The sequence below is a fragment of the Rhodococcus sp. PSi06 genome (assembly GCF_054960675.1).
Genome location: NZ_JBHNYO010000012.1, coordinates 56565 through 114235, shown reverse-complemented (window position 1 = coordinate 114235; position 57671 = coordinate 56565). Strand labels below are relative to the sequence as shown.

The window sequence follows — 57671 nt, the reverse complement described above, 5'->3', positions numbered from 1 at the left end:
CCGCGCCGTCTCCGTGCGTCCCCTGTCCCGCAGCGCGGTATTGGCTGACGGTGTAGTTGCGCACCACCGGCTTGGTGTCTTTGGAGAAGGTCAGGTACTGCGCGTACCAGAGCATCGAGGTGGCGCTGGGAATGCGCGGTTCGTCCTGGCCCGGTTGCGGTAAGAACAGGCGAAACCAGTGGTCGTAGCCCATGTATCGAAAGTTCGACAGAGAATCGCCGCCGAGGGTGACCCGGATGAAGTTGGGGCTGATTCTCTCGCATCCCAGCACGGTCAGGCGGTAGAACGCGGGGTTGTCCGGTTTGAGGTACTTGGCCATGCCGCAGAGGTTAGTCGACCCTAAGTAGCAATGGGGCTGCGTCGATTTCTCACTCGGGCCTGCCGTGCCGGTAGCGCTGGACCATCTTGGCTCCGACGGGTACGGCGAACAACATCATCAACACGCGGATCACCTGGACGGCCACGACGAAGGTGACGTTTGCGCCGGTCGACGCGGCGATGGCCAGCACGGCGTACACCCCGCCGGGAGTGGTCGCGAGGTATCCCTCGTAGCCGCTCGTCCCCGTCGCGGACGCCAGCCACAGGCCGAGCATCGCGCAGCAGACGGTGACGGCGATGATCAACATCAGCGATGCGGGCAGGACCCGCGAGATCGACTTCAAGCTGGCGACGGTGAATCGCAGTCCGGCCTGCCAGCCGATGACGATGTACGCCGCCCACAGCAACAGCGTCGGGACGGACGCGTCGAACGAGACGCCGAGCACGTCGGCGAGCGTGGCGATCATCAGCGGGCCGAGCAGGGCGGGGGCGGGCAGCCGGATCACCTTGGCCAGCATTACCCCGATGACGCCGCAGATCAGTACGAACGCAAGATCGATCCACAGCGCCTCGTGTACGTCGGCGGTGACCGACGATTGTCCGGGTTGGGCGTCGAACACCAGGGTTGCGACCAGCGGCAGCGTTGTGGTCACCAGCACGACGCGCAGGTATTGCACCACCGCGACCACGCGTTCGTCGCCGCCCAACTCCTGGGTGATCGCCACCAATCCCGAGGCTCCGCCTGCGACCAGCGCCAAGGAGCCGGTCAGTGAATCGATGTCTTTACGAAGCCCCAGGAGCGCGCCGGCCGCGATCGACAGCAACAGGGTGCCGATGCATGCCAGCAGTACCGGCAGCCAGGTATCGCCCAGCGAGCTCAGAGTGTCGCTCTGGACCAGCGTGCCGATCTCGACGCCGAGGATTGCCTGCGCCGCCATGCCGAGTCTGCGGGGGAGTGGCGCTCGCTCGGTGCCCGTTGTCGGGGCCCAGCCGGCGAGTGCGAACACCACGGCCACCAGAAGCGCGACGAACAACGCCGCCGAGGGCACACCGAGTGCATCGGCTCCGACGGTCAGTCCGACCGTGACGACGATCAGCAGCAGCCAGCGAATCAAGAAGGTCGCTCGATCTCGCGCACCTCCGGCGGCAGGCCCCACTCGGCGCGGCCGAGTCGACTGAGCGGGGCGATGCTCTCGAACTCGGGGAGGCCGTCCTCGGCGAGGAACTCGGGACGAACCGACAGTGCGACGACACTGCCCATGACGACGAAGCAGTTACCCACTTCGACGACGCGGTGCAGCTTCGCTTCGATGGCGATCGGTGCAGCCGCCACCCGGGGCGGCGTGACGAGCGCACTGGGTTCGCTCTCGATGCCGACAGCCTCGAACTCGCTGACACCGTGATCGAAGCTTGCCGAGCTGCCGTTGACCTGATCGACCAACGGTGCCGTCGCCAGATTGACGACGAACTCACCCGTGGCCTCGATGTTGCGCAGACTGTCCTTGCGGCTCACGGACGTGAATTGCACGACCGGCGGCTCCACGGACGACACCGTGAAGAAGCTGTAGGGGGCGAGGTTCGCCACACCGTCGGCGGAGACGGTGGAAATCCACGCAATGGGCCTGGGCACCACCGACGCGGTCAGTAGCTGGTAGAAGCGGCGGGGGGTGACCTCATCGGGTCGGAAGACGGTACGCACGCCTCAATACTGTCAAAGCCCGGTTGCGGCGGCCGACCGGAGCATCTGACACTCTGGAAACTGTGAATCCGTCCACCGCTCAGGCCACTGCTGTTGTCGACGAACTGGCACGCAGCGGCATCGAAGACGTCGTGCTGTGCCCCGGCTCGCGCAACGCCCCGTTGGCGTTCGCGTTGCAGGAAGCCGATGTGGCCGGACGCCTGCGGTTGCACATGCGTATCGACGAGCGAACCGCCGGATTTCTGGCGATCGGACTGAGCCTGGGCAGCGGCCAACCCGTCCCGGTGGTGATGACGTCGGGAACGGCGGTGGCGAACCTCGGGCCTGCCGTGCTGGAAGCGAATTACGCTCGCATCCCCTTGATCGTCATCTCTGCCAACCGGCCGTACGAGATGCTCGGCACCGGTGCCAATCAGACCATCGAGCAACTCGGTCTGTTCGGATCACAGGTGCGCGCAACCATCAGCCTCGGACTCGCCGAGGAAGGCCCCAAGCAGAACAGTCAATGGCGCAGCGCCGTCTCGCGAGTCATCGCCGCTGCGCGCGGCGCGCGCTCGGGCAACGCCGGGCCCGTGCACTTCGACATCCCATTGCGCGAGCCGCTGGTTCCCGCTCTCGGTGATCCGGGGGCCCGGCCCGAGGGACGCCCCGACGGGTTGCCGTGGACCTCGACCACCCAGGCGACGCTCGACGTGCCGGTCGAGCTCGATCTGTCGGTCGACACCGTGGTCGTGTCCGGGCACGGCGGCGCTGTCCGTCCGGAATTGGCCGGTCTACCGACCGTCGCGGAGCCGACTGCGCCGTTGCACGGAATTGCGCTGCACCCCTTGGCTCTTGCGCAGTTGAAGCCGCGGCAAGCCGTCATCACCGGGCGCCCGACCTTGCACCGGCAGGTCTCGGCGTTGCTCGCCGATCCGGCGGTGGACGTCATCGCACTGACCACCGGACCTCGTTGGCCGGACGTCTCGGGCAACGTCTTGGCGACCGGAACCCGTGCCGTCACCACCGGCGTGCCTGATCCCGCGTGGATTGCCCGGTGCGCCGCACTGTCCGAACGCGCCGAACTCGCTGTGCACGAACAACTTCGAGAGCATCCCAAGCCGACGGGTCTGCACGTGGCCGATGTGGTGATGTCTGCATTGCAGCCCGGCGATCAGCTGGTGCTCGGTGCCTCCAACCCCGTGCGCGACGCGGCCCTGGTCTCGACTCCCATCCCGGGCGTGAAAGTTCTCTCGAATCGCGGCGTCGCCGGTATCGACGGCACCGTCTCGACGGCCATCGGGGCCGCGATGGCCGGAAAGCGCCGCACCGTGGCACTTCTCGGCGACCTGACGTTTCTGCACGACGCGGCCGGCATGCTCATCGGAACAGGTGAACCGCGTCCCGAGGATCTGACGATCGTCGTCGCCAACGACGACGGAGGCGGTATCTTCGAGCTGCTCGAACAGGGCGACCCACAGTACGCGGGCGTGTTCGAGCGAGTATTCGGTACGCCACACGGAATGGATCTCGGCGCGCTGTGCGGGGCTTATCGCGTCGAGCATCGCTTGGTCGAATTATCCGAGCTGGCAACCGACCTCACCGCGCATGCCGTGGGAATCAGAGTGTTGGAAGTGACCACCGAGCGATCGGGATTGCGTGATCTGCACGCGGCAATCCGCGCTCGGTTGTAGTCGGGGGGCGACACCGGTGCCCGATCGGATCTACGAGCATCCCCGGCTGACTGCTGTCTACGACGTACTCGAAGGTGATCGTTCCGATCTGGACGTGTACGTGTCGGCGGCCCAGGAGTTCGACGCCCGTCGGGTACTCGATATCGGTTGCGGAACAGGGACTTTGGCGCTGATCCTGGCTTCTCGTGGGATGACGGTGACCGCACTCGATCCGGCGGCGGGATCACTGGACGTGGCCCGACGTAAGCCGGGTGCCGAGCAGGTTCGGTGGGTCCACGGGTATGCCGCGGACGTACCGGCACTCGAGGTCGACCTGGTGACGATGACGGGCAACGTGGCGCAGGCCATCGTCGACGACGACGAGTGGTCGCGCACGCTGACGAAAACTCACGAGGTACTGAGACCGGACGGCTGTCTGGTGTTCGAGACTCGCATTCCCGCCCGCGCGGCCTGGACCGAATGGAACAGGCGAGACTCCTTCGCAGTGCGCGATATTGCGGGTGTCGGACGGGTCGAAAGCTGGGTGGAGACCACCGCGGTGGATTGCCCCCTCGTCAGCTTTCGGTGGACGTACGTCTTCGCCGACATCCGCGACGCTCCCGACCGGCCGGGTCGCGAAATGATCTTCTACGCTCGACCGGCCATGTCCTGAGAAAGTTCCTGATTCTAGAATGCATGCGTAAGTTCCCGACCGAATCTTCGCTGTGAAGGGAGACCTGTGACCGGTGCATTCGAGGTACTGGTGGACGATGCTCGTACGCAGCTCGAGGCGTTCGTCGAGGACTACCGGATCGCGATCGAGGCAACCCTCGATGGTGTCACCGAGGAGCAAGCGCGCCGACGCTTGGTTCCTTCTGCCACAACGCTTCTCGGATTGCTGAAGCATGTGACGTGGATGCAGCGAGTGTGGTTCGAGGAGTGTATCGGGGGCGGCACGAGGGCCGCGCTGGGCCTCGTGAGAAATCCCGCGGAGTCTTACGTCGTCGAGAGCGGCGACACCATCGCCGGTGTCGTCTCCGCGCACAGACAGGCCTGCGCAACTGCCCGAACAGTCGTAGCTCCACTGTCACTCGATGCCGTCGTGACGGGCCATCGCACCGGGCCTCGCACGGTTCATTGGGTATATCTGCAGGTGCTCAGAGAATTGGCCCACCACTGTGGCCATGCCGACATCCTTCGTGAACAAATTCTCGCGGCCTGATCATAGAACTCGGTCGACCGAACGAAGGAGCTGACGAGTGAGTAGAACCCTTACGAGTTACGAATCGGCTGCTGATTTGTACGTTCAGCGAACTAGACGCGATTCGACGCGGGCGTGGCAGCTGTACATTGATGAGTTCGTTGCACAGGTCGATGAGGGCCTGGTGCTCGAACTCGGAAGTGGACCCGGTTGGCACGCAGCCGAGCTCGAGCGCAGTGGTCTTCGGGTCGAGCGGAGCGACGGGGCGGCGGCTTTCGTCGACATGATGGTCAGGGACGGTCACTCGGCTCGCAAGCTCGACATCGTCACGGACGTTTTCGGTGGGATGTACGACGGAATCTTCGCCAACGCTGTCCTACTGCATTTGAATTCGCTTCAATTCGATGCCGTTATCGCTAAGGCAGCCGCGGCATTGCGAGCCGGCGGGATGCTTGCTTTCACCCTCAAAGAAGGCGAAGGCGAGGAATGGAGTAACGAAAAGCTCGATCTTCCGCGCTACTTCAAGTACTGGCGGGAACCGGACGTCCGCGCACGCCTCGATCCGACTGTGTGGGAGTCGGTATCGATTACATCCGAGATGTCCGGCGGTGGGCAGCAGTGGTTGATGGTTCTCGCTGAGCGTTGTCCCTAGTTCGCCGAGTAAGTGACCGGCGTGACCGCATCGGATGCTCCACTTCGGATTGCGGCCCGGGGGTTCCTCGGTTTCGGGGCCTGAAGTGGAGCGTGAATTGCAGGCCGAGGCCCCCGGGCCCGTCTCTAGCCCTTCTGCGCTGCAACCCATTCGAGAGTTTCGCCGGTTTCCTGATCGATCATGTCCTTGATCATCTTGTTGATCAGGTCCTCGATCTTGCCGCCGACGAGTGGGATCTTGACCGTCGATTCACCCACGATGATCAATTTCGCGCCGGTGCCGTCGGGCTGCAGAGACAACGTGCCGGTGATCTTGGCCGGTAGGCCGGTGGTGCTACCGGTCAGCGTTCCTTCGGCATGGTCACCCTCGAGCGGACCCCAGTAGTCGGTGCGGGAGACGATCAGCTTGCCTTTGATGACCTTGGTGACGAATCCGGGGAGCTCGTTGGTGCCGACCTCTTCGGAGATGTCGACCGTCAGGCCGCCGTCGGCGTGCTTGGTCAGCTCGTACCCGTCCGTCTTCTTCGCTTTGGCGAAGCGCGCCATCCACTGGTCTTCACTGGTCAATGCTGCGTGCACTTCAGCGGGAGGATTGGACGCGCGGAGTGTGTGTTCGAAGCTGCGAGACATGAGAGCAGACGCTACCCGAGCCGAGCCCGATCGGCTGCGAAGTAATCTGTGGACGTGACCGATACAGCCCGAGGCAGCCGAACGCTGCGCAGAACCCGGCTGATCGTGCTCGTGATCGCCGTCGCGATCTCGGTACTGGCGGTGTTGTTGGTGGTCGGTGCCTGGCGAAACGACGTCACCATCGATTCCGACAAGGGCACCGCCACCGCCGAAGTGCTGTCGGCGGGCAAGCTGCGGTCGGCCGTCAGTTTCATCACCCCGGACGGTGTGACGCACAACCCGGCGCTCGGCGTTCTGTATCCCACCAACCTGGTCGCGGGCCAACGCATCGAGGTCGAGTACTACAAGGCCGAACCGGACGACGTCGAACTGTTGGTGCGGGTCGCCGGCCGAGACGCCACCGTCGCCATCGTTCCGGCCGGATCGGTCATCGTCGTCACGTGGCTCATCGCCGGGCCCGTTCTGTTCTGGCTGCGCCGCAAGGACACTCGACGCAAGGACACTCGAAGCACGGAGGCACAGTATGCGTAACGCCAGGCAATGGGGCATCGCCGCTCTCGCTGCGGTCGCCGGGTTCGCGTTGGTGAACTTCGGCAACATCGCGTCGTCGATCGTCGTGATGGTGCTGGTCGTGACGTTCTTTCTCGTGCTGACCACTCCGGTGCTGTATCCGCGTTCTCTGTCCGACGACGCCTCGCGAGTGCTCGCGTCGGACCGGTCGGTGCCGCTCGTCTACTGGCGACCGGGCTGCATCTTCTGCCTGAGGCTGCGGGTAGCGCTGCTGCTGCGCGGAAAGAAGGCAGTGTGGGCGAGCATCCGCCAGGATCCGGCCTCAGCAGCGCGGATTCGTTCGGTCAACGACGGGAACGAGACGGTTCCGACGGTGTTCGTAGGTGCCGAACACCGCACCAACCCCGATCCGTCGTGGGTGATCGCGCAATTCGTGTGACGTTGGCCCACACGTAACGCTGTCCACATCTGGTCGACGGGCAACCCGCCCACACTGAGGTTCGTGCGAGTAGCCATCGTTGCGGAATCGTTCTTACCCAACATGAACGGCGTCACCCACTCGGTGATCCGTGTCCTCGAACATCTGGACAAGTCCGGGCACGAGGCGATCGTCATCGCCCCGGACAATCCGTCCTGTCCGAAGGCCGCGACGTGGCACGACAACGTTCCGGTGCACCGGGTGCCGTCCGTGATGGTTCCGAAGGTGAGTTCGCTTCCCGTAGGCATCCCGGGGCTGGGGATGGTCTCGGCGCTGCGTGAGTTCGCTCCCGACGTCGTGCATCTGGCGTCGCCCTTCTTGCTCGGGGCCGGCGGTCTGGCGGCCGCCAATCGCCTCGACGTGCCCGCAGTGGCCGTTTATCAGACCGATGTCGCCGGCTTCGCTGCCAGCTACGGCCTGGGCCTGACCTCGAAGGCGGCGTGGCGCTGGACCAGAAGACTGCACCGCGGGGCGGCCCGCACCCTGGCGCCCTCCACCTCGGCCGTCGACGCATTGGAACTGCACGGCATTCCGCGCGTCCACCGGTGGGCCAGGGGAGTGGACGCTGTTCGCTTCGCACCGTCGGCGAAGTCGCAGACTCTCAGGAACCAGTGGGGCGCGGGCGAGAAGCTGATCGTGGGATTCGTCGGCAGACTCGCCCCCGAGAAGCACGTCGAGAGACTCGCAGTTCTCGCCGCAGACCCATCGATCCAGCTGGTGATCGTCGGCGGCGGCCCCGACACGGCAGCGCTGCAGGCCTCGATGCCGAACGCCGTGTTCACCGGCCAACTCGGCGGCGTCGAACTGGCACAGGCGTACGCCAGCTTCGACATCTTCGTGCACCCCGGCGAACACGAGACCTTCTGCCAGGCAGTTCAGGAAGCACTGGCCAGCGGAGTGCCCGTCATCGGACCCGACGCCGGTGGCCCGCGCGATCTGATCTCACACTGCCGCAACGGTTACCTGCTGCCGGTCGAGAAGTTCACCGAATTGCTACCGAGTGCAGTCCGGGCCCTGGCCGAACCCGTCACCCGCGCCCGTTTCGGCAACGCCGCCCGCACCTCGGTTCTGCACCGCACGTGGCCGGCCATCTGCGACGAGCTGATTACCCACTACTACGACGTGCAAGGCATCACAGCACCGCGAGCAGCGAACGTTGCTTGAGTAGTCTGGACCGTGTGGCCCAGACATCGCGCGCAACCCTGGCAAAAGAGCCCCACGAGGTGGCGTCGATGTTCGACGGCGTCGCCCGTCGATACGACATCACCAACACGGTCCTCTCGTTCGGTCAGGACCGCAGTTGGCGCAAGCTGACGCGTCGAGCCCTGGACCTGAAATCGGGTGAGCGGGTTCTGGACCTCGCCGCAGGCACCGGCGTGTCGACGGTCGAGCTCGGCCGCAGCGGAGCGTGGTGCGTGGCCACCGACTTCTCCAAGGGCATGTTGCAGGCGGGGCTGCAGCGCGGTGTCCCGATGGTCGCAGGCGACGCGATGGCGCTGCCCTACGCCGACGCCAGCTTCGATGCCGCCACCATTTCGTTCGGCCTCCGGAACGTCTCGGATTTCGACGCCGGGTTGCGTGAGATCGCCCGCGTCACCAAACCGGGTGGACGCCTTGTGGTGTCGGAATTCTCCACCCCGGTGTTCGGCCCGTTCCGCACGGTGTACATGGAGTACCTGATGAAGGCCCTGCCGAAAGTCGCTCGCGCCGTCAGCAGTAACCCCGACGCCTACGTCTATCTGGCCGAGTCCATTCGGGCGTGGCCCACCCAGGAACAGTTGGCCCAGCGCATCGCCGACGCCGGCTGGACCGACGTGCAGTGGCGCAACCTCACCGGCGGAATCGTGGCGCTGCACAAGGCAATTCGACCGTAGAGTACTACTTCTCTCGGTTCGACACGACCACCTGCAGTGCGGGTGGTATGGCTTTTCCTTCTCCGGCGGGAGAGCCGGGTAACACTTGGAGCGAGATCGACCACGGCCACTGCGGCATCGGTATCCACAGGGACATTGTTCAGCTGAACGGCGGCCGGGAATCGATTTTCAGCGAACCGGTTCCCGATACTCGCCAGGTGCGGGCCACGAGGTCGCTGTCGGCTTCGGTGATCAGGTTGCCCATGCAGCGGACGGCGACCTTCATCAAGGCTCGTGAGCGCATCCCCACCGGTCCCGCTGCGGGCAGGAATCTCGGCACGGTCAGCAGTCCGGCGAGGCGTCGAGCGATGGAGAACGCCTGTCCGTAGTGCTCGCGCAGCAGGGTGGGCCAGGCGTCGGTGAGATCTGGGTGATCGAGCAGGTCCACCACCATGCGGCCGCCCTCGAGCCCGTAGTCGATGCCCTCGCCGTTGAGGGGGTTCACGCATGCCGCGGCGTCGCCGATGATCGCCCAGTTGGTGCCCGCGACCCCGGAGACAGCGCCGCCCATCGGTAGTAGCGCCGACGCCACCGATCGGAGGTCGCCGGTCAACGCCCACTCGTGACGCCGCTGCTCGGTGTAGAGGTCGAGCAACGGACGCAGCGCGCCGGTTGCCGGTCTCGCGGCGGTGGCCAGCGTGCCGACACCGATGTTGATGTTCCCGTCGTTGAGTGGGAAGACCCAGCCGTAGCCCGGCTGCAGAGTGCCTGCGGCATCACGCAATTCGAGGTGCGAGCTGATCCACTCGTCGTCGCTGCGTCCCGAGGTGATGTATGCGCGAGCCGCGACGCCGAACGCGGTGTCCCGATGCCACTGCCGCCCGAGCTGCTTACCCAGGGTGGAGCGGACGCCGTCGGCGACGATCAGTGTGCGGCAGGAGATGTCGTGGGTTCCGGTCGCGGTCTGCAGGGTCACCGACCGGACGGAGTTGCCCTCGCGAGTGACGGCAACCGCTTTCGATCCACCGGCCATGACGGCCCCGGATTCGACGGCCACCGTGCGAATTCGATCGTCCAATTCGGTTCGGGGTACGGCACTTCCGACGGTCGGCAGAGATTTGCTGGGCCACTCCAATTGCAGTTCCTGACCGAATCCGCTCAGCCGCAGACCGCGGTTGCGGGCTTTGCCGCGCACCCATTCGCCCAGGCCGAGTTCATCGAGTTCGGCGACGGCCCGAGGCGTCAGGCCGTCTCCGCAGGTCTTGTCCCGGGGAAAGGTTGCCGCGTCGACGAGGACGACGTCGCGGCCCGATCGTGCCGCCCACGCGGCCGCAGACGATCCTGCAGGGCCTGCACCCACGACCAGGACGTCGGTCGAGGTGGGAGGGGACGGGTCGGGAGTGCTCACCTGCTCCAGTATCCGGATTTCGCGGGAGGGTGCGTCGAGGGCCTCCGGTTAACGCCGTGTGAACGCTTGTTTCATAGATCCAGAATCTATGGACGGATCGTTCATGGCGGGTCTAGCGTCTCTCACGTGCACCGACCGATCCTCCTCCTCGACTTCGACGGCACCGTCTGCCTCGGCGACGACCCCGTGCGGGCGTACGCCGATGCTGTCGCCGACGCCCTCGACCCGGCTACCGCCGAGGCATTGCGCTCCGGGTTGACGGCTTTCCTGGACACAGGTGCGGGCGAGTACCTCGACGGCTACTCCGCCGTTCAGCACCTGGCGGCGGGCGTCGATGCACGTGACCTCGCCGCCGCCTATGCGCACTCCCGCGAACGTTTGGCGACGGGGGAACTCGAGGTGTGGGCTCCCGCGGGCCTCGCGGAGTTCCTCGGTCGGGTCTCGGCCGAGGTCGTGCTCGCCACCAATGCGCCGCGCCGAGGTGTCATCGAGACCCTCGACCGTCTGGGACTGGCGTCGGGCATCGATTGCATCGTCACCGACGCGGGCAAGCCCGAGAAGATGCCGTGCGTGGTGGACGACGTGATCGGCGAACGGCCACCGCACCTGCTGGCCGCCGTCGGCGACATCTGGCGCAACGATCTCGACGCACCGCATCGACGCGGTGCCGTCACCGCGTACATCGACCGTCACGGTCACCCCCGGCCCGAGGCGACGTTCTTCGCCCCGACCTTCGAGGCGATGTACGACCAACTCCTCGAATGGTCCACCGAACCAGCAGCATTCGCACTCATCCACGAAGGACAGTCATGAGAATTCGTACGCCCTTGCTCGCCGTGGTCGCCACCGGACTGCTCACTGCCTCCCTGGCCGGATGCGGTGCCCGCGACGAGTCCACCACCGAATCCTCGGCTGCGTCGCCCTGTACCGGGACCAGTGCCGCAGACGCTGCCGACCCGTCCGAGCTGACGCTGGCTCTCGTTCCCTCGGGGGACGCGAACAAGCTCGTCGAAACGGTCAAGCCGCTGCAGGACGCGCTCACCGAGCGACTCGGCATCCCCGTCCGCGGCGTCATCACCCAGGACTACCAGGCCGCGGTGGAGGCCATCGGCGCAAACCAGGCGCAGATCGGCATGTTGCCGCCGTTGCAGATGGTGCAGGCCTGCAACAAGTACGGTGCCGAGCCCGCTCTGCAGACCGTACGCAAGGGCAAGACCACGTATGCGGCGCAGTTCTACACCAACAACCCCGACAAGTACTGCGAGGACGCACCCGTCACCGGAGCCAACGGCCTGCTGTACTGCAACGGCACCGACAGCGGCACGGGGCCGGCGGGACTCGACTCGCTGAGCAAGATGAAGGACGCCAAGACGGTCATGCTGCAGTCCGCATCCTCGGCCGGATTCGTCTTTCCCTCCGCCGCGCTGAAAGCGGTGGGCATAGATTCGACCACCGACCTGGACCTGACTCAGGTCACCTCGCACCCGGCCGCGGTGTTGTCGGTGAACAACGGCGACGACGAGGTGGGGGTGTCGTTCTGGGACGCCCGCGAGACCGTCGTGAAGGACACCCCCGATGTGGCGAAGAACCTGGTCGTCTTCGCGCTGACCAACGAGATTCCCAACGATGGCGTGTCCATCAGCAGCTCGCTGAATCCTGATCTGCAGCAGCGTATCTCGGATGCGATGGAGGATTACGCATCCACCCCGGAAGGCGTCGAGGCCTTGACGGCGATCTACCAGATCACCGGCCTCGACAAGGCCGATCCCGCCGCACTGCAGCAGGCGCAGACCGAGGCGGACTCCATCGGCCTGGGAAATTGACTTCGATGAGCGGGGACGGCATCGCGTTCGACGACGTCTCGGTCACCTATGCGGGCGGCCATACCGCGCTCGACGGCGTGACGCTGGATATTCCAGCGGGTCAGATGGTGGCCGTCGTCGGTTTGTCCGGTGCCGGAAAGTCGACACTGATCAGGACCATCAACGGCCTCGTTCCGGTCACGTCCGGCACCGTGACCGTCGGAGATCGCGCCGTGAACAACCTCGGCGGCAAGGGGTTACGGGATCTGCGCGGCGACATCGGAATGATCTTCCAGGGCTTCAACCTCGCCAAGCGCACCAGCGTGTTGAACAACGTGATGATGGGCCGGTTGCACAGTTCTCCGACGTGGCGAACGCTCCTCGGCGCATGGTCGGCCGAGGACACCGAACTGGGAATGCAGGCCCTCGAACGCGTCGAGATCGTCGGCAAGGCCTATCAGAAAGCGTCGTCGCTCTCCGGCGGTCAACAGCAACGCGTTGCCATCGCGCGGGCACTGGCACAGCAGCCGCGGGTGATCCTCGCGGACGAACCGGTGGCCTCGCTCGATCCGCCGACCTCGCACGTCGTCATGCGAGACCTCCAGCGCATCAACGCAGAACTCGGCATCACCGTCGTCGTCAATCTGCATTTTCTCGATCTCGCCAGGCGTTACGGCGACCGGCTGATCGGGCTGCGCGACGGCAAGGTCGTGTTCGACGGCCATGGCCGAGACGCCGACGAATCGGTGTTCGAGAGCATCTACGGACGCTCGTTGACCGCCGAGGACGTGTTGGAAGCGAGCCTCTCAAAAAACGGGGCCGAGCTGTGACGAGCTCGGTGACGCAGAGGCCGCACAAACCCCGGAGCGCGTGGAAAACCGTTGTCGTACTGGCCGTCATCGCCGGTATCACGATCTGGGCCGGGATCGGTGTCGGTGCCGACCTGGGTGCCATCATCGACAACTGGGGCAACGCGACGGGCAAACTCGTTCAGCTGATGCAGCCCGACTACTGGTTCTTCCCCGAGACCGTCGATGCGATCCTCGAGACGCTGCAGATGGCCGTCATCGCGACGGCGATCGGTGCCGCACTGTCCTTTCCGCTCAGTTTCGCGGCCTCGCGCGTCACCAACCCGAATCGGCCGCTCCTGACCGTCGTCCGCGGAATCATGAATGTCGTCCGCGCCGTGCCGGATCTGCTGTACGCCGCCGTGTTGGTTGCGGTGGTCGGCACCGGCGCACTGTCGGGAATCCTGGCGCTGATCGTGTTCAACGTCGGCATCATCGTCAAGCTGGTGTCCGAAGCGCTCGACGCCGTCGATCGGGGACCGCAGGAAGCCGCCCTCGCAGCCGGTGGTACGTGGATCGCGGCCGATCGCAGTGCTGTTGCCCCGCAGATCTTTCCGGCGTTCGTCTCGCAGAGTCTGTACACGTTGGAGTTGAACGTCCGGGCCTCGGCGGTCATCGGACTCGTCGGCGCAGGTGGCCTCGGCATGTTGATCGACAACGTGCGCACCTTCTACAAGTATCACCAACTCAGCCTCATCATCCTCGAGATTCTCGTCATCGTCCTGGTGCTCGAACTCGTCTCGTCCTGGGCCCGCCGAAAGTTGGTCGGATGACCGTCATCGACCGGACCGCCCGTGCCACTGCGGCACGTCCGCGCCCACCACGCAACCCCCTGCGTACCGCCGTCTGGGTGGGCATCGTCGCATTGTTCGCAGTGTCGTTGTACGGCATCGAGATTCGCTGGGACAGGTTGCTCGATCTCCCGCAGAACCTGCTGCGCTACGCCGGGCTGATGTTCGCGCCGCCGGACTTCTCCGCGCTGGGCAAGGCCGTCTCGGCCACCGTCGAATCGGTGCAGATGGCCTGGTTCGGAACGATTCTCGGCATCATCGTGTCGTTTCCGCTGAGCTTCCTGGCGGCCGCGAACATCGGACCGATCTGGCTGCGCTGGCCGCTGCGCGTCGTGTTCGCCATCATCCGGGCGGTACCCGAGGTCGTCATCGCGATTCTCATCCTCTCGGTCACCGGGCTCACCGCGTTCACCGGAGCGCTCGCCATCGCCATCGGCTCGGTCGGCACGCTCAGCAAGTGGGGCTACGAGGCAATCGAAGGTGCGGAGAAGGGGCCGATCGAAGCGGCCAGGGCCGCAGGTGGTTCGACCGCTCAGATCGTGCGGTGGGGACTGTGGACCGACGTCTCGCCGGAGGTGTTCGCATTCTGGCTCTATCGCTTCGAGATCAACGTGCGCGCCTCGGCCATCCTGGGGCTCATCGGTGCAGGCGGTATCGGCAGCATGCTGGTCGACAACGTGCAATACCGGCAGTGGGGCGCTGTCGGCATGCTGCTGATCGTCGTCGTGGTCATCACCGTGATCATCGATCAGATTTCCGGACAGGTCCGTCGACGCATCGTCGACGGGCACTGGGGCTGGAGCGGGGCCGGCACGGGCAGGAGCGCAGCCCGCGGAGCGACCGGGACGGGCCGATGGAGAAGAGGTACGCGCAAGATATGAGCATGGATCTCGCGCCGGGTGGAGTCGTACCGCACATTCGATCGGTCATTCCGTCGTTGCTGCCGGTCGAGCGGGCCGTCGCCGAAGTGTTTCTCCAACGCCCCGCCGACATCGTCGAGATGTCGTCGCAACAGGTCGCCGACGCGGCAGGCGCATCGCGGGCCTCGGTGGTGCGCACCTGCCAGAGCCTCGGCTTCGGCGGGTATCAGCAGTTGCGGGTGCTCCTCGCGCGCGACGCAGCGCGGGCCCTGCCCACGCAGGAGCGTTCGGCAGACGGTCCGTTCGCGATCGTGACCGAGACGTTCGCCCATGTCGGTGAGTCCATTGCGGCGATGACCGCCCTGCTCACTGCCGAGGACGTCACGCACGCGGTGTCCACCCTCGCCGGGGCGGAATCGATCGTCGTCATCGGGAACGGGCTCTCGGCTGCGCTGGCCGCCGATACCGATGCTCGGATGCGTTCGGTGGGTCTGCGCTCGCACGCACCGACCGATTCCATCGCGCAGCAGGTTGCCGTCCGGCTGCTCACCGACCGTGACGTCGCCCTGATCATCAGTGGGTCGGGCGCGACGAGTGCATCGACGAGGGCTGCGCAGGCTGCGCGGGACCGGGGAGCCACCGTGGTGTCGGTGACGTCGTTCGCTCGTTCGACTCTGGCGGCCGCGTCGGACATCGCCTTGGTGGTGGGTATGCGAGATCTCAGTTTTCAGCGAGAGCTCGCCGTCACGAGCCGAATTCCGCACGTCATCCTGCTCGAAGGACTGATGGCGGCGCTGACCGACGCGTTGGGGGACAGGGCGTCGGCGGCGATGGCTGCGACCCTCGAAGTCATTTCCGGCAACCTGGGTGAGTGAAGCGTCACCTGTGGTCGGTGACACCGTCGCACCGATACGCACGCTAGGTTCACTACGGTAGGGCGAGCAGCGGCGCTGAAGCTGCTTGCGCGGGCATGTCGACGACAGGACAGGGACCAACATCGTGAGTACAGACGACGCTGCCGAAGCAACGGTCGTTGCCGGAGTCGACCTGGGTGACCCGGAGCTCGCGCGATCCGTCGCCGACGGTCTCGCCCGCGTCGAGGAGCTGATGATCAGCGAACTGTCCGATGGTGAAGAGTTCCTGACCGAAGCCGCGTTGCACCTGGCCAAGGCGGGCGGTAAGCGATTCCGTCCCCTCTTCACCGTGCTCACCGGCCAGCTCGGACCGTCTCCGACCGACCCGGCCATCGTCACCGCCGCCACCGTCGTCGAGCTGGTTCATCTCGCCACGCTCTACCACGACGACGTGATGGACGAGGCGTCGATGCGGCGCGGCGCCGAGAGCGCGAACTCACGCTGGGGAAACAGTGTGGCGATCCTCGCGGGCGACTACCTCTTCGCGCACGCTTCGCGTCTGGTCTCCACGCTCGGCCCCGATGCCGTCCGCATCATCGCCGAGACTTTCGCCGAGCTGGTCACCGGGCAGATGCGCGAAACTATCGGAGCCCAGGGCAGCGACGACCCCGTGGCGCACTACCTCAAGGTCGTGTGGGAGAAGACCGGGTCACTGATCGCCTCGTGCGGGCGGTTCGGCGGAACGTTCAGTGGCGGCGACGCCGAGCACGTGGGTCGCCTCGAACGCCTCGGTGACGCGGTCGGCACGGCGTTTCAGATCTCCGACGACATCATCGACATCTCCTCGGCCACCGAGCAGTCCGGCAAGACCCCCGGCACCGACCTGAGGGAGGGTGTCCACACCCTCCCGGTGCTCTTCGCATTGCGCGAGGAGGGTGCCGACGGCGATCGGCTCCGTCAGATCCTGGCCGGCCCGGTGACCGAGGATGCCCTGGTCACCGAGGCACTCGAGCTGTTGCAGCGCTCGCCGGGGATGGCCTCGGCCAAGAAGACCCTCGGTGAATACGCAGCCCGGGCCCATGCCGAGCTCGCGCAGCTGCCTCAAGGACCGGCCAACGACGCATTGGGCCGGTTGGTGAACTACACCGTCGAACGCGTCGGCTGACGACCCTCCGGGCGGGAACTGCAGGTCGGGGTGTTTTCGTTGAATCGGGTAGTAACACCCGGTACGAGGAGGCATTCCAGAAATGAACAGCTACGCCAACGGTGCGAAGACATTCGGCCTGCTGGTCGGGATGTCTGCGCTGATCGTCTTCATCGGCTCGTTGTTCGGCAACTCGACGATACTGATCGGGTCGATAGTGCTGGCCGTCGGCGTCAACGGCTACGCGTACTTCAACAGCGCGAAGATGGCACTGAAGTCGATGCACGCGGTGCCGGTGACCGAGCTCGAACAGCCGGCGATGTACCGGATCGTGCGCGAGTTGGCTACCGCCGCTCATCAGCCGATGCCCGCGTTGTACGTGAGCCCGACCAACAATCCCAATGCGTTCGCCACCGGTCGCAATCCGCGGAACGCGGCCGTGTGCTGCACCGACGGCATTCTGCGCATCCTCGACGAGCGGGAGCTGCGAGCGGTGCTCGGTCACGAGCTCTCACACGTCTACAACCGGGACATCCTGATCTCGTCGGTTGCCGGTGCGATGGCGTCGGTCATCTCGGGTCTGGCCAACCTGGCCTTCTTCGCAAACGTCTTCGGCGGTCGCGGCAACGGCGGAGCGAATCCGCTGGCCCTGCTCCTGGTGTCGATGCTGGGGCCCATCGCCGCATCTCTGGTTCGCCTCGCGGTCTCCCGTTCGCGTGAATATCAAGCCGATCAGTCCGGTGCCGAACTGACCGGCGATCCGCTGGCCCTGGCGTCCGCGCTCCGCAAGCTCGAGCAGGGAGTGCAGTTGGCACCGCTGCCGCCCGAGCCGCGCCTTGCTGCGGAGTCACACCTGATGATCGCCAATCCGTTCCGCCTCGGCGACAAGGCGGGTGCGCTCTTCGCCACCCACCCACCGATGGCCGACCGCATCGAGAGACTCGAACGGATGGCCGGCCACCGGCCGTACTGAGCGGCTGCGCTCACATGCGCGGAGCGCTCTAGCGGTAGTTGACGAACTGCAGTGCGATGCCGAAGTCCTCGTTCTTGAGCAGCTGCTGGATGGCCTGGAGGTCGTCGCGCTTCTTGCTGCTCACCCGCAGCTCGTCGCCCTGAATCTGGGCTTTGACGCCCTTGGGGCCGTCGTCACGGATCTTCTTGGAGATCTTCTTGGCGTTCTCGGTGCTGATGCCCTGAACGAGCTTGCCGGTGACCTTGTAGACCTTGCCCGACGCAGCGGGATCGTTGGTCTCGAAGGCCTTGAGGGACACGTCGCGTCGAATCAGCTTTTCCTTGAACACGTCGAGGGCAGCTTTGACCTTCTCCTCGGATTCGGACGTGATGACGATGGTCTCGGCCTCGCCGCTTCCGGACCATTCGATGCTGGTGTCGGATCCGCGAAAGTCGAAGCGGGTTGCCAGCTCTTTCGCGGCTTGTCCCAGAGCGTTGTCCACTTCCTGGCGGTCGACTTTGCTCACTACGTCGAAGGACGAATCAGCCACTTCTCACACTCTCCAGTCGAATCGAAACGTTCGATGTGGCGATGGGGTCGGCCACATCCTGCAGGGACTTTATCGGCCCGCTACCGACCGTATCCACCCGGTTTGCGTTCCGGGGGGACGTTCGTTGTATTCTTCTCACCGCGCCGAAGAGCAGTACGGGCTTCGATCGCAGCACGGCAGATTGCCCGAGCGGCCAATGGGAGCGGACTGTAAATCCGTCGGCTTATGCCTACGTAGGTTCGAATCCTACATCTGCCACACCTGGAACCCCGGCGAGGATTTTCCTCGCTGGGGTTTCCATGTGAAGAGGCCATACGAAGGTCGCTGACCACGCAATTTGGCAGTCGGTGCTCGGAATGTGTAACCTCTTGAAGGCTTCAACGCACGGCAACGTGCGCGGGAGTACAGCCTGCGGAAAGATCGATCTCGCAGTCACCCGCCCCCTTAGCTCAGTCGGTAGAGCGTTTCCATGGTAAGGAAAAGGTCAACGGTTCGATTCCGTTAGGGGGCTCGCTGGATTGGATTGCTCGACGTTGCGTTCCCGACGTGGAATGGTGGACGACGAGCACCTGAGGCGGTGTAGCTCAGTTGGTAGAGCAAACGACTCATAATCGTTGCGTCGCCGGTTCAAGTCCGGTCACCGCTACACAGTAGGCAAGCACGACCAGTAGCACCCAGAACAGTCCTGATTGACCCAGATCAGATTTACCCGAAAGTAGGCGTCCAGTGGCCTCCTCCACCGATGTGCGGCCCAAGATCACCTTGGCCTGCGAGGTTTGCAAGCACCGCAACTACATCACCAAGAAGAACCGTCGTAACGATCCCGACCGCATCGAGCTGAAGAAGTTCTGCTCCAACTGCGGCACTCACCGGGCTCACCGCGAGTCTCGCTGATCCTCACGGCTCGCTGGTTCGCAGTTCCGATCTCTTATCGGCGCCCGGCGTTAGGTCACAATTTTCTCCCTAACGGCTCTTGCGTCCAGGGTAGAAAAGGTCTCCACCGTGTCACAAGCTCCACATGACGTCCCGGCCATGGATGCGTCCGCACATGCGGCGTCCATGGTCGGTTCTCATTTCCGCGTCGACGACTTCTACGAGGTCGGCCGCGAGAAGGTTCGTGAATATGCGCGTGCCGTCCAGGATTTGCACCCCGCGCATCACGACGAGGACGCAGCGAAGGGCCTCGGTTACGACGGTCTCCTCGCGCCCTTGACCTTTATTTCCCTGCTCGGCATCATGTCGCAGACCCGGATGCTGCAGGAGGTCATCACGGGTTACGACCCGAGCCAGATTCTGCAGACCGATCAGAAACTGGAATTCCATCGCCCGATCCAGGTGGGCGACCGCATCTTCTGCGACGTGTATCTCGAGTCTTTCCGGCAGATGAGTGGCAGCGACATCATGACCACGAAGAACATCATCACCGATCAGAACGGTGAGCTCGTGCAGACCACCTGGACCACCATCGTCGCGCGAACGGGCGGGGAGATCGACGAGAACATCGCTCACGCCGTCAAGGAAGTGATCAGGCATGGCGCTTCGTAACTTCGACGACGTGTCCGTGGGCGAAGAATTGCCCGAGCGAATCGTCTCCTTGACCCGCGGCGACCTGGTGAACTACGCCGGCGTGTCCGGCGATCCCAATCCCATTCACTGGAGCGACGAAGTCGTCGAGCTGGCCGGACTGAACAACGTCATCGCACACGGCATGCTCACGATGGGTCTCGGTGCCGGGTTCGTCACGTCGTGGCTGGGCGATCCGGGTGCTGTCACCGAGTACAACGTGCGTTTCACCAACCCGGTGTACGTCTCGTCGGATTCGGCGACCCAGGTCGAGTTCACCGGCAAGATCAAGTCGACGGACGCCGACGCGCGAACTGCCGTGGTCGCCATCGTGGCGAAGGCCGAGGGGAAGAAGATTTTCGGGCGAGCGACTGCTACGGTGCGCTTGGCCTGAACATGTCGATCCGGTCGGGCGCAGTACGGCCGGAACGACGGGATTTATCTGTTCCGAAGGGTGTGCAGTACACTGAGATTTCTGGGGTAATCCGGCGCTCTGCGCTGCCCGCGTCCTCCTCGGAGGGTGTAGGGCTCGCGTGATTGTGGCGGATGGACACCAGAGCGGCCGAGAAGTTTTCGGCCGAAGGGGCGTAGCTCAATTGGTAGAGCAACGGTCTCCAAAACCGTAGGTTGCAGGTTCAAGTCCTGTCGCCCCTGCCCAAGGTGTCAGCAACTGAGAGGAACGACGTGAGCGAGGAGCGCGGTAAGCGCGACGGTCGATCGGGGGAGTTCGAGGACTCTTCGGCCCCAGACGACGTCGTAACTGGCTCCGAGGGCCGTCTCTCCGATGCTGACACGTCCGCTGGTGAATCTGCTGCAGATGCAGTGGTCCCCACCGGCAAACGATCGTCGAGCAGGTCCCGCGGCAGCAGTGCTGCAGCGGTGTCGATGACCAAGGCCCCGGCCGCGTCGGCGAAAACCAAGTCCGGCTCGGGACGTTCGGGCAAGACCAAGGCAGACAAGCGGCCCAACGTCTTTCTGCGGCTGCTGCAGTTCTTCCGCGAGGTCGTAGCCGAACTGCGCAAGGTCATCTGGCCGAACAAGAAGCAAATGGTCACCTACACGACCGTCGTGCTCGTCTTCCTTGCGTTCATGGTCGCGTACATCAGCGGTCTCGACGTGTTGTTCCTCAAGGGCGTCGGCTGGTTGTTCGGCTGACCGTGGACGGCTGCCGGGACTTTTCGACGATCGAATCGAGCAGGAAACTAGAGAAAGGGTGCTGACGTGAGCACGCCGCACAACGACGCCACCGAAGTGGCCGCATTCGACGCCGATGTCGAGGCGACCAAGCAGGGCCTCGAAGCGGAGCAGGCCGCTCAGGACCGCGAGACGGACGAAGCAATCAAGGCCGACGTCGCAGCCGCTGCCGGCGAGGACGTCGTCGACGAGGATGCAGTCGCCGAAGGCGATGAGGTTGCCACCGGCGACGACGCCGACGTCACTGCCGAGCCCGAGGATCCCGTCGCCGAGATGAAGGCGGCTCTGCGCCGCGCACCCGGTGACTGGTACGTCATTCACAGCTACGCCGGCTACGAGAACAAGGTCAAGGCCAACCTCGAGACCCGCGTGCAGAACCTCGACGTCGGCGACTACATCTTCCAGGTGGAAGTTCCCACCGAAGAGGTCACCGAGATCAAGAACGGCCAGCGCAAGCAGGTCAACCGCAAAGTTCTGCCCGGCTACATCCTGGTCCGCATGGAACTCAACGACGAGTCCTGGGGAGCGGTGCGTAACACCCCCGGTGTCACCGGTTTCGTCGGCGCGACGTCGCGCCCGTCGCCGTTGACCATCAACGAGGTCGTCAAGTTCCTCATGCCGCAGGAAGGTGCCAAGAAGGACGCGAAGGCGACCGCCGGCACCAGCGACCAGAGCGGCGACACCACGTCGAAGCCGACCATCGAGGTCGACTTCGAGGTCGGCGAGTCGGTCACCGTCATGGACGGCCCGTTCGCGACTCTCCCCGCCAGCATCAGCGAGGTCAACGCCGAGCAGCAGAAGCTCAAGGTGTTGGTATCGATCTTCGGCCGTGAAACCCCGGTCGAGCTCGGCTTCACCCAGGTCTCCAAGATCTAGAAGCCGCGCGCACAGACTTGCAGTAGCAACCGCAAGAAACCCGAGCGAATACAAGGAAAAAGAAATGCCCCCGAAGAAGAAGAAGCTAGCCGGGATCATCAAGCTTCAGATCCAGGCCGGTGCCGCCAACCCGGCACCGCCCGTCGGCCCCGCACTGGGCCAGCACGGCGTCAACATCATGGAGTTCTGCAAGGCTTACAACGCCGCGACCGAGTCGCAGCGCGGCAACGTCGTGCCGGTCGAGATCTCGGTCTACGAAGACCGCACGTTCGACTTCAAGCTGAAGACTCCCCCCGCTGCCAAGCTGCTGCTCAAGGCCGCAGGCGTGGCGAAGGGCTCCGGCGAGCCGCACAAGACCAAGGTCGCCAAGGTGACCATGGACCAGGTGCGCGAGATCGCCAAGACCAAGCAGGAAGACCTCAACGCCAACGACATCGACCAGGCCGCGAAGATCATCGCCGGCACTGCTCGCTCGATGGGCATCACCGTCGAAGGCTGATTTCCAGCACGAAACGTGGGAGAGCCGGCCAGGCTCGTCAACCACTCTGAACTCGAACGAAGGACAGTAAGACATGGCAAAGCGCAGCAAGGCCTACCTCGAGCAGGCCGCAAAGATCGACCAGGACAACCTCTACTCGCCTCTCGAAGCCGCAAAGCTGGCCAAGGAGACCGCGTCGAGCAAGTTCGATCCCACCGTCGAGGTCGCAGTGCGACTCGGCGTCGATCCCCGCAAGGCGGATCAGATGGTGCGCGGCACCGTCAACCTTCCCCACGGCACCGGCAAGACCGCTCGGGTTATTGTTTTCGCCGCTGGTGAGAAGGCTGCAGAGGCCGAGGCAGCAGGAGCCGACGTCGTCGGCGCAGAAGATCTGATCGAGCGCATCCAGGGCGGATTCCTGGACTTCGACGCGGCGATCGCCACCCCCGATCAGATGGCCAAGGTCGGCCGCATCGCCCGTGTCCTCGGACCGCGTGGCCTGATGCCGAACCCGAAGACGGGCACGGTCACCAACGACGTGACCAAGGCTGTCAACGACATCAAGGGCGGCAAGATCAACTTCCGCGTCGACAAGCAGGCCAACCTGCACTTCGTCATCGGTAAGGCCTCGTTCGACGAGACCAAGCTGGTGGAGAACTACGGCGCAGCGCTGGACGAGATCCTGCGTGCGAAGCCGTCGTCGGCCAAGGGCCGTTACGTCAAGAAGGTCACCGTCTCGACCACCACCGGACCCGGCGTCCAGGTCGATCCGAACCGTACGCGCAACCTCCTCGAGGACGACGCGAACGCGTAATCGCGAACAGCTCCGAACGAAGGCCGGTCTCCCTTGGGGAGGCCGGCCTTCGTCGTTGCGGTCTACGGGGCGAGTTCAGGCCGCTCGCGCACGAGCGAAGTTGGCCAGGATGATGCCGCTGATGCGGTCCAGCAACGCTGCGGGCAGGTCGTGGGCCATTCCGTCGATCAGTGTCAGCTCGGCTCCGGGGACTGCGCGGGCGATGGCCTTGCCGCAGGACGGTCTCACCAGTTTGTCGGCGGTGCCGTGAATGACCGTGGTCGGTGCCGTGATCTTCTTCGTGTAGGGCTTGAGGCTGCCGGTGCCGGTGATGGCCGCCATCTGGCGGACGACGCCGGACGGGTTGTAGTTGCGCTCGTACATCACCTGGGCGATTTCGAGTTGCTCCTCGAGTGGGGTCCGGAACCCGGGTGACCCGATCGTGGACAGCGTCTTCGCCGAATGCGCGATGATCTCGTCCTTGGTGGCGTCCTTACCGACGCCACCGATCAGCGGCAGCAGCGCCCGGGGATCCGGCGGTGGCAGGAACGGCTCGTTGGTGCTCGAGAAGAGGATGCCCACCGATTCGGTTCGTTCCGGGTAGCTACCGGCGAAGACCTGGGTGATCATTCCGCCCATCGACGCACCGACGACGTGCACGGTGTCGATGCCGAGGTGATCGAGTACGCCGACGGCGTCGGCCGCCATGTCGACGATCGTGTAGGGCACGTCGGAGGACATCCCCAGCTCGTGCCGGATCAGTCGAAGAATCTGTGATCCCCGCACCTTTTGACCGGACATCTTCGAGGAGAGCCCGATGTCGCGGTTGTCGATCCGGATCACTCGGTAGCCTGCATCGACGAGACGGGTGCAGAAGTCCATGGGCCACAACGTCAATTGCGCGGACAGGCCCATGATGAGCAGCACTGCGGGATCGTCTACCGATCCCATGTCCTCGTACGCGATCTCGATGGAGTTCGCCGGAGCGATACCTTGTTCCATTCTCATGGTGTCGTTCCTACCAGCCCGGCTCGCCGAGCAACGGCACCACCAGGTAACTCGGGCTCTCGGGGTCGATGCTGACGTCCTGTGGGCGCAGTCGTGTGCGCACGAGATCCGGCAGAATCGGGATGAATCGCGTTGTGTCGGTGGCGAATACGTCGACGCGCAGTCGGTGTCCCGTCGCGATGACGGCCTCGGTGCTGAGAATGTCGATGTCGAGCGTGATGGGTTCACCGATGGGCACCGGCAGAAGTGCCGCCGCGGTGAGTGGGTGGTAAGGGCGGGTGTAGTCGCCGTTCGGGGCGAACAGCGAACGCTCGTCGTCCACGGCCCGACGCGACGCGAGAAGTGCGCCGTTGCTCAGTACGGTCGAGGTGCCGTCCGGGGCGACGTCACAGACCATGATGGCCCACAACGCTTCTCGCGCATGGCAGACCACCCGGAGATGTAGATTCATCGGCCCGGACACGACGGCGTCGGACTCCGCCGGACCGGTGGTGAAGGTGACTGCGGCCCCTTCGGCGAATCGGTTGTCGTAAGTGAATCCGCCACCCAACACGGCCGTCACGCCGGCGAGTACCTGGGTGGTGTCACGGGATACGACGGCCCGCAACGACGGACGTACCGTGAGCACGCCCGACGATGGCGGCGGGTCGAAGGTGAGGCTGCCGTCGGCGACGGCATGGGCGGCGGTGCCCGAGACCTCAGCAGACAGGTACAGCCTTCGAGGTAGTGCGTGGGGAGCCGGAAAGCGGCCGTGCGCAGTCCAATTGCCGCCCTGTTGACGCAATGTGACGGGGCCGTAGTTCTCGATTCCGTTGTCGACGTCGCGCAGCCATTTGTCGAACCAGGCGCGCTCGAGCACGTCCAGACGCGGTGGAAAGCCTGGTTCGCCGAACCCGATACCGGGATTGACGTGGTAACCGTCGCCGACGAGCAACTGCTTCGAGCCGCGTTCGAGGGGGAGTCGGTTGTAGATGTCGGGGGCGGAGCCGCCGAAGATGTCGTGCCAGCAGCCGTACAGGAAGGTCGGCACGGCGATGTCTTCGATGACGGCGTCGATCGTGTCGTAGTACTCGTCGTCGTAGATCCGTGGGTCATGGCCTGTGACGAAGCCTTTGGCGAGATCGAACAGATTGGTGGCGGGGGATCGAGCACGGTCGCGGAGCCAGGCGAATGCATCGATTCCACCGAGGGCAGGTGCCCATTTCAACCCGTTGACGGCGGCGAGCCACAGCGGGATGAATGCCGACGTCGCCCCTCCGGTTGCGAAGATCTCACGAACGATGTCCACCGAGCCCTCGACGGCGAAGATCGCGTCGAGCCCGGCGGGTTGCTTGGCCGCGGCCTGCAGCGCATTGATCGCGGAGTACGAGATCCCGGCCATCCCCAGCCTGCCGTTGCACCAGTACTGGCGTCGGACCCACTCGATCACCTCGAGCGAGTCCAGTTGTTCCCGGGTGCCGAGCACGTCCCAGATGCCCGAGGAGCTGCCGGTGCCGCGGACGTCGACGATCATCTGGACGTATCCGCTGCGGACGAGGTGGCGATTGACCGTCAGCAGGTCCGCCGCTCCGCCCGCCACCACCCGGGTGATCTCGGTGATGCCGTCGAACTTGGTTCCGCTGAGGTCGAATGCGGACGAGAAGGCGCGGATCGCGCGCCCGAGCACCGGGGCCTCGAGGACGGTGTCGATCCCCTTCATCAGCAGCTTGTTGTACGGGGTGAGGTTCAGGACGGTGGGAAAACTGCCCTCCACCGCCCGGCCCGAAGCGTCCGCGGGCCGAATGACGTACGCGCGTAATGCTGTGCCGTCGCTCATCGGGATGCGGACGTTCGCCGAGATGGACACTCGCGGGTACTGGGGCTTCTCGCGAACGATGGCCGCCCACGCCGCCGCCGCGTCGCCGCCGCTGGGATCGCGAGCGGGCTGCAGGAGGGGATGGGGCGCCGTGGCAGTCATGAAGATCGATTAGACCTTCGAACGACCCCATTTGTCCTGCGGAACGCGAATCGGTCGTAATATGCTCCAACAATTCTTGCTCTCGACTGTGTTTCGTTGGGAACACTCTCAACAAAAGTTGAGCACAGCTATGGGCCGTACCAGACTTTTCCGGTCATCGTGTCGTGAGCGCCCACAGTTGCTAGGTTTTGCCGGTCCGAAGTGACATGGGACACCAGTCGTTGCAGGGGAGCGCGAATGCACGTAGAAGCACTGTTCGGAGATGGTTCGTTGCGTCCGGTCTGGCCGCACGCGGATGCACTGATCACCAGCGAATGCCCTGGGCTTCGCTTCGGCGGGAAGTACGCGGACGTCGTTGCCCTGAGCAACGGTGATCCCACCGCGCTTCGGCCGTTCATCGACGAGGAGACCCGTCGCCGGGTCGCTGCGATGGCAGCCCCGGCCACCGATACTGCATTGGTGTTCGGTGCCAACGGTTTTCTCGGCGCCCACCTGATCGGTCGACTCACGCGTGATGCGGCGGTGCAGGTCGTGTACGCGATGGTGCGCCCCACCGACGAAGAGTCTGCACTCGAGCGACTTCAGCGGACGTTCGACCAGTACGAGATCGTGGTCGATGCCGACAAGATTCGTATCGTCGAAGGCACCCCCACGGCATTTCGTTTCGGTCTCGACAAGGCGTCGTACTTCGATCTGGCCGCGGGAGTGGGGCAGATCTTCAACTGCGCCAGCTCCACCGACTACACCGAGAGCTATGCCGAGCTGCGTGACGACTGGTTCGTCAGCGTGCTGCGCATCCTCGAATTCAGCATCACGTCCACGCGCAAGCACCTCACCTACGTGGGCAGCATCGGCGCGCATCTCTACCAGAAGCCCGAGGATTTCCGCCGCCCCGATTCGTGGTGGTACTCCGGCTATGCGCAGATGAAGTGGGTCAACGCAACGCTTCTCGGGTGGCTCTCGATGTCGGATACCTATTCGGTCACCCTGTGCGAGGCCCCCTACATCCTCGGCAGTACCGAACTCGGCCGCGATCCCGGCCGGGTGTACAGCTTCTGGCGCATCATCGAACTGGCCATCGCCGCCGGTGCCATCTGGGACGGCCCAGGGATGAACTACGTTCCGGTGGACGTGATGTGCGACGTCATGGCCGGCAATGCGCTGCGCAGTCATCCACTGACGCGGCTACTTCCGAGCAACCCCACCGGGTACGGACACGATCTGTACGCCGAGCTGCTCGGACTCGACCTGGTGAGCTGGGACGAGTTCAAAGAGCGTGTCAGTTCGCGTATTTCGCCTCGATTCGCCGAGACGATGCTGGCCGACAACATCGACCAGCTCATGCGCCTGGTGCACAAGCCCGAGGCCATTCTGCCTGTCGATCACGACATTTCGTGGTGCGATCATCGCCGACTCTTCGAGTTGTACTTCGAGAAGGCGCAGCTCAAAACGCTTTCGCCCGCCGTCGCGCACTGACGTGGCGGACGGGTTCGAGCCGACGTCGGTACGTCTACGAGACGTCCCGATGAGCCGTGAGGTGACCAACGGCGTTCTCTCGCTTGGCTTCTACGTCGTGTGCGGTCTCATCGGGTTGCTGCCCGGCTCGCTGCGAAACCGAGCGGCCGACGCGTTCGTCGGCTGGTCGGAGAGCATCGACGAACAGCGGCACCACTGATGTCGGTCACTCGGTGGATCGGTGGTGTAGCTACGGCCACGGCACTTCCGTTCGCGGCGTTCGTCTACTGGCGTACCCGGTTCTTCTTCCGCGATCCGCATCGCGCACCGCCCCCAGATCCGCAGGCGGTCGTGGCTCCGGCGGACGGCTTCGTCACGTACGTCAAACGGGTGGAAGCAGGCGCTACCGCGTTCGCCGTCAAGAAGGGGCGAACCATTGCCCTCGACGAGATCGCCGGCGTCGCCGCAGCCGACAGTGGGTACCTCATCGGTATCTACATGTCCGAATACTCGGTGCACCGCAACCGAATTCCCATCGCGGGCACCGTCGGGATGCGTCGGCACCGGTCTGCAGCGCCGTTCAACAAGTCGATGGCGCGGGTCGGGGCCAATCTGTTGACGCGGCGAACCCCGTACGACGAGGGCTGCGACTACCTGCTCACCAACGAACGACTCACCGTGTCGATCGAGCATGCGTCCGGAGCCGTGGTGACGGTGACACAGATTGCCGATCTGTGGGTCAACCGCATCGTCGCGCACATCGCGGTGGGCGACACCGTCGAACGGGGAGAGCAGTACGGGATGATCCGTTTCGGTTCTCAGTGCGATGTGTTCGTCCCCGACGCACTGGTCGAGCGCATCTCCGTTCGGCCGGGGCAGTACGTCTTCGCGGGAGAGACCGTTGTGGCTCGCTCGCCGATTTCCGTGTCCGGCAAACCATCTCGTGAGAAGGAACGATGATCACCGTCGAACAAGTCGTGTCCGGCAGAGGCTGGAACGAATTCGAGGCCGTTACCGATCTGGTGTATCGGGACGATCCGTACCGATTGCCGGACGAGCCGATGGATCTCGATCGCATCCTGATCTCGCCGCCGGCCGCCATCGCGTCTACTCGGGATACGTGTGCCTTCGTCGCGCGTGAGAACGGCGTCGCCGTGGGGCGGATCGTGGCCATTCACGACACGAGTTTCACCGATTACACCGGTGAGTCGATCGGATTCTTCGGGTTCTACGAGGCGATAGACGACCACGAGATCGCGACCGCCTTGCTCGATGCCGCCGCGGCGTGGTTGTCGGCGCGCGGTCTGGCGACCATGTCCGGGCCGTTCGGGCCGTCGATGTTCTACAGCGCGGGCATCGTCGTCGACGAGGTACCGGCGCTTCCTCTGGTGGGAATGCCGCACAACCCGCTGTACTACGCCGCCCACTTCGAGAAGTGGGGTCTGGTGGGCATCAAGGACTTCTACAGCTACCTGTTCGACGACCCGTGCGTCATCTACAACCGTCCCGAATACGCCCGGCACATGCAGATTTTCGAGAAGATCAAAGCACGTTCCGAGGTCACGTTCCGCTCGATGAAGTATCGGACGGTACGCCGCGATGCGCGGATCGTGCGGGATCTGTACAACAAGACCTTCGTGAACTTCTGGGGCTACTCGCCGCTGTCGTTCGTCGAACTGTTCGAGCTTCTGAAGATGATGCTGCCCGTCCTCGATCGCCGACTCACTCTCCTGGCCGAATTGGACGGCAAGCCTGTCGGATTCCTGATGGGGATTCCGGATGTGAATCAAGCCGCGGCCAAGGCGGCGCATCTGAAATCGAGGTGGCTGCGAGACCTGGTGACGCTCTGGCACGTCAAACGGCCGGGTCGAACCGACGTGATCGACGGGGTGCGCGTGGACATGTTGTTCGTCGATCCGGACTGCCCCGATCGCGCGGTGTCGTCGCTGCTCATCATGGAAATGTCGGTGCGGATGCGTGATCTGGGATTCACCAGGGTCGAGGCCGCGCCGGTACTCGACGACAGTCCCTGGATGAAGGGCTCGGTCCTGACTCGGATGGAGCAATCACCGCACCGTACCTACCGAATCTTCAGCCGCGACCTCCCGCAGACATGACCGGGGCGGCAGTGCTGGATTCCGGTCGACGCCGGCGCAGCATCGGCGATCGTTGGGGTCGGACCGTCGCCCGTCATCGGTGGGCGGTGCTGGGTGTGTGGCTACTGCTGGCCGTGGGATCGGCAATCCTGTATCCCGCGCTGCAGAACTCTCTGGTGGGAGCCAACTTCTCGGTTCCCGGAACCGAATCCAGCCGCGCCGACCGACTCGTCGAACAGCATTTCGCGTCGTTCGGGTCCGAACAACTCGTCGTCACATTCACCTCCGATTCGGTGGACAGCCGGAACCCGGCCTTTCGTGAACGGGTGGGGAAGGTCGTCTCGTCCCTGCGGCAGTCGCCGGATGTTCTGCGCGTCGTCGATCCCTACGAGAGCGCCGGTTTCATCCCGACGATCTCCGCGGACGGGACGTCGGCGCTGGCGTTCGTCGGTATCGGCGGAGCTGCCAGTGATCGGATCGCCGTGGCCGAACGCGTGCAGGAGACGATCGGTAAGGCGTCCGGCAACGGCGTCGAGGTGGCCGTGACGGGCTACTCCCCGATGACGGTCGATCTCACCCGCGTCGAATCCGAGGACGCCGTTCGGGCGGAAAGCATCGGCCTGCCCATTGCATTCGTGGTTCTCGTCCTCGCGTTGGGTTCCGTGATCGCGGGCATCGTGCCGCTGGTCACCACCGGAATCGGCGTGCTCGCGGCGTTCGGGATGTTCGCGCTGCTGTCCAACGTGATGACCTTCGACGTTCTCGTCACCACGGTGGCGGCCATGTTCGGTCTCGGTCTGGGAATCGACTACGCGCTCTTCATCGTCAGTCGGTTCAGGGAGGAGATCGGGCGCGCCGGACCCGCGAGCGATCCGACCCGAATCGAGCGCGCGGTGGGCGCGGCCATGGGCACCGCCGGGCACATCATCGTCATCTCCGGTCTGGTCGTGTTGATCGCCCTCGGAGCCCTCGCGATCGTCGATGTTCCTGCGGTGCAGAGCATCTCGTTGGTCGTCGCCCTCACCATCGTCACCGTCGTCGTGGTCGCGTGGACCCTCCTGCCGGCGATTCTCGCGGTCCTAGGAACACGCATCGGGATGTGGTCACTGCCGCGACGATTCCAACCACCATCGGTCGACGAGCACGACGCCGCGGTACCCACGTGGTGGTCACGATGGGCGCAGCACGTCATCGAACGCCCCTGGCGCTACACGGTGGCGTCCGCTGCTGTCCTCATCCTCTGCCTGATTCCCATCGGATCGATCTCGTACGGTGTCGATCTCGGAGCCGACGCACTCCGGGCGGAACCGTCCGGACGAGCCAACACCGTGCTCACCGAGAAGTTCGCGCCCGGGACCATATCGCCCATCACGATCGTGTTCACGGGTGCGGACGACAGTCCGCTGAGGCCACAGCAGATCACTACGGTGGACGCGTTCGCGAACTCCGTGCGCGGGGACGATCGCGTGGCCTACGCGTTGGCACAACCGGAGGGTGGACGGTCGTTGCTGATCGTGGTCCCGTCGGTCCCGATCGACTCCACGGAGGCCGCCGATCTCGTCGAAACCCTGCGGTCCCAGGCACTTCTCGCCGGTGACACGGACGGCACGAGCGTCTCCGTGGGCGGCACCACCGCACTGGTCGTCGACGCCTCCGAGGAGATCTCCGGCAAGTTCGTCTGGGTCGTCGTCGCAGTGTTGGCCTTCTCGCTCTGCTATTTGGCCGTCGTGTTTCGCAGCGTGGTCATTCCGCTCAAGGCCGTCGCCATGAATTTACTGGTCACCGGTGCCGCCCTCGGTGCCACCGTCGCCGTATTCCAATGGGGCTGGGGCGCAGGCATTCTCGGATTCGAGAGCGCTGGATACATCCAGGTGTATCTGCCGGTGACGGTGTTCGCCGTGGTCTTCGGTCTCTCGATGGACTACGAGGTGTTCCTCATCGGGCGCATGCGGGAAGTGTTCGTTCGGGGAGCGAGTAACGACGTGGCCGTCGTCGACGGCATCGAACACACCGCCAGGCCGATCACGGCAGCCGCCGCGATCATGATCGCCGTGTTCGCCAGCTTCCTCACCGCAGACGTTCTCGAACTCAAACAATTCGGTTTCGCTCTCGCCATCGCAGTGCTCTTCGATGCCGTGCTGGTGCGAATGATGATGGTGCCCGCGATGATGAAGCTGTTCGGCGCGCGAAACTGGTGGCCGGGTTCGCGGGATCGTCAGGTGGTCGGCAACTGAGCTGTCGCCGAGTACGACGCCACCGCCGACCACCAGCCCCACTACTGCCGCCGCAGCCATCAGGCCAGTAGACCTGCGCCGCTCGCGCAATTCGGGCGACGCCGAAAATTCGAGGTACTGCCCGGCCGGACCGCGAGCACCGAAACTACCGGTCCTGCCCGACTCGGAGTATTTGTTCGACGGACGCGACTAGCGTGTGGATCCAGTCCACGAAAGGTGCACTTATGTCGTTCACCGATCCGGCCGCGCCGGTTCCGACCATCCTGCGGACCGACCAGTTCCTGCTCCGCCCGATCACCCCAGCTGACGCGCCCGCCGATCACGCAGCGCTGATGGAGACGCGGGAACAGCTGAGGCGTTGGGAGCAGGCGACGTGGCCCGAGGATGACTTCAGCGTCGAAGCGAACCGAGAAGACCTCGTCGGCCTCGAGGAGCGCCATGCAGCGCATCGGGCCTTCACCTACACCGTCGTCGATCCAGTTACCGACGAATGCCTGGGCTGCGTCTACTTGTTCCCCACAGATGCGACGTTCCTGACGAAGGCCACCGTGACGCCTACCGGTGAGGGCGGGTGGGATTCCGTCGATGTCGTTGTCTACTTCTGGGTTCGCAAGTCGCGTATGCAGACGGGTATGGACTCGAAGTTGCTCGACGTGCTGCGCGCCTGGCTGATGGGGGAATGGAAGCTGAGCACCGCGGTCTTCGTTGTCAGCGACCAGTTCGCCGAGCAGATCGAACTGCTCGAGCACACCGATCTGACCAAGCAGTTCGAGATCGTCGAACCCGGAAAGGTCGGCAGATTTTCTGCCTACGGTTGAGATCCACACTGCCGCACTGTGGTCGACATCAGGCAGGACCCCCGATCCAATAGCCCGGGCAGGCAGGAGGGATGGAGTCTAGTATTTACTCATGCGAGTAAAACTGTCGGACCGGGCAAGCGGCCGTCGGGCCCAGATCATCGAAGCGACCATCCGCACGCTCGCCGAGGTCGGATACGACGGGACTTCGTTCGCGGCCATCGTGCGGCGCGGTGGGCTGAGCAGCACCCGAATGATCTCGTATCACTTCGAGGATCGCGCCGAGTTGATGACGCAGGTCGCGCTCACCGTCATCACCGATCTCGGTCACGCTGTCGCCGAGCGAGTCCGCGCGGCAACGACGAAGACGACCGCTGTCCGCGCCTATATCGAGGCAAACTTGGCGCATATGGCCGATCACCGAGCCGAGATGGTCGCGCTCACTATCCTGCTCGGTGCCGGTGCGCTGCATGTTCCTGCAGGCTCCCGGCCCTCGGGAATCGAAGCACTGCAACAGATCATCGATGACGGATGTCGATCCGGCGAGCTGCACACGAGCGATCCGCGGGTCGCCGCCACCATCATCCAGCAGTCGATCGAAGCGGTCCCGCACCTGCTGCGGCACGAGCCGGATGTCGATCTGGTGGCCTATGCCCGCGATATGACGGAGTTTTTCGAAACCGCACTCAGGGCCGACCGAACTGACCGGCGAGAGTCATGACCAGCCCCGTGACCCCCGCGGCACCGCGGCAGCCTGGCTTCCCGCTACTTACCGCGATTGTGGCCGGAGTGACGCTGCTGATCAGCCTCGTCGCCCAACTCTCCCCGGGGTTGATGGACCTACTCGTCCGTGATCGGCCGCAGTTGCTGGCGGGCCAGTGGTGGCGAGCCGTCAGCCCGATCCTGGTGCAACCGGACGGTTGGGGACAGCTCGCCTTCAACCTGGTCGGCATCGTTCTGGTCGGCACGGCTGTGCAGCGTCGGGTCGGCGCGATGTCCTGGCTATCTGCTTACCTCGTCGGCGGTGTGGCAAGCGTGGCCATCTACAGCGCCTGGCATCCGACCGACACCGGAGGCGGCTCCTCCGCTGCCGTCGCGGCCCTGATCGGGGTCTTGGTCCTTACGTCCCGTACAAATGCGCCACCGCAACGTCCCGTCGAGTTCGCCCACTGGTACGCGATCTTCTTCAGTGTCTACCTGACCGCTTTGGATCTGGGCGGGGTGACAGCATCGGTGATCGCCGGGAACCTTTCGATCGTCGCTGTTGCGGTCGTGCGGCGCGCTCTGGGCGCAGCCGGCATCGTCCGGATCGGTGGACCGGTAGTCGTTGTCGCCGCCGTGGTGATGACGCTGCTGCGGGACGATCACGGCACCGGACTCCTGATCGGCCTCGCGGTCGGAGTGCTGGTGCTCCTCCGGCGCTACAGACCGCCGACCCTAGGTCTGTCGCTCGCCGTGCTCGCTGATCTTCTCGCGCCGATCGCGATGTACTACTTGTTGCGGCACTGGGGATCCGACACCGGAACCGCGTTGCTGGCAGGTGCGGTTATCCCGGCTGTCTCGGTGCTCGTCCGGGCCGTCCGGCACCGCCGGATCGACGCGCTCGGCAGCTCGGTCCTGGTGATGCTCGTGGTGAGTGCTGCGGCCGAAGAGCTCTCCGGCGATCCGCGCATCCTCCTGTTCAAGGACGCGCTACTGACGGCTGCGTGGGGCTGCTGGTTTCTGGCCAGCGTCCGCGCCCGACGTCCGCTGAGTTACCGGTTGACCCGTCCGTTGCTCGACCGGTCCGTCCACCCCAGCGCGACTGACGTGACCGGGAGTGGTGATCCTGGCCGCTGGGAAGCGTTGTGGGAAAACGAGCCTGGGTTCCGACGTGCGTGGCGGGTGACGTCGGTGATCTGGGCGGGTGCCCTGTTCTTCGACGCGATGATCCGAATGCTGATGGCGGTCGTGTTGCCGATCGACCGGGTGCCGGTCCTGTCGGGCATCCTCTGGATCGTCACCCTGGTGGCGCTACAGGTCGTCACCAACATTCATCTGACCACGTCCGGCGCCTGGACGCTGTTGCGGCAGCAAAGACAGCGAGAACGTGCGGCCGCTCCGACCGACGCAGTCTCGTGACTCGACGAGATCGGCATCGTGACGACAGTGATCACGTCGTAGGTCGTCGTTTTGGAGATGACGCCGAACGTGTTGTAACCTGGTCGACGGTTCGGATCACGGGTGCTCGCACTCGCTTCCAGACCGCCCAATCAAGTTCTACCCAAGACCGTTGGTCACCGCCTTCTCGAAGGATTCACTTCCGGGAGTTGCGCGGTTGAAGGTCCGAGATCGCTTCGGACGGCCCACGCAGGAGAACGCGGTAGGGAACCTGTATGCAGCCGTCTCGGTTGTCCGCTCGTTCACGCCCCGTGTGCCTCTGCGCATCGGGGCGTTCGTCGTTTTCCGGCCCTCTCGCGATCGACACAACTTCCCACGAGAGGAGGCGAAGTATGGCAAAGCCCGAAAAGGTCTCAGCAGTATCGGAGATCACCGAACAGTTCAAGGGTTCGACGGCTGCCGTCGTCACGGAATACCGTGGCCTGTCGGTGTCCGGTCTGACTCAGCTCCGGCGTGCGCTCGGCGAAGGTGCCACGTACTCCGTCGCCAAGAACACCCTGGTCAAGCGCGCAGCTGCCGAAGCCGGTATTACCGGCCTCGACGATTTGTTCGTCGGACCGACCGCCATTGCATTCATCAAGGGCGAGCCGGTCGACGCAGCGAAGGCCATCAAGGCCTTCGCGAAGGACAACAAGGCCTTGATCGTCAAGGGCGGCTACATGGACGGCGCAACGCTGTCCGTGGACGAGATCAACAAGATCGCAGACCTCGAGTCGCGCGAAATCCTGTTGGCCAAGCTCGCCGGCGCCATGAAGGGCAACTTGTCGAAGGCTGCAGGCCTGTTCAACGCTCCCGCATCGCAGTTCGCGCGTCTGGCGTTCGCGTTGCAGGAGAAGAAGGCTGCCGGCGCACCCGCCGCAGCCGAAGCGCCTGCAGAAGCAGAAGCACCGGCGGAAGCTCCCGCCGAAAGCTGATCCGCTGGCATTAGCGAACAGCTCAATCCCACACCATGCCGCGGATCAGCGGCCAGGTACTTACAGGAAGGACCCGCCACCATGGCGAAGCTCAGCACCGAAGAATTGCTCGACCAGTTCAAGGAGCTCACCCTCCTCGAGCTCAGCGAGTTCGTGAAGGCATTCGAGGAGACCTTCGAGGTCACCGCAGCTGCTCCCGTCGCCGTTGCTGCTGCAGGCGGCGGCGCTGCCCCCGCCGAGGCTGCTGAAGAGCAGGACGAGTTCGACGTCGTCCTCGAGTCGGCCGGCGACAAGAAGATCCAGGTCATCAAGGTCGTCCGTGAGGTCGTTTCCGGCCTCGGCCTGAAGGAAGCCAAGGACCTCGTCGAGAGCGCTCCGAAGGCAATCCTGGAGAAGGTCGCCAAGGACGCAGCCGAGGCTGCCAAGGAGAAGCTGGAAGCTGCCGGCGCAAAGATCTCCGTCAAGTAAGACCGCTTCACTGCAGTCGTACTTCGCGCTCTGAACTCATGAGCGCAGAAGGGGCCGTTCCCACCTCGGTGGGAGCGGCCCTTTCTCTGCGTTCAGGGCGCTGCTCAGGTCTGTATTACCGGTGCGGTATCGGGTGCGTCATTGTGATCGATCACTGACTCTGCCGGATTGCGTGACACTCGGATCCAACCCCTGTTTACTCGAGCTCGCCGAAGTCTGAAGCACGTCGAATGGTTTCGGTTGGGTTCACTTTTGTGGTGTCTCACATCAGCGTGCGACTGGTACTTGTCACAGTTCTGGCGAGTCGCCGACCGTGTCGCGTGAGATGAGCCACACTGATGCAAGCTCTACAGCCTGACTCGGGGAAGTTCTTACTGGGCGGTAAGCTCCTGTGTCGGTGCGGACACCTGCATGGGATACAGTGACGCAACCCACATCCGGGTCGATGTGTATGAATTGTGGAGGTCAGCGTGGGAGTCGAGGTTTCGGTCGAAGGATTGACCAAGTCTTTCGGTGTACAGAAGATTTGGCAGGACGTGACGTTGACCCTGCCGAAGGGTGAAGTCAGTGCGCTCCTCGGTCCTTCCGGTACCGGAAAATCGGTTTTTCTGAAGTCTCTGATCGGTCTGCTGCGTCCCGAAGAGGGCAAGATCTTCATCGACGGAACCGACATCCTGCAGTGCTCCTCGCGTGAGCTCTACGAGATCAGGAAGCTGTTCGGCGTCCTGTTCCAGGACGGTGCGTTGTTCGGCTCGATGAACCTCTACGACAACGTTGCGTTCCCGCTTCGTGAGCACACGAAGAAGTCCGAGTCCGACATCCGCAAGATCGTCATGGAGAAGCTCGAACTGACGGGTCTGCTCGGTGCGGAAGACAAGCTGCCCGGCGAAATCTCCGGCGGTATGCGCAAGCGCGCCGGTCTCGCCCGCGCTCTCGTGCTCGATCCGGAGATCATTCTGGTCGACGAGCCGGACTCCGGTCTCGATCCCGTTCGTACGACGTACATCTCGCAGACGCTGATCGACATCAACGCCAACATCGATGCCACGATCCTGATCGTCTCGCACAACATCAACCTCGCCCGTACGGTGCCGGACAACATCGGCATGCTCTTCCGCCGCCAGCTGGTCATGTTCGGCCCACGCGAGGTGCTCCTCACCAGCGACGAGCCGGTCGTCAAGCAGTTCCTCAACGGAACGATGATCGGCCCGATCGGTATGTCGGAGGAGAAGGACGAGGCGCAGATGGCGCACGAGCAAGCCCTCGTCGATGCCGGGCACCACGCCGGTGGCGTCGACGACGTGGAAGGCATCGTGCCGCAGATGAAGGCGACCCCGGGTACACCGGTGCGCCAAGCTGTCGGCCGCAGGCAGGAGCGGGTGCGTCAGATCATGCACACGCTGCCGCACAATGCGCAGGTCGCCATCCAGGAGAGCCTCGATACCACCGACCCCGGTCAGCAGTACCCCGCGTACGCCGGCCAACAGGGTTACGACCAGCAGGGCTACGACCAGCAGGGTTACGACCAGCAGGGTTACAGCCAGCAGGGTTACGACCAGCAGGGTTACGACCAGGGCTATCGCGGGCAAGATCATGATCAACAGGGCTACCAAGCTCCTACGCAAGGTCGGGGTCAATAGCAGACATGGCGGGATCGAAGAAGTCCGGATTCGCTCCGGCAAATGCCGCTCTGACACAGGCCGGCAATATCGTCGAACTGCTCGTAGAGGTCGTTCGGAACACATTTCGTAGGCCGTTCCAGTTCCGCGAGTTCATCGAGCAGGCCTGGTTCATCGCCAGCGTGACGATCTTGCCGACCGCACTCGTCGCCATTCCTTTCGGCGCGGTGGTCTCGCTGCAGACCGGATCGCTCATCAAGCAGCTCGGTGCCGAGTCGTTCACCGGCGCGGCCAGCGTGCTCGCCGTCATTCAGCAGGGTTCGCCCCTGGTGACGGCGCTGCTGGTGGCCGGTGCCGCGGGCTCGGCCGTCACCGCCGACCTGGGTTCGCGGACCATCCGCGAAGAGATCGACGCGATGCGTGTGCTGGGAATCGATCCGGTCCACCGCTTGATCGTTCCGCGAGTGCTGGCCATGATCCTGGTGGCTCTGTTGCTCAACGGGCTCGTCTCGGTCGTCGGCATCGTCGGCGGTTACTTCTTCAACGTGATCCTGCAGGGTGGTACTCCCGGCGCGTACCTGGCGTCGTTCTCGGCGCTGGCTCAGCTGCCGGATCTGTATGTCGCAGAGGCGAAAGCGGCGATCTTCGGACTCATCGCGGGCATCATCGCCTCGTACAAGGGTCTCAACCCGAATCCCGGACCCAAGGGTGTCGGCGAGGCAGTGAACCAGACCGTGGTCATCACGTTCCTGCTGCTCTTCTTCGCCAACCTCATTCTGACCCTGGTGTACCTCCAGGTCGTTCCAGCGAAGGGAGCGTAACCGCGATGACTATCGCAAGAGGTCGCGGTGACCGCACGCTGATGCGCGTCAAGCGCGTCGGCAATGCTCCACTCAACGTGCTCGATCGCGCAGGCGAGCAGATGTCGTTCTATCTGCGGGCAATCGGGTGGATTCCCAGGACCGCAGTGCATTACAAGAAGGAGGTGCTCCGCCTACTGGCGGAGGTCACCTTCGGCAGCGGCGCGCTGGCCGTCATCGGTGGCACCATCGGCGTCATCGTGATGATGTCGGGCTTCACCGGCATCGTCGTCGGTCTGCAGGGTTACGCAGCACTCGAGCAGCTTGGTAGCTCCGTGCTCACAGGCTTCCTCTCGGCCTACGTCAACACCCGTGAGATCGCACCGATCGTCGCGGGGCTGGCGCTCTCGGCAACCGTGGGCTGTGGCTTCACCGCTCAGCTCGGTGCAATGCGGATCTCCGAGGAGATCGACGCGCTCGAGGTCATGGCCGTGCCGAGCGTTCCGTTCCTCGTCACCACTCGCATGATCGCCGGCTTCGTGGCGGTCATCCCGCTGTACATCGTCGGTCTGCTTGCCTCGTACGTCGCGTCCAGGGGGATCAGCACGATCTTCAACGGGCAGTCGTCCGGGTCCTACGACCACTACTTCAATCTGTTCCTGCCCCCGGAAGACGTGCTGTATTCCTTCCTCAAGGTGCTCATCTTCGCCTTCGTGCTCATCATGATCCACTGCTACTACGGCTATCACGCCTCCGGCGGACCGGCAGGCGTCGGCGTCGCGGTGGGTCGCGCAGTGCGTACGGCAATCGTCACCATCGCCGTCTTGGACTTCTTCTTGAGCCTCGCCATCTGGGGCACGACCACCACAGTAAGGGTTGCCGGATGATCGACTCGCCGTCGCGACTGCAGCGAGTACTGCTCGGACTTGCATTCTTTCTGGTGCTCATCCTGTTTCTCGGATGGAGCATCACGTCCTACAACAAGACCTTCAAGGACGTCGTCGACGTCAGCCTCGAAACCGACTCCGTCGGAAACGCTCTGCCGATGAACGCGGACGTCAAGGTGCGCGGAATGATCGTGGGCGAGGTGCGATCGGCGTCGAGCGTCGACGGTGTCGTCACGTCGCAGTTGGCCATCGATCCGGACAAGGCACCGCTGATCCCGTCGAACGCGACGGCTCGGCTGCTTCCGAAGACTCTGTTCGGAGAGCGCTACGTCTCGCTGATCGTGCCCGAGAACGATTCGGCGTCACCGATCACCGACGGCACGGTTCTGCGTCAGGACACCAGCGGAAACGCGATCGAGGTCGGGCAGTTGCTCGACGGCTTGCTTCCTCTGCTGCAGGCGATCCCGCCGCAGGATCTGGCCAACACCCTCGGGTCGCTGGCACAGGGTCTCAGCGGGCGCGGCGAGCAACTGGGGCAGACCATCGACAACCTGACGAACATCGTGTCGGGTCTGAACACGGAGTTGCCGAACATCCAGCAGACCCTCGTCGGCCTCGCGGACTTCTCCCAAACCTACGCGGATGCGGCACCGGAGTTGATCTCGGCTCTGGACAATCTGCGTACGACGGGTAACACCGTCGTCGAACGCCAGTCCGGTCTCGAGACGCTGTACGGTTCGCTCACGTCGGCGTCCAACGTCACCGCGGACTTCCTGCAGGCGAACTCCGAGAACCTGATCAGCTTGGCGAGCAACTCCCGTGAGGCGCTCGAACTTCTTGCCGAGTTCTCCCCGACGTTCGGCTGCACGTTCAGCCAGTTCGCCGAAGGTGCCAGGCGCGGCGCGATCGTGCTCGGCGAGGGAGACCCCTACCCCGGCATCAACGTGTCGGCATCGTTCGTCAACCCGAAGGGCCGGTACTTGCCGAATCAGGACGAGCCGCGCTTGTTCGACGATCGCGGAGCTACGTGCTTCGAGCCTGCGGCACCGGGCGAGTTCTTCCCGCAGTACCCGGGAGGCTCGGTCAACGACGGCTCGTACCAGGTGCCTACCCGTAACCCGGGCCCGCAGGTGATTCCCGGACAGGGACCACCCAAGTCGGCTCAGAGTTCCATCGTTCCGGCGATGTCGGACGCTGCGCAGCCGGCGAGCTACGAGGGCTCGGACTTCGAACGTGACACTCTCGCCGTGATCTACGGACAGGCGAGTGGTGTTGCCCCGGACAGCATTCCGTCGTGGGCAGCCGCTATCGGCGCTCCGGCACTGAGAGGAGCGGAGGTGAGCGTGAAATGAGAGGCCTTCTCGCGCCGATCATCAAGTTGGTCGTGTTCGCTGTGGTCACGATCATTGCCACGGCCACCCTTGCCTTCACCATCGCCAATTCGAGCGGCGGCGGCGGTACGTCGTTCTCGGCCATGTTCACCGACGTCACGTCACTCAACGAGGGTGACGAGATTCGGATCGCAGGCGTTCGCGTCGGCCAGGTGGACAAGATCGAGATCGCCAACGAGCGCGAAGCCAAGGTGGACTTCACTCTCAGCAGCCGCGACTGGCTGCCGGCGAGCTCGACGGCGACCATCCGATTCCGCAACCTCGTGGGCCAGCGCTACATCGCTATCGAGCAGGGCTCGGGAGACCAGGGTCAGAAGATCAACGGGGGTGCGACCATCCCGTTGGAGCGGACCAAGCCTGCGGTGAACCTGACCACGCTGTTCGACGGCTTCCGGCCTCTGTTCACCACCCTGAGCGCCGACGACGTCAACAAGCTGTCGTACCAGATCATCCAGGTGTTCCAGGGGGAGTCGGGCACCATCAACGAACTGGTGACCAACACTGCGAGCTTGACGAACACAGTCGCAGACAAGGATCAGGTCATCGGCCAGGTCATCACCAACCTCAACAACGTGTTGGCGACCGTCAATCAGAACGACGGACAGCTCGACAGCCTCATCGTCAACACCCAGCAGCTGGTCTCCGGACTGTCGGCCGATCGCGGTGTGGTGGGCTCGGCCGTGACCTCCTTGGCCGGTCTGACCAACGCCACTGCCGATCTGCTGGAGCCGACGAGGCCGTCGATCCAGGGATCGGTCACGGCACTGAACACACTGTCGGAAACCGTCAATCGACGCAGTGACGACGTGGACAAGGTCCTCGGGATTCTGCCGAACAAGCTGGACAAGCTCATCCGCACGGCCCAGCAGGGATCTTGGTTCACGTTCTACCTCTGCGGCATCGACATCGTTGCCGGACCGGGGAGTTCGCCCAACCTGAACCTGCCGACCGGGCTTCCGACCGTAAACCAGCCGCTGTACACGAACTCGGCAGAGCGCTGCAAAGCTGGGGGGATCAAGCAATGACATCTCGTCGTAGTCCGGCAACCATCGGTGCGCTGGGAATCGCCATCATCCTGCTCGCCACGATGTCGGTGTTCTTTCTCGACCGACTTCCGATCATCGGTGCGGGTTCGGTGTACACCGCCGAATTCAGTGAAGCAGCAGGTCTCAAGCCGTCCAACGAGGTCCGTATCGCGGGCGTCAAGGTCGGCAAGGTGACCGATGTGCGCCTCGACGGCGACCGGGTACTGGTGGACTTCACCGTGCAGGACGCGTGGGTCGGAAACGAGTCGCGGGCAGCCATCGCCATCAAGACGTTGCTCGGCCAGAAGTATCTTGCCCTCGACCCCAGTGGCACGGACACCTTGAGTCCCAAGGACCCGATTCCGCTCGATCGCACCACATCTCCGTACGACGTCATCGATGCGTTCTCGGCAGCGGCCTCGACCATCAACGACATCGACACCGACCAGCTCGCCAACAGCATGCGGACGCTGTCCGAGGCGTTCTCGGAGACCCCGGCGAACATCCGTGCCTCCCTGGACGGCGTGACTCGGTTGTCTCAGACGGTCGCAAGTCGCGACGAGGAACTGAAGAAGTTGTTCGCAGCGACCGGCGAGACCTCGAAGGTGCTGGCCGACCGCAACGAGCAGTTCAACAAGCTGATCACCGACGCCGGCCCATTGCTCGAAGAGCTCAACAACCGGCAGCAGGCGATCTCGCAGCTGCTCACCGGCACGCAGCGAGTGTCTCAGGAGCTGACCGGTCTGGTCCGCGACAACGAGGCCACCATCAATCCGATGCTCCAGCAGCTCAACGGCGTCATCGAGATTCTGCAGCGGAACAACGACAATCTCGACCGCGCGCTCAAGCTGTACGAGCCGTTCATCCGCCTCTACACCAACGTGACCGGTAACGGCCGGTGGCTCGATATCGTCCTGGCCAACCTCACACCACCCGGAGTTCCGTTGATACCTGGTTACCGCGAGCCCTCGGTCGACAAGTTGGCGGGGAACTGATGACAGAAACTCAGGCAGCTCCGCGCAACAAGAACAAGCTCGCGATCATCGCCGTCGTCGTTGTGGTGGCACTGGTCGTAGCCGTCGCCGGTTGGTGGCTGTTCACCAGAGCAGGAACGACCAAGATCACCGCCTACTTCGACAAGTCGGTCGGCATCTACTCCGGCTCGGAGGTCCGTGTACTGGGCGTCAAGGTGGGCACCGTCGATTCCGTCACCCCTCTGGGCGACGACGTCGAGGTCGTACTCCGAGTCGACCGGGGCATCGACATACCTGCCGATGCCAAGGCCGTTCAGGTCACTCCCTCACTCGTTGCCGATCGCTACGTCCAGCTCGCACCCGCCTACACCGGCGGCGACACCATGGCCAGCGGAACGACGATCGGTCGCGATCGCACGGCGACACCCGTCGAGGTCGACGAGCTCTACAAGTCGATCAACGATCTGTCCACTGCCCTCGGACCCGACGGTGCCAACAAGGACGGCGCGCTCACGGACTTCGTGAACACCGGCGCGGCAAACCTCGACGGCAACGGTGAAGCGTTGGGCAACAGCATCACTCAGCTGTCGGCGGCCGGTCGCACCTTGAGCGATTCACGGACCGACGTGTTCGACACGATCAAGAATTTGCAGACCTTCGTCAGCGCTCTGTCGGTGAACGATCAGCAGGTGCGCAACTTCAACACCCAGCTGGCCGACCTGACCGGCTTCCTGTCGGGGCAGCGTGAGGATCTCGGTGCTGCACTGCAGCAACTGTCGGTTTCGCTCGGCGACGTCGCGACGTTCGTCGCGGACAACCGCACCGAACTGACCGATGCGGCCAACGGTCTCGTTCAGCCCACGCAGACTTTGGCCGACAACCGTGAGCAGCTCGTGCAGACCTTGACGCTGCTGCCACTGGCGATCAGCAACCTGGTCAATGCGTACGACGCCGAGTCGGGCACGCTCGCCTCGCGTGCCAATCTGCAGAACGAGACCCAGGATCCCCTCGGTACCGTCTGCCGCTTGATCGACCTCGGCAAGTTGGTGCCCGGCGATCCTCGCTTCGAGGCCCTCGGTGCGCAGATTCAGCCGATCATCGATCAGTGCGCGAACATCACCACCATGATCCAGGCACCTCTCGCCGACCAGAACCGGATCGTGCTGCCGTTCGGTGTTCTCACCAACGACATCCAGCAGAACCAGTCCGTGCCGGGCACGGTCCCCGGTGTCGTCTCGCCCAAGCTCGGAACCAGCTCGATGCCGGGTCTGGAGCAGTCGTACATCGGAGGTGGGGGACAGTGAGTACCTCTGTGAATCGGAATCGAGCTCGCGTGAAGCGTTCGTTGTCCCTCGGAGCCGGGCTGTGCGTGGTGGCGATTTCCGTCGGTGCATGTTCGTCGGCGGGCATCTACGCCATCCCGCTGCCGGGTGGTGCCGATGTCGGGGACAACCCGTTCAATCTGACGGTGCAGTTCGACGATGTTCTCGACCTCGTCCCGCAGTCGACCGTCAAGGTCGACGGTGTGGCGGTCGGTCGTGTCGACTCGATCACCGTTCCCAACGAGGGTTGGACGGCCGATGTCAACATCATCTTGAATTCCGACGTGGACCTTCCGGCCAACGCGACGGCGTCGGTGCAGCAGACCAACCTGCTGGGCGAGAAGTTCGTGCAGCTCTCCGCACCTCCGGGTGACGAGGAAGCGGCACGATTGCAGGACGGCGCGACCATCCCGCTCGATCGGACCCGCCACGCGACCGACATCGAACAGGTTCTCGGTGCACTGTCTCTGCTGCTCAACGGCGGCGGCGTCGGGCAGCTCTCGCCGATCGTCAAGGAACTGAGCACGGCGTTCGACGGCCGTGAAGGCAAGACCAAAGAGCTTCTGCAGCAAGCGAACACGCTGATCGACGGCCTGAACCAGCAGCGTGACGACATCACCCGCGCCATCGACGGTCTCGACACGCTCAGTGGGCGCGTCAACTCTCAGACCGACAAGATCGACGGAGTGCTCAAGGATCTGCCGATCGCCACCGAGGTGCTCGAGCAGCAGCGTCCGCAGCTCACCGAGATGCTCGGTGCACTCGATCGTCTCGGCTCCGTGGGCACCGACGTGATCAATCGATCCAAGGACGATCTGATTGCCGACCTTCGGGCACTGCGTCCCACGCTGCAGGCGCTCGCAGATTCGGCGGACGATGTGGTGAGCTCGCTGTCGGTGATTCCTACGCTGCCGTTCGCCGACGGCACCGAGAAGATCATCGAGGGCAACTCCGCGAACCTGTTCCTGTCGCTGGATCTGTCGATCGGAACTGCGCTTCGCAACTTCGGTGTGGGCGAGGGAGATCCGGTCTACGTCCAGCCGAAGTACGGCAAGACGCTCCCCGTCGTAGACCCGTCCAACCCGTACTACAACGGAAACGGCCCGCGTCCGGGCTGGCCGACGATTTCGTTGCTGCCTCTGCCGCCGATCATTCCGTCACCGATCCCCGGCCCGGGTGCACCGAGCGGTCAAGCCGAGGCAGAGCCCGCACCGTTGACACCGTTGGCACCGTTGAATGATCTGCTCGAACAGTTCGGAGTTGGCCAGTGAGATCGAAGCTCGTTCGGTACCAGTTGGTGGTGTTCGTCGTGATCGCCGTGCTCGGGCTGATCTACGTGGGCGGAAAATACGTACGTCTGGACAACATGCTCGGGTTCGGTCAGTACAAGGTGGCCCTGAACCTCGCCGATTCCGGTGGAATCTTCTCCAACGCCGAGGTCACGTACCGAGGAGTGCCGGTGGGCACCGTCGGCGGCCTGCAGTTGACGCAGGACGGGGTCCAGGTGGAGCTGAAGCTGGACAACGGCGGACCGGACATCCCGGCGGACACGAAGGCCGTCGTGGCGAACCGATCTGCAATCGGCGAGCAGTACGTCGATCTGCAGCCGCAGACCGACCAGGGACCGTTCCTGGTCGACGGCTCCGAGATCGCCGCGGCGAACACCGCGACTCCCGTTCCGGTGCAGGACGTGCTCGCCAACACCAACACGTTGGTCCGATCGGTGCCGCTGGAGAACTTGACGAAGGTGGTCAACGAACTCGGTGTCGCGTTCGACGGCAAGGGTAACGACCTGCAGTCGCTCGTCGACTCGCTCGGCAACATCTCCGAAGCGGGCAACGAGGCGCTGCCTCAGACGTTGGCATTGGTGCGTGACGCCGTTCCGGTGTTGGACACACAGTCCGAGCAGTCGGACCTGATTCGCGAATTCAGTACGAGCCTGGATCAGGTGACGGCTCAGCTTAAGTCCAGCGATCCCGATATCCGTCGACTTATCGATACCGGTACCGCCGCGGGCGATCAGCTCGGTGGTCTGATCACCGAAGCCGGTCCGGCCTTGACGACCGACATCAACAATCTCTCTTTGGTCGCAGCACAGGCCGAGCCGCGGTATCTCGCTCTGCGGCCGTTCCTGACGTTCCTCCCCGCCTTGGGAGCCGGCATCTCCACCATCGTCCCGGACGACGGCACGATCCATCAGGGTCTGTTGCTCGAGGTGAACAACCCGCCGCCGTGCACGGTGGGCTACGAGGGCAGCCAGGCGATCCTCGACGAGGAGAAGCGCAAGAACCCGAATTTCGATCCGACCCGGGAGAACTACCCGCTGAACCTCGATGCGAACTGTGCGACCCCGCAGGGCAGCGTGACGGGTGTTCGTAGCGCGAACCGAATCGTCTTCGCAGATCCGGACGTGCCGCAGCCGTGGGACCTCAACCCCAAGGTCGATCCTGAGAAGCTCAACCTCAACCCCATCGCCACCCAGTTGGCACCGCTCATCGGCGTCACGCCGAAGTAGCGGAATCGGTAGAACTGCTGCTCAGCACTGTCGTCGGGCCGAGAGCGGTTCGGCCGGATATTACCGAGTAGTAGGGTGAAAATCGTGAACTCGAGCACCGAAGCCCTGGAGTCCTCAGCGACTCCAGGGCAGAACAAGACAGCGAAAATTCTGCTGGCCGTCGTGACGGTGATCGCCGTGGCTGCACTCGCAGCAGCAGTGTTCTTCGGTTACGGCTGGGGCACGGCACTGTTCAGCCAGAAGCCCACTGCGGACACTCGCGACGCTGCGCTCACCGGTGCCCAGCAGGCTGCCGTCAACCTGAACACGGTCGACGCGGCCAACATCGATCAGTCGTTCGACAACATGAAGTCGTCCATCACCGGTGACCTGATGCTCAACGACCTCGAGCAGACGCGGTCGGGCATCACCGATCAGGTGCGCCAGTCCGGAGGCAAGAGTGACGCCGAAGTTCTGCACGCCGCGGTGACAGAGCTCAGTACCGACGAGAACACCGCCACCGCTCTCGTCGTGATCAAGACGACCACGACGTGGCCGGACCGCACCGAGCAGAGCAAGCTCACCATGCGACTGGCCATGGAAGAGGTGGACGGGGTGTGGAAGACCAACAAGGTCGATCCCATCGGCGTGCGGATCTCGCTGGACAACCCCAACGCCAATCCCGTCATCCCGACCGATCCGGGTGCCACCACCGACCCGAATGCGGCCGATCCGAATGCGGCGACCCCCAGTACGGAAGCGACGCCGGCACCACAGCCGGATTCCGGTGGCAACTGACGTTGCCCGGCAGTGTCGTGTCCGTCTGTAGAGCAGTGAGTTTCGAAGGAGTTCTGTAGTGCCTCCCCAGCGTCGCAAGATCGTTCCACCCACCACCACCAGCAAGGTGCGCCGCAAGGTGGCCGGTGCCGGCAAGCCCACAGCGTCCGACGCCGGTGCGAGCACCGCCGAGAGCACGGAAGCGACCGACACCAGCGCGATCACAACGCCGGCACCGAGCGTCCCTGCAGCAGACAAGCCTGCAGCAGACAAGCCGGTGAGCGAGAAGCCGGTGGCCGACAAGACAGCAGCCGCATCGAAGCCTTCTCTCGCGAAAGCCGGCACCGACAAGACCGGCACCGACAAAGCCGATACCGACAAGGCCGGCACCGAAAAAATTGCCACCGGCACGACCGCGACCCCGGCTGTGGACTCGACAGCCGGCCCAGCGGTCACTACGGGTGGAGCTGCGAGGCCCGGGATCGGTTACAAGCATGTGGCTGTGGTCGCGGTCATTGCCGTGGTGCTCGGGGCTTTCGCCGCGGTGGCGGCGTTCAAGCCGTTCGCCACGATCGACAATGCTGCCTGGGTGGATTCTGCAGCTACTCAGGAAGTCACGTCGGCTGCCACCGACGCGCTTCAGATTCTGTACACGTACAAGGCCGATACGATCGATGCCGATTTCGATGCTGCCCGTGGTGTGCTCAACCAGTCGATGCTCGACGAGTTCAATTCCACCGCGGACACCACCAAATCCGCCGTGGTGCAGACGAAGACGGGAACCGAGGCCATGGTGACCGATATCGGTGTTGCACGTCTCGAGGACGACAAGGCCGAACTGATCGCCAACCTGAACATCAGCGCTACGCAGGACGGTGTGGCGTCGGGTAGTGCCGAGGGTCCGCTGACGGTCAACATGGAAAAGGTCGACGGCACCTGGAAGTTGTCGGCCATCGACGATCAGTAGCACCGCTACTCGGTTTCACCGCTCCTCTCTCCGATTCAGCCCCGTTCGACGCAGAAGCCCTGCTCGGACGGGGCTTTCTCGTGCGGTTTTCGCTCATCTGTCGCATGCTCGCGACGCAGTTACCATCGCGATTGCGTCCTGGCTTGGGACGAGCCCTGGTTGTTCGGGACAACCATTTCGATGCTCGACAGCCAGGGGTGGATCCGATGAAAACGGAGCATGCTGGTCATGACTGATACAACTATCGACTTGTCCGTACTGGAATCGAGGTCCGGTCGTTCGGGCTTCGCTGAGAACGTCAATCCGGAGCTGTACCGATTGTTGTCCGCCCTGAATCTCGATCGCGAGTACGTGCGCGGTGACGGGACCGTCTTGTTCGACGCCGCGGGCCGCCGCTATCTGGATTTCGCAGGGGCCTACGGCGCTCTGCCGTTCGGGCACGGCCCCACGCCGATCTGGCAGGCCATCAACGATGTTCGGTGCAGCGGAGAGGCCATCTTCGTGCAACCGTCGGTGCTGACGGCGGCAGGCGAACTGGCAGATCGGTTGGGGCGCATCGCACCCGAGGGTCTGACGCGAACGACGTTCGTCAACAGTGGGACCGAGGCCACCGAAGCTGCGATCAAGGTCGCGCGAGCGCACACCGGTCGACTGGGAGTGTTGACCACTGCCAACAGCTTCCACGGCAAGACGCTCGGTGCGCTGTCTGCGACTGGAAACATCAAGTATCAGAACGGATTCGGAGCGCCGGTGGCGGGATTCGATCATGTCGCCTTCGGTGATGCAGATGCACTCGACGCGGCCCTGACGGCTGCGCCGGATCGGTATGCGATGTTCCTCGTCGAGCCGATTCAGGGTGAGGGCGGTGTGGTGTGTCCTCCGGACGGCTACCTGCGACGAGTGCGGGAGGTCTGCGATCGGCACGGGGTGCTCCTCGCGTTCGACGAGGTACAGACCGGCCTCGGCCGAACCGGGCGGATGTTCGCGGCAGAACACGAGGGGGTGGTTCCGGACATTCTGACCGTCGCCAAGGCGCTCGGGGGCGGCATCGTGCCGGTGGGCGCGGTGCTGTGCGCTCCCCGGCTGGTGGACGAGAGTTTCGCACTGCGTCACACGTCGACGTTCGCGGGCAACGCGCTGGCGGCTCGAGTGGGGATCGCAGTGATCGACGAGTTGACCAGGGACGACTGCGCAGTGGTGACCAATGCAGCGGTTCTCGGTCGGCAGTTGGCGAAAGATCTGGACGCGTTGGCGAAGAAGTATCCGTCGGTCGTCACCGATGTTCGCGGCCGCGGGTTGCTGCTCGGACTCGAGGTGACGGCCGACGTGAACTTCGTGGGGCGTCAGTCGTTGCTGGGCTCGATTGCCGAGCAGCACAACCTGACTGCGGTGATCTGCTCCTATCTGCTCAATGTCGAGGGGATTCGGGTTGCTCCGACGCTGTTCGGCACCAGGGTGATTCGGATCGAGCCGCCGCTGACGGTGTCGGCGGCGCAGTGCGCGCGTCTGGTGGCTGCAATGGATCGGGCACTGGGCTATGCGGCAATGGGGGACATGGACGGATTGTTCGGCCACCTACTGGGCCGCCCGACCGTCGCAACCCCACCTGCGCTCGCCGCACTACGTCCGGGCCGCATCCCCGATATTGCCGTGCGCCGCAAGGATCGTCGCTTCGCGTTCATCGCGCACCCTTTGGATCTGGGATTCTTCGCCGCCTTCGATCCGGCGCTCGAGGTGTTCGATCACGCCGAACGGCAGGAGCTGCTTCGCCGTTTCGCCGGCTCGACGTCCGAGCTCGACCCCGCTTCGTTCGTCATCGGCAGTGGCCGGGTTGTCGGGGGAGCGGGCGCTACGGCGCACGGTGATCTGATCGGGCTGCCCTACACCTCGGAGCAATTGCTGTATCTGCCGACCGAGCAGGCACTGCGGGTGGTGGGTGGTGCCGTCGAACTTGCGATCTCGCGTGGCGCTACGGTCGTCGGGTTGGGCGGGTATTCCTCGGTGATCACCGGTAACGGGTTGGGTCTGGGTGCAACGTCTCGGCCGATCACCACCGGCAACACGTTCACCGCCGCGGCGAGTCTGCGGGCCGTCCGACGCGTGTGCCGCGAACGCGGGATCGATGTGGCGCATGCCCGGGTGACCATTCTCGGTGCCGGCGGGGCGATCGGGCGGACGATCGGTGCACAGCTGGCCGGCGAGGTCGGCAGTATCGCTCTGGTCGGTCGCCGCGGTGAGAGCACTACCATCGCGCCGAAGTTGTGGGCGGCGGCGCAGGAGATGGTGGCGAGCGCGACGATGGCATCGGGCTCTGGAGATCTGGCCGCTGCCGCGCTCGAGGTGGCGGGCGACCTGGATGATCTGGTCAGGTCGAGGCACATCGAGTTCTTCACCGATCCCGTTGCAGGGGTGCAGGATTCGTTGATCGTGATTGCAGCCACGTCGGCACCGCACGCGCTGATCGATCCGACTGATCTGATGGAGGGTGCGATCGTGTGCGACGTGGCGCAGCCCCCGAACATCGGGCGCGATGTGCGTGGTGAGCGGCCGGACGTGACAGTGTTCGACGGCGGCATCGTCGAGGTGCCGGCGGGTTCGGATTTCGGGTTGACCTACGGGTTGGCTCCCGGCCTGACGTATGCATGCATGGCCGAGACGATGCTGCTCGCGTTGTCGGGTGAAACGAACCTCCGCAGTATCGGAACCACTCTGGACGGCGACAGTGTGGAACGGCTCGGTGTGTTGGCCGACCGTCACGGTTTCGGGCTCGCCGAGGCCACCCGCTGGCGCGAGGGAAGCCGGTAGTCGGTAGTCAGTAATCGGTAGTCGGTAATCAGCGGTCGGCTGGGGCCGGAGTTTCCGGAAGTTCGGGAACTCCGGCCCCGTCCTTCTGGGTGGACGCCGATCGTGTCGGGACGGTTCTCGATCGTTCGGGGACGGGGTGACCCCACCAGTTCGCGTTGCCCATCAACGCGACGAGGGCGGGCACGAGCATCATTCGCACGATGGTGGCGTCGATGACGAGACCGACGATGATTCCGATGCCCACCAGTCGCATCATCGACAGTTCGGACAGCGAGAAGAATGCGGTGACGCTGATGAGCAGGAGTGCCGCGGCCGTCACGATCCGTCCGGTGCGCGCGGCTCCGATGCGTACTGCTTCCCTCGTGGTGGCTCCGTCGTCGTAGGCCTCGACGATGCGGGAGAGCAGGAATATCTCGTAGTCGGTGGAGAGCCCGAACACCACTGCCATGATGAGGATGCTCATGGTGGATTGCAGGGGGCCGGCGGTGACGCCGATCAGCTCGCTGCCGTGGCCGCCGTGGAAGATCCAGGTCAGTACTCCGAACGTGGCTGCCAGGGAGACCGTCGCCATGGCAATTGCCTTGAGGCTGAGCACGATCGAACGGAATGCCAGTGTCGTCATCGTGAACGTGGCGAGCACCATGATCGCCAACATCCACGGAATGATGGAGTAGATGGAGTAGATGGCGTCGATGCCGTCCTCGCTCTGCGCGGTACTGCCGCCCACTCTCAGTGTGGTCCCGGCGGGAGCGGGGATCGATCGAACGGCGTCGAGTGTCGCGAGTGCGGCAGGGGTCCGGTCGGCGGAGGTCATGATGGCATCGACGACGGTCAGATCGTCGATGCTGCCGCGGGGAAACGCCAGCGCGATTCCGTCCGTGCGATCGATGGCGTCAGTAACTTCGGCGACCGCGGCAGGGCTCGGCGGGGCATTGGTGACCGATTGGACGACGACCGTGACGCCGCTGCTCGCGAGCGTGAAATCGGTGAGCAGTGTCTGGGTGGCGGTCCGGGCCGGTGAGTCCGGGGGCAGGCCGGTGTGGTCGAGGTCGCCCAATGCGACGCCGGAGATGGGCGCGCTGAGCACGGCCAGCACGCCGATGATGGCAGCAGCGACGAGCACGGGTCTGTGCATGACGCGGTCTGCCACCGTGCCCCAGAACCTCTGCGCTCGGGCCTCGCCACGGTCGATCGCACCAGCGCGCCAGCTGAGCGAGTCGATGCGAGGGCCGAGGAGGACGAGTGCGGCCGGGAGCGCGGTCAGCGATACGATCGCGGCGATGGCCGCTGCGGCCATGCCGCCGAAGCCGAGCGATCGGATCATTGCCTGCGGGAAGATCAGCATGCCGATGAACCCGCATATCAACAACAGAGCCGAGAATGCCACGGTTCGCCCTGCGGTGGACATCGTGCGCCGTACCGCATCCGCGGTTCCGTGGCCGGCCCGCAGCTCCTCGCGAAACCGGGTGATCACGAACAGGCTGTAGTCGACGGCCATTCCGAGCCCCACCAGCGACGCAATATTGGTCGCGAACACCGACACCTCGGAGACGCTGTTCAAGGCTCGCAGTACGGCCAGGGAGGCCAGCACGGTCAGACCGCCGATCACCAGAGGCGTCACCGCGGCCACGAGTCCGCCGAACACGACCAGGAGCAGGACCAGCAGGATGGGAAAGGTGATGGTTTCGGCGCGCACCAGATCTGCTCGCGCTTGCTCGTTGTACGCGTCGACGACGGCCGAGAACCCACCGAACTGCACGGTCACACCGTCGATCGTCAATTCGTCGCGGAGGTCCTGATACGACTTGACGCGTCGATCCTCGTCGCCGTTCAGAGTCAGCACCGCGAGCGCGGAGTTCCCGTCCGACGATCGCAACCCCGGGGCGACGGCGTCGGGCACCGTCCAATAGGTGACCGGATCACGGGTCAACACTCCCGCGTCGATTCCGGCCAGGTTCGCGGCCACCGCGTCCTCGATCCCGTCCGACCGTCCGACCGTCCGTCGGGGTGTAGATCACCGCGATGTCCGCAATGTCTCGACCGAAGCGGGATTCGACGAGGGCATCGACCCTCGCCGACTCGCTACCGGGGTCGCTGTAGCCACCGAGACTGAGTTCGTCTACGACGCCCAGGCCCCAGGTTCCGGCGATCAGAACGATCCCGACCACGACGGCCAGAACCCAGCGCGCTCGGGCAACGACGACGTCGACGACGGACGAATCCCTGCTCACGCAGGACTGCCGAGGGCGATGTGCCAAGGGCACAGACCGCCCGCCACACCATCTCGGCACCTGCATTCGGCGTCGACCGTTACCACCGTGACCATGTTGTCCCCCCGCGAGACGTGCTGTGAGTGCTCCGTGCATCCGACCGTGGTGAATCCGACCGTGGTGAATCCGATTGTGGCCGGACGTGGTGAATGTGCTTGTGGCGCAAAGGAAGATCTGTCGCACGGCGAGCCCGATGACAGGACGACGCCGCCCCTGGTTGCGACAGGGAAAATACAATCAGAAGCGGCCGTCGATTGCCATGGCGGCGGCAGATTCCCTCGGACCTCTTGACGAAGGAAGACGCAGGGGTCACTCTTGTCGTGAAGGAGCACCCCCGTGGTGACCGATCGCTACCGGTCGTTCTCCACTGTCTTTTCTTGTCGCTGCCGTTCGTCGGGCCGCGGTGAGGTTGGCCGACACGCTGCTGCCGACTCGGCGCGCGAACCGGCCTCGGGTGCTACTTTTGATGCCCCCGTTGCGCTGTGCGCACATTTGGGGTACCTTTGGACGTTGCGCTGGCTGCCTCCTGTCCACTTCTCGATTGCTGTAGCTCGAAAACTCGTTTTCGGGCCTCTGTAATGGGGATTCGGTCTGGTTGCGACCAGCCGAAATTCGCCCCACATATAGCAAACAGATACAGCGGCGGTCGCCATGTCGTGTCAGCTGACAGTTCCTGTCAGTGGACGGAACGGCGCGACCCGCGTGAGGTGCTGGAAGGACGCATCTTGGCAGTCTCTAGCCAGACCAAGGCAGTTGTCGGAACACCGGGAGCCCCGAGGAGGGTTTCGTTCGCGAATATTCGCGAGCCGTTGGAGGTACCCGGTCTCCTCGATGTACAGACGGACTCGTTCGAATGGCTGGTAGGTGCGCAGAGTTGGCGTGACCGTGCCGCCGCCCGCGGAGACAGTGGTGTCTCCGGCGGACTCGAGGACATCCTGACCGAGCTCTCTCCGATCGAGGATTTCTCGGGCTCGATGTCTCTTTCCTTCTCCGACCCACGATTCGACGAGGTCAAGGCCTCGACCGATGAGTGCAAGGACAAGGACATGACGTACGCGGCTCCGCTGTTCGTCACCGCCGAGTTCATCAACAACAACACCGGCGAGATCAAGAGCCAGACGGTCTTCATGGGTGATTTCCCGATGATGACCGACAAGGGCACCTTCATCATCAACGGCACCGAGCGTGTCGTCGTCTCGCAGCTGGTGCGTTCGCCCGGTGTCTACTTCGATCATTCGATCGACAAGACCACCGAGAAGGACCTGCACAGCGTCAAGGTCATCCCCGGTCGCGGTGCATGGCTCGAGTTCGACGTCGACAAGCGCGACACCGTCGGTGTCCGCATCGACCGCAAGCGTCGCCAGCCCGTCACGGTGCTGCTGAAGGCTCTCGGCTGGTCCACCGAGCAGATCACGGAGCGCTTCGGCTTCTCCGAGATCCTCATGGCCACGCTGGAGAAGGACAACACCGCCGGTACCGACGAGGCACTCCTCGACATCTACCGCAAGCTGCGTCCGGGCGAGCCGCCGACCAAGGAGTCGGCGCAGACCCTGCTGGAGAACCTGTTCTTCAAGGACAAGCGCTACGACCTCGCTCGCGTGGGTCGCTACAAGATCAACAAGAAGCTCGGCCTGAACTCGGGTCAGCCGATCGTGGCGTCGACCCTCACCGAGGAAGACATCGTCGCGACCATCGAGTACCTGGTGCGTCTGCACGCAGGTGAGACCTCGATGACCGCACCCGACGGCGTCGAGGTTCCCGTCGAGGTCGACGACATCGACCACTTCGGCAACCGTCGTCTGCGTACCGTCGGCGAGCTCATCCAGAACCAGATCCGCGTGGGCCTGTCCCGCATGGAGCGCGTCGTGCGCGAACGTATGACGACTCAGGACGTCGAGGCGATCACGCCGCAGACCCTGATCAACATCCGTCCCGTCGTCGCTGCGATCAAGGAGTTCTTCGGAACTTCCCAGCTTTCGCAGTTCATGGACCAGAACAACCCGCTGTCGGGTCTGACGCACAAGCGTCGCCTGTCGGCACTGGGACCCGGCGGTCTCTCTCGTGAGCGCGCCGGCCTCGAGGTCCGCGACGTGCACCCCTCGCACTACGGCCGCATGTGCCCCATCGAGACCCCGGAAGGCCCGAACATCGGCCTGATCGGATCGCTCTCGGTGTACGCACGCGTCAACCCGTTCGGGTTCATCGAGACCCCGTACCGCAAGGTCGTCGACGGCAAGGTCACCGACGACGTCGATTACCTGACCGCCGACGAGGAAGATCGCCACACGCTCGCGCAGGCGAACTCACCGGTCGACGATTCGGGTCACTTCATCGAGGAGAAGATTCTCGTCCGTCGTAAGGGTGGAGAGGTCGAGTTCGTCTCGTCCGACGACATCGACTACATGGACGTCTCGCCTCGTCAGATGGTGTCCGTCGCCACCGCGATGATTCCGTTCCTCGAGCACGACGATGCAAACCGTGCCCTGATGGGCGCGAACATGCAGCGTCAGGCGGTCCCGCTGGTCCGCAGCGAGGCTCCGATCGTCGGTACCGGCATGGAGCTGCGTGCAGCTGTCGATGCAGGCGACGTCGTCATCACCGAGAAGACCGGTGTCGTCGAAGAGGTCTCCGCGGACTACGTCACGGTCATGGCCGACGACGGATCGCGCAAGACCTACCGGATGCGCAAGTTCGCGCGTTCCAACCAGGGCACCTGCGCCAACCAGCGTCCGATCGTGGACGAAGGTCAGCGCGTGGAGTCCGGCCAGGTCCTCGCCGACGGCCCCTGCACCGAGAACGGTGAGATGGCGCTCGGCAAGAACCTGCTGCTGGCGATCATGCCGTGGGAGGGCCACAACTACGAGGACGCGATCATCCTGTCGCAGCGCCTCGTGGAAGAGGACGTTCTCACCTCGATCCACATCGAGGAGCACGAGATCGATGCTCGCGACACCAAGCTCGGTGCCGAAGAGATCACTCGCGACATCCCGAACGTCTCCGACGAGGTCCTCGCGGATCTCGACGAGCGCGGCATCATCCGTATCGGTGCCGAGGTTCGTGACGGCGACGTGCTGGTCGGAAAGGTCACGCCGAAGGGCGAGACCGAGCTGACCCCCGAGGAGCGCCTGCTGCGCGCCATCTTCGGTGAGAAGGCTCGCGAAGTTCGCGACACCTCGCTCAAGGTTCCGCACGGCGAGAACGGAAAGGTCATCGGCATCCGCGTCTTCTCGCGCGACGACGACGACGATCTGCCTCCCGGCGTCAACGAGCTGGTCCGCGTCTACGTGGCTCAGAAGCGCAAGATCCAGGACGGCGACAAACTCGCCGGCCGTCACGGCAACAAGGGCGTCATCGGCAAGATCCTCCCGCAGGAGGACATGCCGTTCCTGCCCGACGGCACCCCGATCGACATCATCCTCAACACCCACGGTGTTCCGCGTCGTATGAACATCGGTCAGGTCCTCGAAACCCACCTGGGTTGGATCGGCAAGACCGGTTGGAACGTGCAGATCGCCGCGGACGGCAGCAAGCCCGATTGGGCCGAACGCCTGCCCGAGGAGATGCTGGCGGCTCCGGCCGACAGCAACATCGCCACCCCGGTGTTCGACGGTGCCAAGGAGAATCAGCTCGCCGGCCTGCTGGAGAGCACGATTCCCAACCGCGACGGCGAGCAGATGGTCGGTTCCGACGGAAAGGCCACGTTGTTCGACGGCCGCTCCGGCGAGCCGTTCCCGTACCCGGTGTCGGTGGGCTACATGTACATCATCAAGCTGCACCACTTGGTCGACGACAAGATCCACGCTCGTTCGACCGGGCCGTACTCGATGATCACGCAGCAGCCCCTCGGTGGTAAGGCCCAGTTCGGTGGACAGCGCTTCGGTGAGATGGAGTGCTGGGCCATGCAGGCCTACGGTGCGGCGTACACGCTGCAGGAGCTTCTCACCATCAAGTCGGACGACGTTGTCGGCCGCGTGAAGGTGTACGAGGCGATCGTCAAGGGCGAGAACATTCCCGAGCCCGGTATCCCCGAGTCCTTCAAGGTGCTCCTCAAGGAGCTCCAGTCGCTGTGCCTCAACGTGGAGGTGCTGTCCTCGGACGGCGCAGCCATCACGATGGCCGACGGTGACGACGAGGACCTCGAGCGTG

Annotated in this window: 54 protein-coding genes, 4 tRNA genes and 1 pseudogene (2 of these 59 cut by a window edge); 50 read left to right on the top strand and 9 right to left on the bottom strand. The window is 64.1% G+C overall.

The features are described from left to right. The 3 genes in view from ACFI9K_RS16855 to ACFI9K_RS16845 are tightly spaced (at most 49 nt apart) and all read right to left on the bottom strand, a layout consistent with a single transcriptional unit that may run on beyond the window. On the bottom strand, positions 1–319 hold the 5' end (the start) of the coding sequence (locus ACFI9K_RS16855; RefSeq protein ID WP_462664557.1) for a siderophore-interacting protein. 515 nt of this gene lie to the left of the window's left edge; 319 of the gene's 834 nt are visible here — the first part of the coding sequence; the start codon lies at positions 317–319; the stop codon falls past the left edge of the window. A gap of 49 nt (positions 320–368) precedes the next feature. Next, positions 369–1433 (bottom strand): AbrB family transcriptional regulator, encoded by a 1065-nt coding sequence (locus tag ACFI9K_RS16850; protein ID WP_462664556.1) that lies wholly within the window; start codon positions 1431–1433, stop codon positions 369–371. Further along, positions 1430–2017, bottom strand: coding sequence for a flavin reductase family protein (locus ACFI9K_RS16845; RefSeq protein WP_462664555.1), 588 nt, complete (start codon positions 2015–2017; stop codon positions 1430–1432). Before ACFI9K_RS16845 ends, ACFI9K_RS16850 begins: the two co-directional genes overlap by 4 nt. A gap of 62 nt (positions 2018–2079) precedes the next feature. Here ACFI9K_RS16845 and menD point away from each other — a divergent pair, with 62 nt between their 5' ends. From menD to ACFI9K_RS16825, 4 genes are all read left to right on the top strand, one after another. Continuing rightward, positions 2080–3690, top strand: a complete 1611-nt coding sequence (gene menD / locus ACFI9K_RS16840) for a 2-succinyl-5-enolpyruvyl-6-hydroxy-3-cyclohexene-1-carboxylic-acid synthase (RefSeq protein ID WP_462664554.1) — start codon at positions 2080–2082, stop codon at positions 3688–3690. Positions 3691–3706: 16 nt separating this feature from the next. Further along, positions 3707–4342 carry a class I SAM-dependent methyltransferase gene (locus ACFI9K_RS16835; protein WP_462664553.1) on the top strand — a complete coding sequence of 212 codons (636 nt, stop codon included), beginning with the start codon at positions 3707–3709 and terminating at the stop codon, positions 4340–4342. Positions 4343–4408: 66 nt separating this feature from the next. After that, entirely contained in the window at positions 4409–4891 is a 483-nt protein-coding gene (locus tag ACFI9K_RS16830; protein WP_462664552.1) for a DinB family protein, read from the top strand. Between the two features lie 37 nt (positions 4892–4928). Continuing rightward, positions 4929–5522, top strand: a complete 594-nt coding sequence (locus ACFI9K_RS16825) for a class I SAM-dependent methyltransferase (RefSeq protein WP_462664551.1) — start codon at positions 4929–4931, stop codon at positions 5520–5522. A 125-nt stretch (positions 5523–5647) separates the two neighbouring features. On the opposite strand, the gene ACFI9K_RS16820 is transcribed toward ACFI9K_RS16825, so the two are convergent. Further along, a complete protein-coding gene (locus ACFI9K_RS16820) occupies positions 5648–6151 on the bottom strand; it encodes a DUF2505 domain-containing protein (RefSeq protein WP_462664550.1) in 504 nt (167 codons plus the stop codon). Positions 6152–6205: 54 nt separating this feature from the next. Between ACFI9K_RS16820 and ACFI9K_RS16815 the strand changes: the two genes are divergently transcribed. From ACFI9K_RS16815 to ACFI9K_RS16800, 4 genes are all read left to right on the top strand, one after another. Continuing rightward, positions 6206–6682, top strand: coding sequence for a DUF3592 domain-containing protein (locus ACFI9K_RS16815; protein ID WP_462664549.1), 477 nt, complete (start codon positions 6206–6208; stop codon positions 6680–6682). After that, positions 6675–7100 carry a glutaredoxin domain-containing protein gene (locus ACFI9K_RS16810; protein ID WP_462664548.1) on the top strand — a complete coding sequence of 142 codons (426 nt, stop codon included), beginning with the start codon at positions 6675–6677 and terminating at the stop codon, positions 7098–7100. Before ACFI9K_RS16815 ends, ACFI9K_RS16810 begins: the two co-directional genes overlap by 8 nt. A gap of 63 nt (positions 7101–7163) precedes the next feature. Beyond that, the gene (locus ACFI9K_RS16805; RefSeq protein WP_462664547.1) at positions 7164–8303 is read left to right on the top strand and encodes a glycosyltransferase family 4 protein; all 1140 of its coding nucleotides are present in this window, start codon (positions 7164–7166) and stop codon (positions 8301–8303) included. A 14-nt stretch (positions 8304–8317) separates the two neighbouring features. Beyond that, complete coding sequence (locus ACFI9K_RS16800) at positions 8318–9013, top strand: demethylmenaquinone methyltransferase (protein ID WP_222093797.1); 696 nt, start codon at positions 8318–8320, stop codon at positions 9011–9013. Between the two features lie 139 nt (positions 9014–9152). Here ACFI9K_RS16800 and ACFI9K_RS16795 read toward each other — a convergent pair whose 3' ends face one another. After that, complete coding sequence (locus ACFI9K_RS16795; RefSeq protein ID WP_462664546.1) at positions 9153–10400, bottom strand: geranylgeranyl reductase family protein; 1248 nt, start codon at positions 10398–10400, stop codon at positions 9153–9155. Positions 10401–10526: 126 nt separating this feature from the next. On the opposite strand from ACFI9K_RS16795, the gene ACFI9K_RS16790 reads away from it, so the two are divergent. From ACFI9K_RS16790 to htpX, 8 genes are all read left to right on the top strand, one after another. Next, positions 10527–11213 (top strand): HAD family hydrolase, encoded by a 687-nt coding sequence (locus tag ACFI9K_RS16790; protein ID WP_462664545.1) that lies wholly within the window; start codon positions 10527–10529, stop codon positions 11211–11213. Further along, positions 11210–12223, top strand: a complete 1014-nt coding sequence (phnD, locus tag ACFI9K_RS16785) for a phosphate/phosphite/phosphonate ABC transporter substrate-binding protein (protein ID WP_462664544.1) — start codon at positions 11210–11212, stop codon at positions 12221–12223. The genes ACFI9K_RS16790 and phnD overlap by 4 nt, the downstream gene beginning before the upstream one ends. 5 nt (positions 12224–12228) lie before the next feature. Continuing rightward, positions 12229–13032, top strand: coding sequence for a phosphonate ABC transporter ATP-binding protein (gene phnC / locus ACFI9K_RS16780; protein ID WP_462664543.1), 804 nt, complete (start codon positions 12229–12231; stop codon positions 13030–13032). An 8-nt stretch (positions 13033–13040) separates the two neighbouring features. After that, a complete protein-coding gene (gene phnE / locus ACFI9K_RS16775; protein ID WP_462664542.1) occupies positions 13041–13823 on the top strand; it encodes a phosphonate ABC transporter, permease protein PhnE in 783 nt (260 codons plus the stop codon). Further along, positions 13820–14722: a phosphonate ABC transporter, permease protein PhnE gene (gene phnE / locus ACFI9K_RS16770; RefSeq protein WP_462664541.1), complete on the top strand. Its 903-nt coding sequence runs from the start codon at positions 13820–13822 to the stop codon at positions 14720–14722. The genes phnE (ACFI9K_RS16775) and phnE (ACFI9K_RS16770) overlap by 4 nt, the downstream gene beginning before the upstream one ends. Before the next feature lie 2 nt (positions 14723–14724). After that, positions 14725–15576 carry a MurR/RpiR family transcriptional regulator gene (locus ACFI9K_RS16765; protein ID WP_462664540.1) on the top strand — a complete coding sequence of 284 codons (852 nt, stop codon included), beginning with the start codon at positions 14725–14727 and terminating at the stop codon, positions 15574–15576. A gap of 124 nt (positions 15577–15700) precedes the next feature. After that, the gene (locus ACFI9K_RS16760) at positions 15701–16720 is read left to right on the top strand and encodes a polyprenyl synthetase family protein (RefSeq protein ID WP_462664539.1); all 1020 of its coding nucleotides are present in this window, start codon (positions 15701–15703) and stop codon (positions 16718–16720) included. Between the two features lie 82 nt (positions 16721–16802). Further along, entirely contained in the window at positions 16803–17672 is an 870-nt protein-coding gene (gene htpX, locus ACFI9K_RS16755; RefSeq protein ID WP_222093794.1) for a zinc metalloprotease HtpX, read from the top strand. A gap of 28 nt (positions 17673–17700) precedes the next feature. Here the strand turns inward: htpX and ACFI9K_RS16750 are convergent, their stop codons facing one another. Continuing rightward, positions 17701–18201 carry a YajQ family cyclic di-GMP-binding protein gene (locus ACFI9K_RS16750; protein ID WP_135041210.1) on the bottom strand — a complete coding sequence of 167 codons (501 nt, stop codon included), beginning with the start codon at positions 18199–18201 and terminating at the stop codon, positions 17701–17703. Between the two features lie 175 nt (positions 18202–18376). Here ACFI9K_RS16750 and ACFI9K_RS16745 point away from each other — a divergent pair. The 11 genes from ACFI9K_RS16745 to rplA all read left to right on the top strand — a co-directional run bounded on the left by ACFI9K_RS16745 (position 18377) and on the right by rplA (position 23126). Beyond that, a tRNA-Tyr gene (locus ACFI9K_RS16745) sits at positions 18377–18459 on the top strand. A 180-nt stretch (positions 18460–18639) separates the two neighbouring features. Next, positions 18640–18712 (top strand) — tRNA-Thr (locus ACFI9K_RS16740). Positions 18713–18774: 62 nt separating this feature from the next. Further along, positions 18775–18847: transfer RNA gene (locus tag ACFI9K_RS16735), tRNA-Met, on the top strand. Positions 18848–18927: 80 nt separating this feature from the next. Beyond that, on the top strand, positions 18928–19095 hold the full coding sequence (rpmG, locus tag ACFI9K_RS16730; protein ID WP_027498281.1) for a 50S ribosomal protein L33: 168 nt from the start codon (positions 18928–18930) through the stop codon (positions 19093–19095). Positions 19096–19233: 138 nt separating this feature from the next. Then, positions 19234–19746: a (3R)-hydroxyacyl-ACP dehydratase subunit HadA gene (hadA, locus tag ACFI9K_RS16725; protein ID WP_462664631.1), complete on the top strand. Its 513-nt coding sequence runs from the start codon at positions 19234–19236 to the stop codon at positions 19744–19746. Next, entirely contained in the window at positions 19733–20158 is a 426-nt protein-coding gene (hadB, locus tag ACFI9K_RS16720) for a (3R)-hydroxyacyl-ACP dehydratase subunit HadB (protein ID WP_462664538.1), read from the top strand. Before hadA ends, hadB begins: the two co-directional genes overlap by 14 nt. 187 nt (positions 20159–20345) lie before the next feature. Next, positions 20346–20418 (top strand) — tRNA-Trp (locus ACFI9K_RS16715). Positions 20419–20448: 30 nt separating this feature from the next. Next, positions 20449–20919, top strand: coding sequence for a preprotein translocase subunit SecE (gene secE, locus ACFI9K_RS16710; RefSeq protein WP_462664537.1), 471 nt, complete (start codon positions 20449–20451; stop codon positions 20917–20919). A 66-nt stretch (positions 20920–20985) separates the two neighbouring features. Continuing rightward, positions 20986–21834: a transcription termination/antitermination protein NusG gene (gene nusG, locus ACFI9K_RS16705; protein ID WP_462664536.1), complete on the top strand. Its 849-nt coding sequence runs from the start codon at positions 20986–20988 to the stop codon at positions 21832–21834. A gap of 64 nt (positions 21835–21898) precedes the next feature. After that, positions 21899–22333, top strand: coding sequence for a 50S ribosomal protein L11 (rplK, locus tag ACFI9K_RS16700; RefSeq protein WP_008713829.1), 435 nt, complete (start codon positions 21899–21901; stop codon positions 22331–22333). Between the two features lie 73 nt (positions 22334–22406). After that, positions 22407–23126 (top strand): 50S ribosomal protein L1, encoded by a 720-nt coding sequence (gene rplA / locus ACFI9K_RS16695; protein WP_027498276.1) that lies wholly within the window; start codon positions 22407–22409, stop codon positions 23124–23126. A gap of 75 nt (positions 23127–23201) precedes the next feature. Here the strand turns inward: rplA and ACFI9K_RS16690 are convergent, their stop codons facing one another. Both ACFI9K_RS16690 and ACFI9K_RS16685 read right to left on the bottom strand, forming a co-directional pair. Then, positions 23202–24107: an alpha/beta fold hydrolase gene (locus ACFI9K_RS16690; RefSeq protein WP_462664630.1), complete on the bottom strand. Its 906-nt coding sequence runs from the start codon at positions 24105–24107 to the stop codon at positions 23202–23204. A 16-nt stretch (positions 24108–24123) separates the two neighbouring features. Further along, entirely contained in the window at positions 24124–26070 is a 1947-nt protein-coding gene (locus tag ACFI9K_RS16685; RefSeq protein ID WP_462664535.1) for a CocE/NonD family hydrolase, read from the bottom strand. Between the two features lie 237 nt (positions 26071–26307). Between ACFI9K_RS16685 and ACFI9K_RS16680 the strand changes: the two genes are divergently transcribed. The 22 genes from ACFI9K_RS16680 to ACFI9K_RS16575 all read left to right on the top strand — a co-directional run bounded on the left by ACFI9K_RS16680 (position 26308) and on the right by ACFI9K_RS16575 (position 51255). Continuing rightward, positions 26308–27546, top strand: a complete 1239-nt coding sequence (locus ACFI9K_RS16680) for an SDR family oxidoreductase (protein WP_462664534.1) — start codon at positions 26308–26310, stop codon at positions 27544–27546. A gap of 49 nt (positions 27547–27595) precedes the next feature. Then, positions 27596–27745 carry a serine/threonine protein phosphatase gene (locus ACFI9K_RS16675; RefSeq protein ID WP_462664533.1) on the top strand — a complete coding sequence of 50 codons (150 nt, stop codon included), beginning with the start codon at positions 27596–27598 and terminating at the stop codon, positions 27743–27745. After that, positions 27745–28485 (top strand): phosphatidylserine decarboxylase, encoded by a 741-nt coding sequence (locus ACFI9K_RS16670; protein ID WP_462664532.1) that lies wholly within the window; start codon positions 27745–27747, stop codon positions 28483–28485. The genes ACFI9K_RS16675 and ACFI9K_RS16670 overlap by 1 nt, the downstream gene beginning before the upstream one ends. Next, a complete protein-coding gene (locus ACFI9K_RS16665) occupies positions 28482–29642 on the top strand; it encodes a hypothetical protein (protein WP_462664531.1) in 1161 nt (386 codons plus the stop codon). Before ACFI9K_RS16670 ends, ACFI9K_RS16665 begins: the two co-directional genes overlap by 4 nt. Further along, a complete protein-coding gene (locus ACFI9K_RS16660) occupies positions 29639–31855 on the top strand; it encodes an MMPL family transporter (protein WP_462664529.1) in 2217 nt (738 codons plus the stop codon). Before ACFI9K_RS16665 ends, ACFI9K_RS16660 begins: the two co-directional genes overlap by 4 nt. A gap of 224 nt (positions 31856–32079) precedes the next feature. Further along, positions 32080–32673, top strand: a complete 594-nt coding sequence (locus tag ACFI9K_RS16655) for a GNAT family N-acetyltransferase (RefSeq protein ID WP_057475497.1) — start codon at positions 32080–32082, stop codon at positions 32671–32673. 91 nt (positions 32674–32764) lie between these two features. Then, positions 32765–33373 (top strand): TetR family transcriptional regulator, encoded by a 609-nt coding sequence (locus tag ACFI9K_RS16650; protein WP_462664528.1) that lies wholly within the window; start codon positions 32765–32767, stop codon positions 33371–33373. Next, complete coding sequence (locus tag ACFI9K_RS16645; RefSeq protein ID WP_462664527.1) at positions 33370–34773, top strand: VC0807 family protein; 1404 nt, start codon at positions 33370–33372, stop codon at positions 34771–34773. Before ACFI9K_RS16650 ends, ACFI9K_RS16645 begins: the two co-directional genes overlap by 4 nt. 371 nt (positions 34774–35144) lie before the next feature. After that, positions 35145–35726 (top strand): 50S ribosomal protein L10, encoded by a 582-nt coding sequence (gene rplJ, locus ACFI9K_RS16640; RefSeq protein WP_032380459.1) that lies wholly within the window; start codon positions 35145–35147, stop codon positions 35724–35726. Positions 35727–35807: 81 nt separating this feature from the next. Beyond that, the gene (rplL, locus tag ACFI9K_RS16635; RefSeq protein WP_057475236.1) at positions 35808–36194 is read left to right on the top strand and encodes a 50S ribosomal protein L7/L12; all 387 of its coding nucleotides are present in this window, start codon (positions 35808–35810) and stop codon (positions 36192–36194) included. Positions 36195–36664: 470 nt separating this feature from the next. Continuing rightward, complete coding sequence (locus ACFI9K_RS16630) at positions 36665–37834, top strand: ATP-binding cassette domain-containing protein (RefSeq protein ID WP_462664526.1); 1170 nt, start codon at positions 36665–36667, stop codon at positions 37832–37834. Positions 37835–37839: 5 nt separating this feature from the next. Next, positions 37840–38634, top strand: a complete 795-nt coding sequence (locus tag ACFI9K_RS16625; protein ID WP_462664525.1) for an MlaE family ABC transporter permease — start codon at positions 37840–37842, stop codon at positions 38632–38634. A 5-nt stretch (positions 38635–38639) separates the two neighbouring features. After that, positions 38640–39500 carry an MlaE family ABC transporter permease gene (locus ACFI9K_RS16620; protein WP_462664524.1) on the top strand — a complete coding sequence of 287 codons (861 nt, stop codon included), beginning with the start codon at positions 38640–38642 and terminating at the stop codon, positions 39498–39500. Then, positions 39497–40852, top strand: coding sequence for an MCE family protein (locus tag ACFI9K_RS16615; protein WP_462664523.1), 1356 nt, complete (start codon positions 39497–39499; stop codon positions 40850–40852). Before ACFI9K_RS16620 ends, ACFI9K_RS16615 begins: the two co-directional genes overlap by 4 nt. Then, a complete protein-coding gene (locus ACFI9K_RS16610; protein ID WP_462664522.1) occupies positions 40849–41916 on the top strand; it encodes an MCE family protein in 1068 nt (355 codons plus the stop codon). Before ACFI9K_RS16615 ends, ACFI9K_RS16610 begins: the two co-directional genes overlap by 4 nt. Beyond that, positions 41913–42911, top strand: coding sequence for an MCE family protein (locus ACFI9K_RS16605; RefSeq protein WP_462664521.1), 999 nt, complete (start codon positions 41913–41915; stop codon positions 42909–42911). The genes ACFI9K_RS16610 and ACFI9K_RS16605 overlap by 4 nt, the downstream gene beginning before the upstream one ends. Beyond that, positions 42911–44194 carry an MCE family protein gene (locus tag ACFI9K_RS16600; protein ID WP_462664520.1) on the top strand — a complete coding sequence of 428 codons (1284 nt, stop codon included), beginning with the start codon at positions 42911–42913 and terminating at the stop codon, positions 44192–44194. Before ACFI9K_RS16605 ends, ACFI9K_RS16600 begins: the two co-directional genes overlap by 1 nt. A gap of 29 nt (positions 44195–44223) precedes the next feature. Further along, a complete protein-coding gene (locus tag ACFI9K_RS16595) occupies positions 44224–45483 on the top strand; it encodes an MCE family protein (protein WP_462664519.1) in 1260 nt (419 codons plus the stop codon). After that, positions 45480–46727 carry an MCE family protein gene (locus ACFI9K_RS16590; protein WP_462664518.1) on the top strand — a complete coding sequence of 416 codons (1248 nt, stop codon included), beginning with the start codon at positions 45480–45482 and terminating at the stop codon, positions 46725–46727. The genes ACFI9K_RS16595 and ACFI9K_RS16590 overlap by 4 nt, the downstream gene beginning before the upstream one ends. A gap of 84 nt (positions 46728–46811) precedes the next feature. After that, positions 46812–47504, top strand: a complete 693-nt coding sequence (locus ACFI9K_RS16585) for a hypothetical protein (RefSeq protein ID WP_462664517.1) — start codon at positions 46812–46814, stop codon at positions 47502–47504. Positions 47505–47562: 58 nt separating this feature from the next. Next, a complete protein-coding gene (locus ACFI9K_RS16580) occupies positions 47563–48450 on the top strand; it encodes a hypothetical protein (RefSeq protein WP_462664516.1) in 888 nt (295 codons plus the stop codon). 228 nt (positions 48451–48678) lie between these two features. Then, entirely contained in the window at positions 48679–51255 is a 2577-nt protein-coding gene (locus ACFI9K_RS16575) for an aminotransferase class III-fold pyridoxal phosphate-dependent enzyme (RefSeq protein ID WP_462664515.1), read from the top strand. A 28-nt stretch (positions 51256–51283) separates the two neighbouring features. Here ACFI9K_RS16575 and ACFI9K_RS16570 read toward each other — a convergent pair. After that, positions 51284–53552 (bottom strand): annotated as a pseudogene (locus ACFI9K_RS16570) (MMPL family transporter). Between the two features lie 680 nt (positions 53553–54232). On the opposite strand from ACFI9K_RS16570, the gene rpoB reads away from it, so the two are divergent. Next, a protein-coding gene (rpoB, locus tag ACFI9K_RS16565; RefSeq protein ID WP_462664629.1) for a DNA-directed RNA polymerase subunit beta crosses the window boundary here: on the top strand, positions 54233–57671 show its 5' portion. Its footprint extends 68 nt past the window's final position; 3439 of the gene's 3507 nt are visible here — the first part of the coding sequence; it begins with the start codon at positions 54233–54235; its stop codon lies off the right edge, out of view.

Coding starts and splice junctions, on each gene's coding strand:
- ACFI9K_RS16820 (WP_462664550.1), bottom strand. CDS start 6,151: ATGTCTCGCAGCTTCGAACACACACTCCGCGCGTCCAATCCTCCCGCT.
- ACFI9K_RS16810 (WP_462664548.1), top strand. CDS start 6,675: ATGCGTAACGCCAGGCAATGGGGCATCGCCGCTCTCGCTGCGGTCGCC.
- phnD (WP_462664544.1), top strand. CDS start 11,210: ATGAGAATTCGTACGCCCTTGCTCGCCGTGGTCGCCACCGGACTGCTC.
- phnC (WP_462664543.1), top strand. CDS start 12,229: ATGAGCGGGGACGGCATCGCGTTCGACGACGTCTCGGTCACCTATGCG.
- phnE (WP_462664541.1), top strand. CDS start 13,820: ATGACCGTCATCGACCGGACCGCCCGTGCCACTGCGGCACGTCCGCGC.
- ACFI9K_RS16765 (WP_462664540.1), top strand. CDS start 14,725: ATGGATCTCGCGCCGGGTGGAGTCGTACCGCACATTCGATCGGTCATT.
- htpX (WP_222093794.1), top strand. CDS start 16,803: ATGAACAGCTACGCCAACGGTGCGAAGACATTCGGCCTGCTGGTCGGG.
- hadA (WP_462664631.1), top strand. CDS start 19,234: ATGGATGCGTCCGCACATGCGGCGTCCATGGTCGGTTCTCATTTCCGC.
- hadB (WP_462664538.1), top strand. CDS start 19,733: ATGGCGCTTCGTAACTTCGACGACGTGTCCGTGGGCGAAGAATTGCCC.
- rplK (WP_008713829.1), top strand. CDS start 21,899: ATGCCCCCGAAGAAGAAGAAGCTAGCCGGGATCATCAAGCTTCAGATC.
- rplA (WP_027498276.1), top strand. CDS start 22,407: ATGGCAAAGCGCAGCAAGGCCTACCTCGAGCAGGCCGCAAAGATCGAC.
- ACFI9K_RS16690 (WP_462664630.1), bottom strand. CDS start 24,107: ATGGAACAAGGTATCGCTCCGGCGAACTCCATCGAGATCGCGTACGAG.
- ACFI9K_RS16685 (WP_462664535.1), bottom strand. CDS start 26,070: ATGACTGCCACGGCGCCCCATCCCCTCCTGCAGCCCGCTCGCGATCCC.
- ACFI9K_RS16680 (WP_462664534.1), top strand. CDS start 26,308: ATGCACGTAGAAGCACTGTTCGGAGATGGTTCGTTGCGTCCGGTCTGG.
- ACFI9K_RS16675 (WP_462664533.1), top strand. CDS start 27,596: ATGAGCCGTGAGGTGACCAACGGCGTTCTCTCGCTTGGCTTCTACGTC.
- ACFI9K_RS16670 (WP_462664532.1), top strand. CDS start 27,745: ATGTCGGTCACTCGGTGGATCGGTGGTGTAGCTACGGCCACGGCACTT.
- ACFI9K_RS16665 (WP_462664531.1), top strand. CDS start 28,482: ATGATCACCGTCGAACAAGTCGTGTCCGGCAGAGGCTGGAACGAATTC.
- ACFI9K_RS16660 (WP_462664529.1), top strand. CDS start 29,639: ATGACCGGGGCGGCAGTGCTGGATTCCGGTCGACGCCGGCGCAGCATC.
- ACFI9K_RS16655 (WP_057475497.1), top strand. CDS start 32,080: ATGTCGTTCACCGATCCGGCCGCGCCGGTTCCGACCATCCTGCGGACC.
- ACFI9K_RS16650 (WP_462664528.1), top strand. CDS start 32,765: ATGCGAGTAAAACTGTCGGACCGGGCAAGCGGCCGTCGGGCCCAGATC.
- ACFI9K_RS16645 (WP_462664527.1), top strand. CDS start 33,370: ATGACCAGCCCCGTGACCCCCGCGGCACCGCGGCAGCCTGGCTTCCCG.
- rplJ (WP_032380459.1), top strand. CDS start 35,145: ATGGCAAAGCCCGAAAAGGTCTCAGCAGTATCGGAGATCACCGAACAG.
- rplL (WP_057475236.1), top strand. CDS start 35,808: ATGGCGAAGCTCAGCACCGAAGAATTGCTCGACCAGTTCAAGGAGCTC.
- ACFI9K_RS16625 (WP_462664525.1), top strand. CDS start 37,840: ATGGCGGGATCGAAGAAGTCCGGATTCGCTCCGGCAAATGCCGCTCTG.
- ACFI9K_RS16620 (WP_462664524.1), top strand. CDS start 38,640: ATGACTATCGCAAGAGGTCGCGGTGACCGCACGCTGATGCGCGTCAAG.
- ACFI9K_RS16615 (WP_462664523.1), top strand. CDS start 39,497: ATGATCGACTCGCCGTCGCGACTGCAGCGAGTACTGCTCGGACTTGCA.
- ACFI9K_RS16610 (WP_462664522.1), top strand. CDS start 40,849: ATGAGAGGCCTTCTCGCGCCGATCATCAAGTTGGTCGTGTTCGCTGTG.
- ACFI9K_RS16605 (WP_462664521.1), top strand. CDS start 41,913: ATGACATCTCGTCGTAGTCCGGCAACCATCGGTGCGCTGGGAATCGCC.
- ACFI9K_RS16600 (WP_462664520.1), top strand. CDS start 42,911: ATGACAGAAACTCAGGCAGCTCCGCGCAACAAGAACAAGCTCGCGATC.
- ACFI9K_RS16575 (WP_462664515.1), top strand. CDS start 48,679: ATGACTGATACAACTATCGACTTGTCCGTACTGGAATCGAGGTCCGGT.